This is a genomic window from Paenibacillus solani (assembly GCF_001277345.1).
Lineage (GTDB): Bacteria > Bacillota > Bacilli > Paenibacillales > Paenibacillaceae > Paenibacillus_AQ > Paenibacillus_AQ solani.
The window spans coordinates 576448-634118 of the sequence record NZ_LIUT01000001.1 but is presented as its reverse complement, the minus strand read 5'-3'; the positions used below and the strand labels follow the sequence as shown (position 1 = coordinate 634118).

Below are 57671 nucleotides of genomic sequence, written 5' to 3'. Positions count from 1 at the left end.
CACGCTGATTATTACGGGCTCGGCTTATTTCAGCGGCTCGCCTGCCGCAGGGGTCATCTTTGCTAACGTCTATCAAGTAACAGGCGGCACGGAAGTGCTGGTCGAGAGCAGCCGTTCGAATATTTTCTCGAATCCGAATGTCGTCAGCTACACGATTAACTTCAATACCAACTTCTCACAAGGCACTTATATTATCCGCTACTCGCACAGCGGCTCGCTGGCAGATTTAACGACATATGCACGCTTCCTCTAATACTTAAATAAGAAGAAACCGTCAGTCGCGTGGACTGCATCCTCAATGGAAAGAGGTGCAGTTCACCGCTCTGACGGTTTCTTTGCGTCTATTCTAGTAAGCCCAATTGCCCCTCCGGAAGACAGGCTCGATAGTGCCGTCCGGCAGCTCTCCGTCGATATCAAGCTCTGCGCAGCCAATCATGAAATCCACATGGGTCAAGCTGACGTTCGCCCCGCGCTCCGCCAGCTGCTCATTCGTAAGCTTGGTTCCGCCCTCCAGGTTGACCGGATACGCGCTGCCGAGCGCGAAATGGCAGAATGCGTTCTCATCGATCCCGGTGTTGTAGGATACCCGGTTCATATTCTAGATCGGGAAATCATGAGCTACTCCGCCAAGAAATAAATCGGGCACGCTAACCTAATAAATCGGTAAATCTATCTAGTCATTTCTGCGAGCGGTGTTCATATACTATGATGAAGAACATTCCAATAGAGCACCTATGGATATCCGCCACTACCGTGGCGGATCTTTTTTATAGATAAAACAGATTATCGGTTCGCTCCGATTTTTACAGGGGAGATATTCCAAATCTCCGCAGCATAACGGTGAATCGTATTATCGCTTGAAAAATGTCCTGAATGGGCAATATTAACAATCGACTTCCCGGCCCAGGAGTCGGCATCCAAATATGCTTGATCAATATCCGACTGCGTCGCTACATAACTTGCGAAATCTTCAAGCACAAAAAATTCATCATTGTGATCCAATAGAGACTGCAGGATCTGCCCGAATTCCAGCTCATGGCAGCAGAACGGGCCTGGGGATATCAATTGATTCAGCACACGGTTTATTCTCGGATCCTGCTCATATCGCTTCCGGGACACATAGGCTCCCGTCCTGTAATACTCCAGCACTTCTTCCAGCTTCAAACCAAACAGGAACATATTCTCTTTCCCAAGCAGCTCGAACATTTCCACGTTAGCTCCATCCAGCGTACCGATCGTTAAAGCTCCGTTCATCATGAACTTCATATTTCCCGTGCCGGAGGCTTCTTTACCAGCTGTGGAAATCTGCTCGCTAACATCGGCTGCCGGAATAATCTTCTCCGCGAGAGAAACCGAATAATTTTCAAGAAACAGCACCTGAAGTTTGTCATTGACCTGCGGATCGTTATTCACGACATCTGCAACGACGTTAATAAGCTTGATAATGCTTTTGGCCAGATAGTAACCAGGGGCTGCCTTGGCACCGAAAATGACGGTACGAGGAACGCGTTCCGCATTCGGTTGATCCTTAATCTCGTTATATACATGCATTACGCGTAATATATTGAGCAGTTGCCGCTTATAGCCATGCAGCCGCTTCACATGGACATCGAAGATGGAATCCGGATTGATCAAGATCCCCTGCTTATCTGCGATGAAATCAGCAAGCCGTTGTTTGTTACTCCGTTTGATCCGCTGAATTCCCTGTCGAAAGGCGGAATCATTCTTGAGTGACTGGAGCTGAATCAACTGGCAAGGATCCGTAATCCAAGAAGTGCCGATCCCCTCGCTGATGAGTCGGCTTAGCCCCGGATTGCTATGCATCAGCCAGCGTCTATGGGTAATTCCATTGGTTTTATTACTAAATCTCTCCGGATACAGCTCAAAATGCGGTTTCATAACCTGTGTCTTCAGCAGCTCTGTATGCAGCGCCGCCACGCCATTCACATGGTAGCTGCCCACAATCGCCAGATTGGCCATTCGTATCTGGTCGCTCTCAATAATGGCGAGCTGAGAGATGCGACCATGTTCATTCGGATAGCGCTCCAGCAGCATTCCGCAGAACCGTTTATTAATCTCTTCGATGATCATATAAATCCGCGGCAACAGGTCTCTAACCATGCCGATCGGCCATTTCTCCAAAGCTTCGCTAAGCAAAGTATGGTTCGTATAGGATACCGTCCGGCTCGTAATGTCCCATGCCTCATCCCAGCCCAAACCCTTATCGTCAATAAGGATTCGCATAAGCTCCGGGATCACCAGCGTCGGATGCGTGTCATTGATATGAATGGCGACATACTCGGGAAGCTCATGATAAGTTCTTCCCAGCTTGTCGAACGTTCTCAGAATACTCTGAACGCCTGCCGAGCAGAGGAAATACTGCTGCTTCAGCCGAAGGAGCTTGCCTTCGTACGCGGAATCATCCGGATATAAAAATTCCGATATCGATTCAACCGAACGATTGTATTCCAAGAACTTATAATAGCTGTTCTGAGAATGGGCCGGACGGATTCTGGAAATATCCGACGCAGGTTCGGCACTCCATAACCGCAGTGTATTCACCTGACCTTCTCCATAACCAATCACCGGAACATCATAGGGCACGGCCAGCACGCGCTCATAATCCACTGTGTCAAAGACGGTCCGACCATCCTTCACACTAACCTCCACATGTCCCCAAAAGCGTACGTCGACCGCTTTGTCTGCCCGGCGCTCTTCCCAGACATTTCCCCGCTGGAGCCAATTGTCCGGCAGCTCGACCTGATGACCATCAACAATCTTCTGTTCAAACAATCCATACTTATACCGGATCCCGCATCCATGGCCTGCGTAGCTGAGCGAAGCCAACGAATCAAGAAAACATGCAGCAAGGCGTCCAAGCCCCCCATTGCCAAGCCCTGCATCCGGCTCCTGTTCCTCAATCTCCTCCAAATTCCACCCCAGCTCCAGAAGTCCGCGGCGGACCATATCCAGCACCTCGAGGTTTAACAGATTGTTTCCCATCAGCCGTCCGATCAAAAATTCAAGGGAGAAATAATACACCTGCTTCTGCCCGGTATCCCGGTATATCCGGTTGGCAGCAGCCCATTCCCGGCCAACATATTCACGGATCATACCGCCGAGGGTTTTGTATACATCCTCAGCCGTTGCATCCTCAAGTCCTTTTCCCAATCGACTCACCAAATGCTCCGTAAAAACCTGCTTGAATGTTTCTAAGTTGTTAAACAAAAGAAAGTTCCTCCTGACGAAAAATAGTTTATCTACCTATCAAATAGAGATATCTTTGGCTATAACGAAAGGCTTCCGAAAGTCTCCCTGCAGCTTATGATCCCGCGAGATCACTACATCTTTATCCAGAATAACGTTCTCGAGCCTTACGTTTTCGCCAATGACGCATTTTTGCATGATAATCGAGTTATGAATGCTTGCGCCTCGCTTTACCTGTACTCCTCGGAACAATATACTGTTCTTCACTTCCCCGTCGATCAGACAGCCATTGGCAACCAGCGCGTTGCTGACATCCGCCGAATTCAAATACTTTGCAGGCACCTCATATTTAATCTTGGTGTGAACGGCCTGCTTGCGAAACAAGCTGTCGTATGCCTTCGGATTCAAAAGATTCATACTAGTGCGATAGTAACTTTCCAGCGAATTGATCACCGCGTGATACCCTGAATATTCATATCCCGCGATGTTCAGCTGATGTTGGTTGCGCATGATGGCATCCCTGAAAAAATGGTTGCCCCCATGGGCTATGCAATGATCGACCATCTCCAAAAAACGCGATTTCTCCATCACGAATATCTCCATATATACCGCATCATGCTTGTGTTCGTAATGGATATCCGTCACCTTGCCATCCGCATCGGCATCCACACGGGTGCAGGAACGATGCTCCTCTCTTGGCGTCTTCACTTTGGTATAAACCAACGTCACGTCAGCGCCCTGCTTCAAATGGTACTCATACACCTCGTTCAAATCGACCATGCTGATATGCTGACTGCCGGAATATACGATATGCTCTGCAGTCCCACGCTCAAAAAAATCGAGATTATTATAAATATGTCGCATTTCCCCGGAAGACACATCTGTCTCGTCATTCCAATCCGGCGGAAGAATAAACAGGCCGCCTCGCTTACGATGCATATCCCATGGTCTTCCTTCACCCAGATGATCCATCAGCGAACGATATTTCCTGCGGACAAACAAGGCGATGTCTTCAATACCCGCATGCATCATATTGGACATCACAAAGTCGATTAAGCGGTATCTCCCCGCAAATGGTACAGCAGCTCCGCATCGGTAATACGTCAATTCGTTCAGCACATCCCGTTCATGCTCCAAATTAATAACACCCATAAGTTTTCTCATCTCAAGACCCCTCCTTATCCTTGTGTATTGCGTGAAAATGACTCAAGCAGCTTAGGAACGTCCTCGTCCTGGCTGCTGACAAGCATAATTTGGGAGGGATCGTCAGGAGGCGGAGTGATAACGGCAAAATCTTGAATGACCATGTCCTCGGTCACGATCGCCCGGTGTATGCGTACATGCTTGCCAATACGCACCTTGGGCATGATGACGGAATCGGTTATGATACTGCCCTCTCCTACCTCAACGCCATAGAATAAAACCGAATGTGTTACGTCCCCGCACACGGTGCAGCCCTCGTTAATCATGCTGTTCCGGACGTTTGCCGTCGGAGAAATATATTCTGCCGGCTGATTCGGATTTCGGGTATAAATGCGCCATAATGGATCGTTTAAGTCCAGCTTGGGCCGCTCGCTCAGTAAGTCCATATTGGCTTCCCAGAGACTCTCGATGGTGCCGACGTCTTTCCAATACCCTTCAAACGGATAAGCGAACAGCGTTTTGCCGTCTGCCAGCATGCTCGGAAGAATGTCTTTGCCAAAATCATGACTCGTATCCGGAATCTCTGCATTCCGCAGTAGATAGGATCGCAGCAGCTTCCATCGAAACAGATAAACCCCCATGGAAGCCGTCGTGCTTTTCGGATGAGCAGGCTTCTCTTCGAATTCGTTAATTCGGTAATTCTCGTCCGTATTCACCATGCCAAACCGCTTCGCCTCTTCCGAACTCACCTGGATGACGGAGATGGTGCAATCGGCTTCCTTCTCCTTGTGATAAGCCAGCATGCGATCGTAATCCATCTTGTAGATGTGATCTCCCGATAATATCAACACATGCTCAGGATCGTACTGATCAATAAACTTGAGATTTCGGAAGATGGCGTCCGCCGTACCGCGATACCAGGTCGTTCCGTTTTCGCGTTCATGGGGCGGGAGCACGAATACACCACCGTTCAGCCGGTCCATATCCCAATCGCTTCCTACACCAATGTAGGAATGCAGAACCAAAGGTTCATACTGGGTAAGCACCCCCACCGTGTCGATTCCCGAATGCGAGCAGTTGCTGAGCGGAAAATCAATGATCCGGTATGTACCCCCAAAATAAACAGCCGGCTTGGCGAGCGTCTTCGTCAGACCCTTCAGCCGTTTTCCTTGACCTCCAGCGAGCAGCATGGCGACAACCTCTTTTTTCTTCATGACAGATTCTCCTTTATAGGGACTTTATACGACGCGAATCCTATAACATGAAAATATCTGACTGAACCAAGGGGGGCCTTTTCGGTACGAATATATGAAGTGTTCATGGTGATTGGTGCATGAGGATACATCTAGGAAGGATTGCCTTGCATAAATAGTGAAGGTACATCAACTATATGCGGGGTTAAAGAAACTCTGACTTTAATCTATTAAACAAAAAACCGCCCTTTCTACGCATGATGAAAGCAAAGCGCATGAAGAGACGGTTTTTATCGATATCTTGACTATATCAGGAATGCGGCTGGCTCCGTACAGAAAAATAGCACATGCCGTCGCCGTTTTTGATGATTTCGGCTCCTCCGCGGCGGGTCAGCTCGGCGAGATGGGCCAGCGCTTCGCACATGGCGAAGCGAAGCTGGTGAATGCCGAGCTTCTCGCCGAAGAGGGCGGTGCAAACCTCGAAGGCGGTGAGCCGTCCGGCTGCGCTCAGCATGCCGGCAATGGTGTCCAGGCGCTCCTCATGATGCAGGAGGAGCGCATCGATCCGTTCACGGAAATGCGTGAACGGGTGGCGGTGTCCGGGATACGCAGTCCGGACATGCAGCTCCCGCAGGCGGTGCAGCCCTGCGAGGTAGAGCGCCAACGGCTCGGCATCACTGCCGGGCAGCAGGCTTACGTTGGGCGAGATTTGCGGTAGCACGGCATCGCCGCATAAGAGGATGCCGTCAGCGGCATGAAAGAAAGACAGATGTCCGGGCGCGTGGCCAGCTGTTTGCACGGGTACCCATACCCGGTTTCCCATGCGGAATGGCAAATGCTCGCTAATGTACGATACTTCCGGCTGGGGTGTGACTTGTGGAAAGAAGCTGCCCAGATGCTCAGGCAGGAGAGCAAGCTTTGCTTCCGGCATACCATGCTCCCTGAAGGACGCCAAGAGCGTATGCTCCATAACGGAATCCTTCCCCCACATCAGCAGCGCTTCCTCATGCGCGCGCTTGGACATCCAGACCTTCGCACCGGTGCGTTCCTGAAACCACCCGGCAAGCCCATAATGATCCGGATGATGGTGGGTCAGGACAATCGAGGTAATGTCATTGAAGTTGATCTTGAGCTGCTCCATCGCAGCCAGCCACTCCTGTTCCGAGGAATCCGTACGCGGTCCAGGATCAATGATGGTCGTCCCCTCCTCCCCCTGCAGCACATAACTGTTCACCCATCGCAGTGGGTTGGACAACGTAATCTTAACCTGACTGAGCTGATGCTCTTCTATATGATGAATATCCGGTCCTTGTTCCTTTTCCTTCTGATTCAATGCTCTTCACCTCCATTACAATTGGAACTTTATATCTGTATGATTTATCCGTTCAGTGCCCGAGCCACTGCTTCGCGTGTACGCTGAACGGCTTCAGCAGCAGACAAGTTGATCTTGTTGCCGTCTTCACCCATCCATTCCACTTCTCCGGAAGCAGCCCCGCGTCCAATGATCAGGCGCAGCGGCGCCCCGGCAAGGTCGGCATCCTTAAACTTAACGCCAGCCCGTTCGTCGCGATCATCCAGAAGAGGCTCTAGTCCAGCCTTGATCATCTCGCCGTAGAGTTGCTCCGCCAAGCTCTTCTGCTCCTCATCCTTAACTGAAACAGGAATAATATGAACCTGGAACGGAGCGACAGACATCGGCCATACTAACCGCTCTTCGGTGATACACTGCTCGGCAATGGCCGCCATAACGCGGGAGACGCCAATACCGTAACAGCCCATAATCAGCGGTTTTTCCCGGCCGTCAATATCCAGATACATGCTGTTCATAGCATCACTGTATTTCGTACCCAGCTTAAAGACATGGCCAAGCTCAATTCCGCGATGGAACTGCAGCGGCGCTCCACAGCGCGGACAAGACTCTCCCTCGGTTACATTTCGGAAATCGCCAATGTGCTCAACCGAAAAATCATGTCCAGGGCGGACTCCCTTCAAATGGGCATCCTCCTGGTTGGCACCAGCAATGCCTTCTTCCATGGCTGCCACCTCGTAATCGACCAATACCTTTAACTTGAGGCCAACGGGTCCTGCAAATCCGACAGATGCCCCTGTCGCTTGTTTAACTGCTTCGGCACTTGCCAATTCCGCAAGCTCTGCGCTTAAGTAGGACTTCACCTTCGTTTCATTCGCTTCGCGGTCACCACGAACAAGCACTGCAACGTTTTCCCCATCCACCTGGTAGATCAGTGTCTTGATCAGCTGCTCCGGATCGACCTGGAGAAAGCTTGTCAGTTCCTGAACACTTCTCACGTTAGGAGTCAATATTCGCTCTATGGCTGAGCTGCGGTCAGTCTTTAGCGCGTCCCTGCCGGTATGCTCTTCTGGAACCGCAGACTCCGCACGTTCCATATTCGCTGCATATTGGCATTGACTGCAGGAGACGACAGTGTCCTCGCCTATATCAGCCAGCGCCATAAACTCATGGGTCTCTCCCTGTCCACCAATGGCACCGGCATCAGCTTCCACCGCTCGGAAGTCCAGACCACAGCGCCTAAAGATTCTCTCATACGTTTCATACATATTCCGGTAGGAAGCGTCCAATCCTTCCCAATCCCGGTCGAAGGAATACGCATCCTTCATCAGGAATTCACGTCCCCGCAGCAGTCCATAACGGGGGCGCCGTTCATCCCGGTATTTGCTTTGTATCTGGTACAGGGTCACTGGCAGCTTCCGGTACGAAGAAATCTCTTGGCGCACGATGGACGTGATGACCTCTTCATGTGTGGGCCCCAGCACGAATTCCCGGTCATGGCGATCATGCAATCTGATGAGCTCCGCACCGTAAACATCGTATCTGCCCGATTCCTTCCACAGCTCCGCAGGCTGCACCGCAGGCATTAGCATCTCCTGTCCGCCTGAGGCATCCATTTCCTGTCGAATCACGGACTCTATTTTTCGCAAGACCCGTAATCCAAGCGGCATATACGAATAGATTCCTGCTGCTGTTTGCCGTATATAGCCGCCGCGAAGCATCCATTGATGGCTCAGTGCCTCCGCTTCAGACGGCACATCGCGCAGCGTTGTCATCAACAATTGACTTTGACGCATCTTCTCATACTCCCTTTTTGATCCATTAATAGCCGTACGCAAAAAGAGCACATTCGTCTTCTAGGGACGAATGTGCTCGTGGTACCACCCTGATTCCATCTTGCAAGACATGTTTACCATTATTTCGCAAAATGCTTCATACGGCAGTAACGGGCCGAACCGGCACCGCTTATTGACAGCGGGCAACTACAAGGTAGGAAGAGTGCAGTCTAGCGAGCGGAAGTCTTTCAGCCGGGGACTTCTTCTCTGTCTCGTCGAACATTGCACTCTCATGTCCTTGATTATCGTTATTGTCTCGGAATTCATTTGGTCCATACATTACAGCCGGAGATGCGGAATGTCAAGCATGAAAAAACAGAATATCTAATGTGCGATATGGTCCAGCACCTGCCGCAAAATCCCAATGACATGCTCATCCTCATAGGTGTAATAATATGTATTTCCATCTCTGCGGTATTTGACCAGCCTTAAACTGCGCAAATAGCTAAGCTGGTGAGATACCGCCGACTGGCTCATGCCAAGCACTTCAGCAATATGGCCGACAGGACATTCCTCTTGCGAGAGCAAATGAAGAATCCTGATGCGTGTTGGATCGGAAATGGCCTTCAGAAGGCGTGATGCTTCCATGGCCTCTTCTTCATGCAGCAGCTCATGGTGCTCTTTTTCCATACGTTTATCCCCCTTATTTATATTTACCGGAGAACTCAGTAGCCCCAAGCAGGAGGCTCCTTATCATAATGTCCGATTTATCCCCAAAAACGTACTTTGGCAGCGATGACTCTCTATTTTAAGATCACTTTACCGTACTTAACCTCTTGTTTCAATTCATACCCAAAATTCAGCTCTTCCTCACGCTTACACTTTATCTAGCATGCGTATATTGATGAAGTTATAGCAGGATCAATTTATAAACAAAATAATAAAAATCAGTTGAATCCAGTTGACAATGCATCGATTCGGTCATACTATAGGTCTAAAGTTGCTTTAGGGAAACATTATATGCTCGGCCCAATTTATTAGGGAGAGGTTAAACTTTATGGATGAGACAAAACATAGACAGCATTTGCATCAAGCAGCGCTCGGCGAGCAGTTTCTGATTGAACAGGTGGATATCCACGGAGAGCATAAACGGCGACTTCTGGACCTCGGATTTGTCCCGGGGGCTGTTATTGAAGTACTTAAAGCCAGTCCGCTTGGTGATCCCATCTCATATAGAGTCGCAGGTACCGTCATTGCATTAAGAAAAGAAGAAAGCGAGTTAATTTGGGGTAAGGTGATGACATCATGAGAACTTATACCATTGCACTAGCAGGCAATCCGAATACAGGGAAAAGCACTCTCTTTAACGCCCTCACCGGCTTGAAGCAGCACACCGGCAACTGGTCCGGTAAAACAGTCAATCTCGCTAGGGGCTATTATGAATACCAGGACACCCGCTTCCAATTTATCGATCTGCCCGGGACCTACTCTTTGTTCTCCAACTCAGCCGATGAAGAAGTCGCGCGTGATTATATCATTTTTGAGAAACCGGATGTCACCCTGCTTGTTCTGGATTCTACGGCCCTTGAACGAAGCCTGAACCTTGCACTGCAAGTATTAGAGATGACCGATAGAGTCATCGTGTGCTTAAATCTGATGGACGAAGCTAAGAAAAAAGGAATCAAAATCGATGCACGCAAACTGGCAAAGGATCTCGGCGTTCCCGTCATTCCGATATCGGCCAGAAACAACGAAGGGCTGGATATCTTGTCCGAGCAGCTGCTTCTAATGTGCACAGGACAGACTACGACCATGCCCTACCGCATGAAATACAATGAGGAGATGGAAGCTCAAATTGCCAGACTGGAGTCTGAATTAAGAGATATCTTCGGCAGCGAATATCCTGCAAGATGGCTGGCTATTCGTTTACTGGATGGGGACCAGAAGCTGATCGCAACGTTAAAAAGCAGACTATCGGCCTCACAAAAAGGGGGGATTACCTTTGGAACAGCTAAAGCGCTTGGAAGCTCTAACAGCCACCATTCCTGCTGAGCAGGCAGAGGATGTTCGGGAAGCCATCGTGGGCGAGTTATTCAAAAAATCCCGCCAGCTGTGCAGCGACGCTGTGAAGGTGACCGACCGGAAACTTCTCTACCGTTCTGAGCGTCTGGACCGCATCTTCACTTCCAAGCTGTGGGGATTTCCGATCATGCTGGCGATGCTCGGCGCCATCTTTTATTTAACGATAGCCGGAGCTAATGTCCCATCTTCCATGCTGGCAAGTTTCTTCGGCTGGATTGAAGGATACCTGACGATGGCCTTTCAGGCTATTCATGCTCCTGATTGGCTTCATGGTATCCTGATACTCGGGTTATTTCGAGGAACTGCGTGGGTCATCAGCGTGATGCTGCCACCGATGGCGATCTTTTTTCCGGTCTTTGCCCTGCTGGAGAATTACGGTTATCTGCCTCGGGTGGCCTTCAATCTTGACCGTCTGTTCAAAAAAACAGGAGCCCACGGGAAACAGTCCCTCACCATGGCAATGGGATTCGGTTGTAATGCGGCGGCCATTATGTCGACCCGGATTATCGAATCGCCACGCGAGCGGATGCTCGCCATTCTGACTAACAACTTCGTGCCCTGCAACGGCCGCTGGCCGACGCTGATCCTGTTAGCTTCATTATTTATGGCTGCTGGTTTCTCAGGAGGAACCCAGACTCTCGTAACAGCCTCTGTCGTTATGGGGATGGTACTGATCGGCGTCGTTGTTACACTCACGGTATCATGGGGACTATCCAAAACAGCATTAAAAGGCATTCCATCTCACTACACGCTGGAGCTGCCGCCATACCGCAAACCGAAAATTCTGAACACGATCCTCCGGGCAACCCTGGATAAAACCATTTACGTTCTGCGCAGAGCTGTAATCGTAGCGGCGCCTGCCGGCGTGCTGACCTGGATCCTTGCCAACATCTATATTGGCGATAGCAGCATTCTCATTCATTTCGTTCAGTTCTTAGATCCGTTCGCGCGGGCCCTCGGACTCGACGGCTTCATTCTGATGGCCTTTATCATCGGCCTTCCGGCAAATGAAATTGTGCTGCCGATCCTGCTGATGGGATACTTGGCAACAGGCTCCTTGACTGAGGTTACCGATATGTTTGCCCTCAAGCAAATCTTTCTGGACCAAGGCTGGACCTGGCTGACTGCACTGAACATGATGCTGTTCTCGCTGCTCCACTATCCTTGCGGAACCACGCTTGTGAACATCTGGAAGGAGACCAAAAGCGCGAAGTGGACATTCCTGTCTTTTGCCATACCGACGGCCATCGCCATCGGAGTCACATTCCTTGTTGCACAGGTGGCCCGGGCATTGGGCTGGGTTTAGGTGAAAGATATATATGTATAAACAAACGAGCCGATCCGGGGTCTCCCCGCGATACGGCTCGTTCTTATTTTTCTTATCCAGTCTATATGAATTCTATAAAATTTAACCTTTTACCGATCCTGCGGCAATGCCGTACGAAAACCCCGACTAATGTCAGCACGGTGATCATCACCAGCATAAATCCAAGGAAAATCTGATTTCGCGGTGTATTCAACTGGCCCATCCTATTCAAGTCGACCACACTCCCTTTTGACTGTAGGAACTTGTAATTCACTATACACAATCTTGCAGAAGTTAGGGAGTAGACACTTTTTATACTCTTTTAGGCGTTTGTACTTTATTGCATAAAAAAAGAGGAAGTGAACCAAGTGATTTTCCTTGGCACTTCCTCTTTATATCTCCATGAACAGCTAGACGGGATATAATTCCCGATGCTGGCTAAGCTCTTTCTTGCACTCGTTACACAGTCCGCGCACAGCCCCCGAATCATCTGCATAAAAGGTCACTTGACGCTTCCGGCGGCATTTACTGCAGGCTTGTACGTCTTTTGCTCTGCTATATTTTAATTTAGATTTCAGATCTATGACATTACTGTTATGCCTGCTCCCTCGTGTGCGTCTGGACAAGCCCCATACGCTTAAGGCAACAACAGCTATGGCTGCGACTGCGACCAAGATCCAAGTCACCGGTCCCATGTTTATTTCACCTCCACAACATGCAAACTATTTGCACAATATAGCTATAATCAAAATAGAATTTCGACCTAAGATTCTCATATCTGCATATAAGCGACGTTAACATATCTAAAAATAGCTACATCTAATACTGTTGCAAATTATTTTACCATATCATCATCTTTCATGGCAGACGGCATCATCATGCTCAGAAGCTCACATCGGATTTTTCAAAAGAGTGTAAACAAAAATTTCACCACCAAATTTTGGAACTAACGGTCTGTTTTTGCGTATCAAAAAAAGGGGAGTTGATGAAATGGTAATGATAATACTGGGTGTCATTATGATTGTTTTCGGCCTGTACGACTACATGAATCCAAACTCTAAATTACTAAGGTTTATAAATCGCCATCCGAAAAATGATAGTGTAACACAAGAAAGTACGGTTTAATGGCCAGAGCGGAATATTTGGCGGAATCCTTTTTATTGCGATTGGAGTCATCGTTATTCTATTAAGAAACTAAGAGGATACCTCCAAGTAAGTTCTACGACTATTACCCGTAAATCTGCAACCAGCACGACAGAAATTATGTATAATTGTCATGGCTGAGGCAGAATGGGGCTGCTGCTTAACTAACATCATAAACATAACAAACACCATCACATGTATTTACCTAATACTATGTTCTAAGATACACACAAAAAAGCTTTCTCAATGCCGAGGCAACCGGGAAGGAAGGCTTTGCCGTGCTTTCTTTCATGATAATGGCTGTCATCCTTTATCGCTCCTTTGATTTGGTAACTTTTGAGATTTATCGTGTATTTACTTATTGGGGTGATTTTTATGCTAGCTCTGGTTCTAAATTTATTTACTACATTATTCGGACTTTTGATTTCCGTACTGGGGTTGTTTTATTTGTTAAAACCCGATTCTGATTGGGTGAGATGGATCAATAATATCCCTGAAGACGAGATTTACTATGATGCCGATTTATTACGTTTCGGTGTTATTGGATTTATAGCCCTTGCAGTGGGAGCAGCTATTTTCTTTCGTTCAATTATGAATATTTTCGTGTCGTAAGAACTAGAGAACCTTGCCGCCATGTCGCATGACTTCTGAAAATCTCCTGTTTGTATACTCCAACCATTTGTCTCGCTACTCACGAGTGCTTGCTCACACTATAGAATGCCGATTTGTTTTCGGCGGAACACCGAGCTCAACGATGTCAGTCCTCTCTTTTATAATTATCCCATACAAAGAGTCATTTTCGATGGATAGGTTTTTTTGGTGCTTCAAGATATATTACATTAGAGATGTGGGTGCGCACCGTTTTTTCGCATAAACAACTGCCCAGCGATATATCGCGGGTTGTTTTGTCTTGCACGAGTTGTATATTTTCCTGCTGGATGTCGATAACCTTCACAATGAAGCCACGCATGAAAAAGAGAGCCCGACAAAAATAAGTTCGAACAGTCAACGAGTTGGTTTCAGGATTAGAAGCGTTTACTCCTTTTATGGTGGAACTTCCTGCTTTCTGATACATGATATAGGCTTTGGACGCCCTACCAAATCCATTCGCTGAAATCATTGCCGTTAGTCCATCCATTTGAACAGCTGCTGCGGAGTCGTCAAGCCTAACGCTATGTTCTAAGATACACACAAAAAAGCCTTCTCAATCCCGGTACAACCGGGAAGGAAGGCTTCGCTGTGCTTTCGTTCATGCAGCAACCAACATGGTGTCAGATCTTCAACTCACCGAGTTTTATCAGCTCAACGACAGCTTGCGAACGGCCCTTAACATTTAACTTCTGCATGACATTGGAGATGTGGTTACGCACCGTTTTTTCGCTAATAAACAACTGCCCAGCGATATCGCGGGTCGTTTTGTCTTGCACAAGCAATTCAAAAACTTCGCGTTCACGGTGGGTTAACAAGAACTTGCTATTATGGTCGGTCCCCTTCAATGGTGTCACCCCTCCTTGCCTGGGTATGTGTGGTCTAACAAGGTTAAGGGATACAGTCAACTCATCTTATGTCAGAGAAGGGGTGAAGGTGCGGAAGAAGCAAACAAATTGGGCAATAATCGCGTATTGGTGATTTTTCTCCTTGCTTCCTCTAGACGGTTGGTCTATGATGGGGGTGTAAAAATTATTTTCTTTATTTTTTCACCATTTTAAAAATTATTTTCAGTACAGTGTCCCTTCCGTATATGCCCAACAATAAGCTCACCGGGAACCCTGAAGGAGGCTTGTGATGACACCAATCTTGCATATTATTTCTGTCGAAAAGGAAAGCCTGCCCCGTCAGGAACGACGGCTCGCAGAGTTTATTCTGACAGCTCCATCCGAGATTGTGCATATGGGCATTAAAGATCTGGCCGAGCAGTGTGAGGTTAGCGCTGCGACAGTTACTCGTTTCTGTAAGAATTTTCAGTGTAAAGGGTATCCTGATTTTAAGCTCAAGCTTGCCGCTGAGCTCGCACATGCCGAAATGGCTTCCCGCACAGGGAATACGCGTTATCAGGATATTGTGGCAGGCAATCCGCTAGCCGGTATCGTTGAAGCGATCGAATCGAACCACCTGACTTCCATACGGGATACAACGGAGCTACTGGATTTGGGTCAGCTGGAACGTGCGGTGGATGCATTATGCCGAGCGAAGCGCATTGATCTATACGGCGTGGCTACCTCATCGATTGTCGCTCAGGATTTCTATCAAAAGCTGATCCGTATCGGAAAGAACTGCACCGCATTTGCGGATTCCCATATGCAGATTACCTCAGCCTCTACCTTGACAACAAACGATGTGGCCGTTGCCGTTTCGTACTCCGGAGAAACGCCGGAGACCATTGATGCCCTGACTTGCGCCAAAAATGCGGGTGCATTTACGATCAGCATCACATCTTACCGAAGCAGTGCCATCTCCGCTTTAGCCGATATCACCCTCTATTCCTCTTCCCTTGAGGAAGGAATGCGCCGGGGCGACATGGCATCACGTATTGCTCAGCTTCATATTATTGATATCCTGTTTATGGGTATGGCCAGCCGGGATTTCTCAACATACGTTCCCCGTCTGGAGCAATCATATCTGAATGTTCAAAACTACCGTAAAAGCCGAGGAGGACAATAACCAATGAATATTTTCACGTTCAAGGATGAAGAACAATTTGTACAAACAGGCGCAAACCTGATCTCCGCTCTGCTGCACACCAATCCCCGTGCTAAACTGGGACTGGCTACCGGAAGCACACCCATCGGGCTCTACAACAAACTAATTGAAATGAACCGTCAAGGTCTGGTCAGCTTTGCTCAGACAACTACTTATAATCTGGACGAATACGTTGGACTTCCTGAGAATCACCCTGAAAGCTACCGGGCTTTCATGAACGAGAAGCTGTTCAACCATGTGGATATCAACATTGAAAATACCCATGTACCGAATGGCAATGCGGCCGATCCAGAAGAGGAGTGCCGGAATTACGACAACATGCTGGAACAATTTGGTCCAGTTGATCTGCAGCTCCTGGGTCTTGGTCACAATGGACATATCGGATTTAACGAACCGGGTGAATCATTAAACGGCGGTACTCATGTCGTTGAATTGCAAGAGAAGACACGGAACGCCAACGCTCGATTCTTCCCTTCACTGGATGATGTTCCAACTCATGCGATTACAATGGGGGTTGCTACTATTCTGAAAGCTCGTCAAATTCTCTTGCTCGTTCGGGGCGAAGATAAAGCAGAAGCTGTGAAGCGTGCCTTGAAAGGACCTATCACGACAGATTGCCCGGCATCGCTTCTTCAGTGCCATCCTAATGTCGTTGTCCTTCTCGATCAAGGTGCGGGGAGTTTACTTGTATGAGTGAATACCGAGAAGCTGTTCAGCTATTGTATGGTCGAGTAGTGACACCAGCAGGCATATGTGATGATGGCGTGTTGGCTATCCATGGAGAGAATATTGCCTATGCCGGCATTGTTTCCGAGCTTCCAAACGAACTGAAACAAGCTGCATCGGAAGTCATTCAACAACCGGATGGCTACATCCTTCCAGGCTTTGTTGATATCCACGTACACGGGGGTAACGGCGAAGACTTCATGGATGCCTCTAAGGAAGTCCTGGATAAAATCACAAGCTTCCACAGTTCACAGGGAACAACGACCATGCTCGCCACCACGATGACAGCCCCTAAAGCAGCTATCGACCATGTACTACGGGAAGTTGATGACTACCGTAAACAGGGAATGCCATATACGAAATTGGCAGGCGTGCATCTCGAAGGACCCTTCATCAGTCCAAAATGGCCTGGCGCACAGAATCCCGAGCATATCGTCCATGCCAATATCGACTGGCTGGAAGAATGGGCATCCACCTATCCCGAGCTGGTTCGCCAAGTAACGCTCGCACCGGAACGTGAAGGTGCGCTTAAGGCGATCTCTTGGCTAAGAGACCACGGGATTGTGGCTGCGCTGGGACATACAGATGCTACTTATGAAGAGGTGGAGACCGCAGTCGAAGCAGGTCTCAGCCATGGTGTGCATACATTCAATGCGATGACTGGACTACATCATCGTAAGCCTGGTGTGGTGGGTGCAATGCTGGGTGATGACCGTTTAAGCTGCGAAATCATAGCTGACGGCATTCACGTACACCCCGCCGCTATGCAGATTTTGGCCCGCATGAAACCAAGAGAAAATCTGATTCTGATTACCGATGCCATGTCTGCTACCGGTATGCCTGACGGAGAATATACGCTTGGCGATCTGCCGGTTGTCGTAGAGAACGGTATCGCTACACTTAAGGACAATAGAGATAGCCTGGCAGGAAGTACACTGACAATGATCAGAGGCTTTCAAATGCTGGTACGAAAGGTCGGCTTAAGCATTGAGCAGGCCTCCGAAGCAGCTAGTACCAATCCTGCCAGAAAGATCGGCATAGCGGATTGCACCGGATCCCTTGAGTCCGGCAAACTTGCCGACGTTCTGTTGCTGTCAAGCGATTTAGAGCTTCAAGGGGTCTGGATTCAAGGACAACGCAAGCATTAATCAAGCATGGATCGCCTCATAATCGAGCTTGAGAATATAATCAAGCTTGAATCCGTAACAAGCAAAGGAGCTGCCTTATTTAGGGATGATATCATTCCTAAAGGGCAGCTCCTTTTGTTGTGAAGGTTTTACCGGCTGTTCCGATTACCACCAAACCAACCGTCGTCCGTGTCATTCTTCATCAAATTGCCGCGGGTATCGTTCATGCCGTTGCGACCACCAAGGTTCAATGGGAATACGCGGTTAATCCACGATCCAAAATCACGCGAAAGCGTTCCAAGGGTATTATTTGCATTGTCGCCATTTGCAAAACCGTTGGCATGCTGATAAAAATCATCATCTGTGGAAACATATACTTGACTGATATGTGGTGCAGTCTTGCGGATCTTGCTCGTGATTTCTTGACGGACATGCTCTGGTACTTCTTCACGATTAGTACTCATCATGCCCATATTATTATTACTGTAAGTTCCATAAGGAACACCGTTGATGCCTGTTCCTATAAAGGTGTTATCCGTCGCACCGTTCGTTCCGCCAAGCGTATTATTTGTACCCATGCTAGTAGTTCCTGTACCATTGGTACCCATAAGTCCATTCGTACGGGTTCCGTTAGTACCCAATCCGGTTCCATTAGTACCCATAAGACCATTTGTACGATTTCCATTCAACGTATTAAAATTGCCGCCGCCAAAGCCGCCATTGGTTGTTCCATTCACACCAAAACCACGGTTATCGGCATTTCGGCCCAAACCTGTCGTGTTTTCTACCCCGCGTCTTGTGTCATTGGCCATTCCGCGGAGAATACCAACACTGCCTGTTCCTGAAGTGCCAAATGTCCGGTTTCTGACATTCGTTGTGCCATTCCCAGTCATTGTACCATTTGTAGAATTACGATTAGCTCCCGTACTCATGCCTGTAACACGACCGTTGTTGCTGCTGGTGTTCGTGTCATTAATTGTGTTCATACCATTTCTGGACAGCGAAACATAAGCATTACGATTCGTTACAAATACGTGGGCTCGACCTACACCACTGATATCGGAAACTTTATCCGACAACGTTTTGCTGTATTTCAGGTTCGTCAGATCATGCTGCCGTGTGGTGCCGGCATTTTGGTTATTCCGCACTGAATTCACACCGATACGGCCAGTGTCCACACTGTTCGTGCGCGTTGTGTTCCCATCATTAGTGTTACCGCATCCTGCTACCGCAGCCATACTGAGCAGCAATGCTGTGGAGACGGTCAGGTTGAGAGCCTTGGATTTCATCATGATTCATCCTCCATCTCTATAATGAATGTATTAACATCGTATAGGATGGCCTTGGGGCAGAGCCGGTATGCTGAAAGGTTTTAACATGGAAGATAACTGTGGATCTCGCCTAATTTCTACAAAAAAACACCGATTAGATGATGACATCCATCGGCGTACGTTCCATTATAAAGACCTGATTTATCTCGGTGAAATGCACAACAAAATTAGAGCCAGCCGTCGTTAATCAAACCCGTCTCCAGACTGTGTCAGCACTTGCTCCAACCAAGCTGAGTTGTCCTGATACCATCGAATCGTCTCACGAATGCCGCTCTCGTAATTATATTGCGGCGTCCAACCAAGCTCTGTTCTTATCTTATCCGCATTAATTGCGTAGCGACGATCATGCCCGGGACGATCTTCGATATGCTGAATCAAGGATTTAGATTTGTTCAGCTGTGTCAGGATCGTGCGAATGACCTGCAAATTATTTCTTTCATTATTCCCGCCGATATTATATATTTCGCCAGCCTGGCCACCACGCAACACCAGATCGATAGCTCGGCAATGATCTTCTACATATAGCCAGTCGCGTACATTCAAGCCATCGCCGTATACTGGAATCGGAATATTTTGCATGGCATTATATATGATGAGCGGAATCAATTTCTCGGGAAACTGGTAAGGACCATAATTATTTGAACAACGAGTAATATTGATCGGTAAGCCGAAGGTCTCATAATAAGCTCGTACAAGCAAGTCGGCGCCTGCCTTACTTGCAGAATAAGGACTATTGGGCTGAAGGGGTGAATTTTCGGTAAATAACCCTGTATCTCCAAGCGTTCCGTATACTTCATCCGTCGAGACCTGAACAAACTTGCTAATACCATATTGTCTGGATAAATCAAGGAGCGTCTGGGTTCCTAGTACATTGGTTTTTACAAATACTTCAGGTTGAATAATACTTCGATCGACATGCGACTCAGCTGCAAAATTAACAACTGCATCTACCCCCTTTTTAAAGATGGGCTCTAATGATGAACGATCGGCAATATCCGCCTTCACAAATTCGTACTTCGGATTATCCTGCACATCCTTTAAGTTCCTTAAATTTCCGGCATAAGTTAACAAGTCCACGTTAATAATTTCGTCATGGGAATATTGAGCCAGCATATATCGAATAAAGTTGCTACCTATAAATCCTGCGCCGCCTGTGACAACGATCTTCATGCCACTTCACCCTTCATATATAAAGTTATTTTCCGCGGAAGCCAAGAACGGATGCTTCGAATCTTTATCCGAGAGAACAGGATGGTATACAGGCCAATCGATATTAAGATCCGGATCATTCCATGCAATACCACGATCATGCTCTGCCGAATAATAAGCATCGACCTTATAGATGACTTCGGTATCCGGCACTAACGTACAAAAACCATGTGCGAACCCTTTCGGAACGAGAAGTTGATGGTAATTGTCCGCGGACAAAATAAAACTTTGCCATTGTCCATAGGTAGGGGAGCCCACCCGTATATCAACAACAACGTCATAAATCGCTCCGCTTACAACACGGATCAATTTCGTTTGTCCCTTAGGGGACAACTGGTAATGAAGGCCTCTAATGATACCCGCCTCACGTGACATCGAGTGATTGTCCTGAATAAAACGATGAGCAATGCCACATTCTTGAAGGTTTTGATCATTAAAACTTTCCATAAAAAATCCCCGATGGTCCTGATGAACCACCGGTTCAATCCGTTTCACACCTTCGAGCTTTGTATCGGTAATTTTCATTTGCTGCCTCCGGTACGATAGTTTTGATCAAGCGTAAACCGCGACGTCGGTCTTATCGCTCCCTAATTATTTATATGCCTATTGCCAAGTTAGGTTATAGGCAACACACTCGGCATTGTAAAAAATCTCGATCGCAAATTTGCAAGATCGAGATTTCGATATAATTGATGATCTAACCTAGTTCGATTCTTATCTTCTCTTTCACTTCTTCCAACAGGTTCAGCACTTCCTCCAAACGGTCTCCTTTAACGATAATCTGACCAATTCGGTCCGTGCCAACCTTGAATTTATTTACCTTTTCGCCTATATGGTAATCAAATGATATCTGGATAATATTCTCATTATCATCATTCTCATTCTCAATTTCCGTTATATCCCCATCCTTATCAACGATAAGAAGTTCACACGCGCAGGGGGTTGAAGAATTCAAAGTGAAGCTAGGATCCATACGAAGAGCTGCCCTGACGATCTGCTCATAGTAATCGAATCCATAAAAAGTAGACACAAGTTCAGGTAAGCATGTTGCTCCTGCTCTGCCTCCTATTTCAAGGACATACACTTGCCCGTCTCTTAAAATAAAGTCTGCATTAATTGCACAATTATTTAATTTTAACGCGTCGATACTCTGTTTTAACTGTGAGAAAAGATCTTGCTCCACTTCTTTTGGTAAATTGTATGGGACATAATGACCGATGGGAACTCCAGTATCTCCATAAAAGACAAAGTCTCCGTGCGGCATAATGAACTGAATTTGGTTATCATAAACAAATGCCTGTGCACCAAACTCGGTTCCTTCAATAAACTCTTCAACAATAAAAAAATCCAGTTTCGTATCCTTTCTCACCGTTTCGTATGCGTAGTCCACATGGGCGATATCCGCCACCTTCACAATACCTTTACTCGCTCCACCGTCCACAGCTTTAAAGATGAGAGGTGGTGATAATACTTCGAAAGCGTTGTATGCTTCCTCTAAAGTTGTGACCTTTAGATACCGGGCTGTTCTTACGCCATGTTTCATAAAAGCCTGTTTCATCTTCCATTTATTTGAAGAGAGTTGAGCGGATTCATAACTTAATCCGCTCACTCCCAATTCATCCACTACTTTGCCAACCGACTTGACGGCCACATCCGTGCCCGTTGTACAGATTCCATGAATTCCTTCAAGACGGGCGATTTCAACTACCTTATCCATATCGGTTGTATCCTCATAATAAACCTTGTCAGCCTGGGCAAATCCCGGGTAGTTCCCATAGCGGCTCACAACAATGACGTACAACCCCATTCTTTTCGCAGTTTCGATTAATGGAAGCTGAGAGATTCCTGCACCTAGAACCAACAGTTTTCTCATGGCTTAAACTCCCTTATACGGGTTATGATCCGATCCATATCCTCTTCTGTGATATTCGGATGAATGGGAAGAGTTAGAATTCTTTTCCAGATGTCTGAGGATAACGGCACGATGGCTTTTAAATGCAGGTAGCTAGGATGCAGGTGACATGGATAGTAATGAACACCCGTCGCGATATTGTGTTCCTGCAAGTGGCCAATCATGCGATCTCTCGAGTTTTCTTTGCTGAATTTAACTTGGAACAAATGCCAGGAGCTATGAGCATACATTTGTTCCTGAGGAAGTTCCAGCCATTCCAAGTCATTTAATTCGGATTGGTAGTGAGCCGCTATTTCTTTTCGTCTTCCGTTCAATTGGTGCAGCTTTTTTAACTGAACGAGCCCGATTGCAGCCTGCATATCATTCATATGATATTTATACCCTACGTCATCAACGAAATACTGCCATGCATACACCTTTTCATGCGACGATCGTATCCACGTATCCCGGGAAATACCAACCCACCGCTTCTCACGCAGCTTACGATTCATCCACTCTGTATTGCAGGTGATCGCCCCGCCTTCACCACTCGTCAAATTTTTGACTGCGTGAAAACTGAAGCAGGTGATATCGCTGATGGAGCCAATCTTTTTGCCTTTATATTCCGCGCCGCACGCATGCGCAGCATCTTCCACTACCTTGATGCCTCTGGAATTCGCCAACTCATGGATCGTATCCATGTCGCAGGGATGCCCACCCATGTGAACGACGATAATTGCCTTCGTTTTATCCGTAATTTTCCGTTCGATATCTGCCGGAGAAATGTTCATCGTATCGGGTTCAATATCCGCAAAAACCGGCGTTGCTCCCACATAACTAACGGCATGGACAGTGGATATGAACGTAATGGAAGGAACGATCACCTCGTCTCCGGGCCCAATCCCCAAAATGTCCATGGCCAGATGGAGCGCAGCCGTACCGGAGTTAAGCGCAACCGCAAAACGACTGCCGACGTACTTGGCGAATTCTTGCTCAAACTGTTCCGTTTTGGGGCCAAGACCAAGCCATCCGGACCGTAAAACATCCGACACAGCGTCAATTTCCTCTTGACCTATACTCGGTTGAAGAACAGGTATCAGCTTATGGTCCAAGTGAACCTCCCCTTTCGTTATCCCTCGTTATTCCGACATTAGAATTTGTGAGCGCCATCGTTCGGCGCAAGCTTCCACTGAAAAATTCGCCCATGCTACTTGTTCGGCATGTTCACTAATACTCTGCCGCAGTTCCGGTTGCTCTATCAGTTGGACCATAGCTTCATACCAATCATCACTAGTACTGGAAACAATCAGACCGTTTTCCTTCCCGGTTACCCATTCTTCGTAAGCTGGAGAGGAAGTATAAATGCCCGCAATCCTACAGGCGGAATATTCGCGGAATTTATTGTTGCTTTTGCAATCATGCAGCAGCGTTCGTTCCAATGGCGCCAACCCGATATCCCAGTTTGACCGATAGAGACGCTTTAAAAAGTTTTTATAGTTCTCGTCATAGGATTCCGTAAAGACTTGAGGTTTCTCTTTGAGTTCATCAGGCGCATACCCGCAGAACTCAATTCTGAGTTTATCCCCGTATTTCCCAATGATTTTGTTCAGTGCTCCGATAACGGGTTCAAAAGCCACTTGTTTTTTTCCGCCTTCATACCCGATTAAGACTTTCCCTTCTTCTTTACGGTTCTTTTTCAAACCGGAAATAACAGAGAAATCAACGCTTCCCGGAAAATACACTATTTTCTGGGGACTAAAATGTGTATCAAGATGGTTGGCAAAAAAACTGGAAGCAACCTTTACGATTTGGGCGTTTTTCAGAAATTTAACATACGTCTTTCTTCGTGAAGAATCATGGTAATATCGTCCCATATCCGAACCCGGAGACATCGCGATAAAATGGTCGTCGATGACATACACCGTTTTTTTTCCCATCTCCCGGGCCATCTCTAGGAGCTTGTATGCTTCAGGCTGAACCGTTCGGAAGAAGAGCACGATATCCGCATCAGCTAGCCTTGATCTGTCCACCTCACTATCGGATCTGATGTCAAATTCGCAGACTCCCATCTTCTGCAGATAGCGAAGCGGCTGCTCAATGCCGATTTTATAGGAAGCGATTTTTTCCGATCCGATGATGAGGACGTTTATATCCCCTCTTTTCCCCATGTTCCCGCTCTCTCCCCCGATTTTACGTTTTGAATATGAATTTCTTCCAGTTATCGATGCAAGTCTGAAGTGCAAAATGCTGCCGAGCTGCCCTTTGCGCATTCTCCTTGATTCGTTGCCGCATCGCTGGATCTTCTATCATGGCCTTGATTCCCTCATACCAATGCTCCTCATTATGCTCAACTAGGTAGCCTGTTTCGCCCTGCTCGACCCAATGCATATAAACAGGAGACTTCGAGTATATGCCCGGAATACCGCAGGCAGCGTATTCGCGGAATTTCGTATTCGTTTTTCCCTTGTTAAATGAATTGTTGGCGAGAGGCGCAATTCCGATGTTCCAGTTGCTTTGATTTAGCTTCTTCATAAATTCCTTGTAATCCATCCCCCCACCTTTATAGTCAACGCTTGGATGTTCAGCCAGTGAAGGTGGAAGATAGCCGAAAAATTCCAATCTCACAAATCCCCCGTAGTAATCTAGAATTTTATTCAGAGCGGAAATGACGGGTACGAAATCTTCCTCTTTGTCTCCTCCTGCATAACCGATGACAACCTGTTCCTGATTCTTATCCGCCTTGCTGTGCTGATCCAGCCACTCAAAATCGATGCTGGCAGGAAAATAAATGACATGTCTATTGTATCGCTCATGAATATAGGTACCGAGATCAGGTGCATCAACTTTAATAATTTGCGTATTTTTCAAAAACTTAATAAACGTCTCTCTTCGGATCGGATCGTTATAATATTCCCCCACCGCAGTCGTCGGCTGAATCTCCAAGAAATTATCATCAATAACATATACCGTCCTTTTTTTCAGCTGATGAGCCAATTCCAATAAGGCATAGGCGGCGGGCTCAACATTACGAACAAATATGATCGTGTTCGCGGCAGCAATCATCTCATGGGTCACATCGGTTTCCAATTTCACATCAAATTCCAGATTCTCTTGTTTATTCAGCGCACGAAGGGGCTGGATAACGCCGATATCAAGCGAAGGTATAATGCCTGCCGCGATAACGAGAACATCCATCTTTGGCAGCTCCGACTCGATAATGGCCACAGCATTATGAGAGATTTTCTGGGCCTCCGCACGCCCTTGTGCAAAACCTTCCTCTTTTCCTCGCTGAAAACCATCAATACTCCCTATTTGATATGCGCTAAGACGAACAGGTTGGCGGTTTCCTTTTCTAACTCGCTTTCGAGGCCTCGTTTTTTTTCTTAAAGCCATCTTATCCTTCTCCTTTATAAGCTTCTTGATGACCGGCCTCCATACCCTCCGCATAACCAACGTTAAATCCTTCGTTATACGCTTTATCAAACCCCGCATCATAGGATTGGTTATATTCGACTGCATTTTGACCCGGAGCTATTCTTCCCGGTCCCCTCCTTCTCTTTCCTCCAAAAGCTCTATTTATCCCCTTACCTCTTAAAGATCTTCCACGGATACCTTTTCTTTTCAATCGCAACGATACACCGCCATTTTTTCTCCGTGCTTTCATCCATCTCACCCTCTGCCCTTTATTAAATGTTATCTGCCTTAATTACCGGAGGAGAAATGATCGGAGCTTCCTCCTCATATTTCTGAACCTCTTGCTCGTTCACTAGCAATGGCTCGTAAGAATCAAGGTGCCAAGCGGCAATTGCGAGCCGATTCATGAATCGGTGCAGTCTCTTCCCCTTGTACTGATAAACACTGCCATTCTTAAGTTTGATCAGCCTGCCTTCTTGCTCCCATGAATCGGATGAGAAATATACAGTCTTCATACGATGAATGGCGTCCTCCGCAGAAATACCATCCCCAAGCGTCCAGCAACGCAGATCAATCTGTGAAACTCGGACTGGCTGAATTCCGCTGGCACCAAGAATCGGATACCTGACCCCATTCTCTATCCAATACGTTTTCGTATTGACGCCTCTGACGAAGATACATGTCGGATACAAATCAATGGTACGAAGCTTCATGCCGCTGTTCATGTTTTGCTGCCACTTCAGTGACAACATATCATGGGGATCTCCCCATTTACTGGAGTAGAACGTAAGATTATTTGCATACACTTGCTCGAAATTGTCATTTAACGTCTTCATACTGACGCTGCCGTAATGATGAATAAACGTATCCTTTGCTATAACTAGCTGCATGCCAAGAAGGCGGGCACGCAGCCCATAATCGTCGTCTTCACAGTTTCCAATCTCAAAACCTTCGTCAAAAAAACCCAATCGGTTAAAGTCAACTCGCCGAATCAACATGCAAAAACCTGTCAATCGTTCTGTCACGATCCAGCTGTGCGTATTAGATTGATTGTATGACTTGGAGAATTGCTGCATCTCCGCTATATCTTGATAGCTCACATGAATCAGTTGATCCCCACTGATATAATTTGTCACCGGTCCGACAATTCCGAACCGTGAGTCGCTTTGCAAACAGTTGAGCAAATTCGAGAGCCAGTTAGTCGTTACAACGGAGTCATTATTTAAGATCATCAACGTTGTTCCTTTTGCCATCATAAGCCCCTGGTTTACAGCCCCTGCAAATCCTAAATTTCCTTCATTGATTCGAAAGCGGAGCCCTTGGGAAGATTTGAGGAATTCTGCAGTTCCGTCATCGGATGCATTATCAATAATAATGAGTTCATACGGCGTGTCGGTATATTGAACAATGCTTTCAATGCATTCTTTTAAATAAGGAAGCTGATTATAGGTCGGTATAATGATACTTGTGCCTTCAAAAACATTACTGAATTGAGATATTCCCTTGTGCCGCCCCCCACCGTATCCATCCCTGTAGCCGGAATGGAAGCCTTTATTAAATCCGTCGTTGTAACCGTCTGTTTTATGTTTGCTAATCTGGCTCATAAGGTTGATTCTCCACTCGCCAAGGAATCAGCCAAATGTCCGAAATCAATAGCGACTTTCCCGAGTTCGGAAGCAATACGCTCTGTAATGATGACAGCCGGAATACCGGCTCCCACAAGTGCGATGTCGAATTGACACTCTCGAATTTCATCCATTGTTCTGGGAATATCGTACATACCTTCAACAGTATCAACCGTGCCAGTCACCTTGATTCCGCGATCTGACAGCACCCGTGAAAGACCCGGAGCCGAATTTCCTACAACGAGAACTCGACGTCCTGCAAGGATCCCATGTAATAAACCTTCCAAATGAATAGCATAGTTGACTGTCGATAGAGTTAGCTGTAACTTTCGATAATCGATGCCATGAGCTCTAAAAACGGAAAAGGCTAGGGGTTGAAAGTTTGACATTCTTAATTTGGGAATGCCAACGATATCTGCATTTCTTACGGAAGCTGCCAGCATATCTCTTGCCTTTAGATCAGGTAAACAAACGCCGGCATAGCTTAAAAAATGTCCTTCTTTTCGTACTTCTTCCTCGTTCAAAACCATTTCTTGCGCAAGCGTAAGCAGTTCCCCATCCCCTAAACGGATTACGGACAGCGGGGAGCTTGAAGCTAAAGCTTCTTTAATCCTTCCCGCAACTTCTGCCGCGCTCATCAGACGATAATACTGAGAACTTAGTTGCTTCATACCTTCTTCAATAATCTGCCGAACCGAAATTTCGGGAAGAATCTCCAGCTCTGAGAGTATTGAGTCCACGATTCGTTCTCCTCCATCATATAATCCCTTCGTGTACTCCTCTCCCGAACTTGGCATGGCCTTCGTTTCGGGTACCGAATGCCGCGACTTCATCATGGCCTCGTCATAGCCGGCATCAAAGCCTTCATTAAACGAGGTTGCCGCCTGCGCAAGCAATTTCTGGTTGCACTCGCTTTGTGCATTAACTTTTGTTCTCTGAAGATTAAACTTCCGCCTATCACGTCTCTTTACAACTCTTTTTCTTTTTTTTTCTAATTGCTGCCGTATGATGATCACCCCGTCTTACGCACAATATATTCTTTAGAACTTATTAGGAAACGGGTATAACAATCCATTTTGGCCTGACAACTATGGGAAAATAATACGAAGCATCGATCTCAAGCGTTTATAGTAGGTATGATCCTTTCTTGTTCTTATCAAGCCGTTTAATGCAATTCGCTGTCTCTCCTCTTCATGACGCAAATAATAGTCGATTTTATCCATCAATTCACCATAGGAACCGTAGATTTCGATCTCCGTTCCGGGGGAGTATAACTGATCCATATCATGGCGACTATCCGATAACTGAAGCGTGCTGCAGCTGGATATTTCAAACGTGCGAGGATTGACGGAAAGCGCCTTTAATTTCCTGCTGTTGGCGTTGATTGTATCGTCATCGGATGAACGGTGATGGTTGATCACAATCTTGGCTCCATTGTAGTAAGTTGCCGTGTCCTCCGGCGTCATCCAATCGCCGAGCCTAATCTTGTCGGACAACTGGTCGTATTGCTTCATCCGGTCCCACCACCATCCGGAAATGACGACTCTTTTATTTTTCAATACTGGGGCCAGATGATCCATTAACTCCACTCTGTTCCAATAAGCCGTTCCGATAAAACAGATATCAGTCTGATATGAGGTTGGCACATGCTTCGGATAAAATACGTTCGGATTGACTGCAAAAGGCAAGTGATACACATGTTGGCAACCTAAATCACGATAAAATGATACGCAGTTGGATTCAAGCGTAAAAATATAATCGTAACGGGGAGCGATCGAAACCGTCCAGTCCGTATAGTACGGGTCATCAGTAAACCAAATTGCTGTTTTAAATCCGCTATCCCCCAGCGCTTTGAGCGTATCGGCTTCCAAAACAACCCCATTTAAAGCAAGTACTAGATCCGGCTGGAATTTCTTAGCCAGAAGAACGATATCTTCTGAAGGGTTGGCAACCAAGAGACTTCGAACCAGTACCTTTAAAGTGTCAGTTACCGCTTGATCTAGCGCAGGATATGGAACGCCAATGCCTGTAGTGACATAGAGAATTCGGAGATCCCGGATCGGCTCCTCTTCCTTGGGTAAAGATTGTATTACTGCATCGGAAAAACCAATCCGGTACCCCTCTCTCCGCCCCTCTGTAAAACCGTTTCTGTATCCTTCCATGTGAGCCGATTGTTCCTCTCCCTGAAGCAGCAAATGATCATTCATTATTCTCATGCAGTCATGCCTCCGGACTTATTCATTCCAAATATTGAGTTCTCTACAGCCGGCCACTGGCTTGGTACAAGGACTGGAAGGTTCCGGCATCCGTCCACCATCCGTCTAATATGTCATAGGTAAGCTGCCCCTTAGATGCATACACATTATTTACGTCGGTAATTTCCAATTCGCCTCGTGCCGATGGTTTAATGGTTCGGATCGTTTCAAACACAGTCGAATCATACATATAAATACCAGTTACGCAATAATCGGATTTAGGCTCCTCCGGCTTCTCTTCGATCATGATGATGTTATCTTTCTCCAAGACTGGAACTCCGTATCTCTTCGGATCATGAACTTTCTTCAGAAGTACGCGCGCTCCAACGGCCTGTTGTTTAAAAGCTTGCACAAATGTCGTTAGATGATCCTCGAACAGATTATCACCGAGAAGCACAACGAACTTTTCGCCCGGTGTTACGAACGGCTCGGCAAGGAATAATGCTTGGGCAATCCCTCCGGCTTCTTCCTGGACTTTAAATGTGACGCTTACTCCCCATTCTTTTCCGCTACCGATCAGGTCTATATATAGACCTGCCGATTGCTTGCCAATCACGATAAGAATTTCCTCAATGCCTGCTTTTTTGAATTTCTCTATCCCGTGACATATCATCGGAATTTTCCCGACAGGCAGCAGATGTTTATTTACGACTTTTGTTAGTGGATAAAGCCGGGTACCCGTACCTCCTGCCAGAATGACGCCTTTCATATAATCCTTCCTTTCGAAAAATAGATGATTATACATAGATCGTCGGATCGACGCCCCATTTATCCATAAATTTTTGTCTATTTTGATCTATAAGAAGCTTCACCTTACTCATATCCTGCTTGGCAAAGCTGGCGCTCCCATGATGAAAAATAAAAACATCCCCTGCTATCCTGAACGTATATCCCGCATTCCTGGCCCGGTAACAATAATCATCGTCTTCAAAATGCCCCGGAGAATAACGTTCGTCCAGCAATCCGATGCGGTCCATTAACTCCCGTTTAAACAGGAAGCACAGACCGACGATTCGATCCACCTGAAGCCATTTTTTTGCATCCGGCTCATTCAGCTGGTTCGACATCTCCTCCAAACTGGTATAAGGCATATCGATCTGTTGTTTGCCGCTTGCATAGTTGGTAAGCGGTCCGACAATGCCGATATTTGGTTCACTGTTCAAACAATTCAACATATTCTGCAACCAGTTGCGGGTAACGATGACATCATTATTCAGTAGAAGCAACGTATCGCCGGTTGCAATTTTCAAACCCTTGTTGCATGCGACTGGAAAGCCAATGTTATTTGCCAATGAAATGAAGGTAATCCCCTCCTGACGGCAGATATCAACGGTACCGTCGGAGGAACCATTATCAACAACAATGATCTCGTAAGGCTCATTCGTATGGCGTTTAATCGAATAAATGCAATCCTTTAGCAGATCCTTGCCATTGAAAGTCGGAATAATGATGCTTGTTTTTTTCATAGCTTCCACCTTCTAAACCTTGGTTAGCTGCCTTTGTCTAATCTGATCCGTAAAAGATAGCCGTGATCCTTTTAAATCAAATGCCGTTTTTAGAGCTTCAATATGGTCTCCAATGATCAAATCAGAAACCGCATTTTGTAGTCCGACATTTCGAGCCCGGAGCCGATTTTTTGTAATAACGTCTACACTGGCCGGTGCGTTTATTTTTAAACCCTTTTCAAGGGCGATGACTTGCGCTTTCGGTGGGATGGATAAATTGGCGTACCCGATGATCTGCGCAGCTTCCTTCCTCATCGCGTGAGGCACCGCGGTAAGCGAATTGGCTTCGAGATCCGCTCTGCCCATGGATCGATTAATAAACTCCTTAACGGTTGTTACGTAATCTCTTTCGGAAAACATTCCGATCAATGGAGATATATCATTTAAGGCAATATCACTACCCTGTTCAATGGCATCGATGAAAGGTACAAGATGCTCAGCTAATATCGGAAGGTCTCCATCAAGGAACAGCAGAATTTCAGAATCGGCTAACTTTGCCCCGACTGCTCTGCCTACATCGTGGCCCAAGGCTTGTTTGTAGTGCACAATGATGGCTTTCGATTGGTTCCGAATCATTTCGAAGCTTTCATCGGTTGATCCGTTCACCACAAATATGATCTCATGAAGCGGCAGCCGATGAAGCTGTTCAAGCAGTTTTAAAATCGTATCTTTCTCGTTCATCACCACGACGATCGCCGCTACCCTTTTATCCGTTGGAAGGAGTACGGCATTCCCAAGGTATATTCCAGAATGCTTGCTATGTCCTTCCAGAAATTTAGCCGCCGCCGCGTGGTAAACAGTCAATGGCAGTGGTTTGACTGAATGGTACCAGCGGTTCCAGCTCTCATTCACTCTGATATGGGGTGGTGTATCCGTCGTTATGGAAACTTCATGGGCTGCTTGTTGATAACCGGCAGCATAAGCCTTCTCTTTCCAGGAGTCGACCATCCCGTTTGGAGTCTGACGATTCTTGAAAATATGAGCCCCCACTTGACGGGCGCTGCGTTTTTTTCTTGTTCTTGTTCTTTTACTTACTCGCTTCATTGCTCTTCTAAAAGAATGTGAGGCAGGTATCATTACTCGTCTCTGTTTTCTTCGCACCATCCCATCACCACACGCTTTCTCTGTTTCGTGTGAGATCTGACCGATTTCCCCGCATGCCGGATTTGGAGATTAACCAATCTACCGCCTCCAAATGATCCCCAACGATGAGGGTTTCAAGGGGGTCATTCCCTTTAGTCCTTCCCCTTCTGGGATTTCTTCTCCCTACATCCACGTAATGGACCCCTCGTACCTTCAAGCCGTTATAAATAGCCATGGCTTGAGCTTTCGGGGGAACAGCCAAATTATCGATGCCAATCAAATTTATTGCTTTGCGACTCATTGCATGTGGAATTGTTGTTAAAGAAGCTCCTTTCAATTCGGGATTAGAAACCAAAATGTTTAATGCGTGCTTGGCGAGGATCACGCTGTGAACGTGATGCTTATCGGTCGGACCCAAATACTTGTTCAAGGCCACGTCTACACCGTCTTCCACAGCTTTCGTTAAAGGAATCAAATCACTTGCTTTAATGACTATGTCTGCATCGGTAAACAGCAAAATGTCTCCTCTAGCCGCTGCAGCGCCGATACTTCGTCCCACATCATGACCGAGCGGAAAGGGCATATGAATCACCCTCGCTCCAATGGTTTGAGCAATTTCTGCCGTACCGTCCGTTGAACCATTGGCAACAACGATAACCTCGGTGTCGGGGTGCACTTGATCGGCTTGCCGAATGACGGCCGCAATGGTCTTCGATTCGTTCATGGCAGGAATGATGACAGATACCTTCGGAAGCTCCGCATTGTGGATTGGGGACAGGGATCTTCTCCTCTTTTTTCTGTTAACGGGACTCGCAGGAATTCGTTTCGACATGCTTCTCACCTGCCAAGTTTAAATTAAGAAGACTTCCTCCTCATCTTATGTATAGGTTTTTTTACTGTAACGGCATTCGTACCTGATAGCGAAATAAAATAGGGCAAATCTATGGACCAATAAACATACCAACTCTATTTGCTTCGAATACACTAAGGCATCACTAAGAAAGGAAGTGAAGACCTATCAGAACATTCAGATCCACTTTATTAGGAAGAAACGAAGTTCCGCCCGTCAGAACGAGAGCCACAGGTGATATCGTTCTTCAGCTCAACAACGCGGGTACTCAGCTAAGATTCAGGCTTGTCATCCGTAATATCAGCCGCGTGACGCAAGCACATATCCATCTTGGAAGAGTGGGGCAGAACGGTCCTATTGTCGCCTTCTTGTTTGGTCCTTCAAAATTCGGCATTTCCGTAAGACGCGGGGTCGTTCAGGGTGTCCTGACGAGCCAGGACTTGGTTGGTCCTCTGCAAGGCAGAACAATTCGAGACCTGATCCGTGAATTCGAGCGTGGCAATGCCTATGTGAATGTTCACACGATCCAAAATCCGAATGGTGAAATTCGGGGCCAGGTTCGGCGATAGAAGCACATCACCATATGGAATAACAACCTTCATTTATTAGCCTAAAGTTAGAGCGCCATTGGTTCTCAATGATAAATTCGCATGGATATCAGAAATTTACGGGCTTCGGTCCGGCATACTGTTAAATTCGAACTTTAACAGTGTAGAACTTTGCTTGTTCTCAACCCATGTGTTGGAAACAAGCACTTTTTTTGCACTGATATTTACCACGTGCATTATTGTTCGAGAACGATCCACGTCTTGGCAATGGAACATAGCTTTTAACCTATCTGTTCTTTCAACCTCTCAAAAATGTGCATTTTATCTCATCCATCTGCCTTTACATTACTCTCTCCCATTGCATTAACTGTTACTAGATTAAGAATACAAAATCTTAATTAATTCTATAAAAGGAGGTAGAAGTGATGGCCATTATTTCAGTCTTCCCTTCACCTACAGGGACGCCAATTGCAACTGCTGTAGCTTCAGCTGTCGCTGGTGATGTCGTATTGGTTAATAATGGAACGTATCCAGAGCCGGCGGTGACTGTAGCGACTTCCAACGTAAAAGTTATAGCTAAAAATGAAGGTGCCGCGATACGCCAAGGACTCAACGCTGCGGCAAGTGCGTTCATTGTCACGGCAGCTACGGGGGTTGAAATTAACGGATTCTCCATTCAAAACTACACGGCCGATGCGATTGATGTTACTACTGGTACAAATCACCGCATTATTGGCAACACCATTAACAACACGCTTGGTATTGGCATTGATTTAGCTGCCGGCACCGGACATGTAGCCTGGAGAAACAGTATTCAAGACGCAGGCGGCGCTGCAGGAATCAACGTAGTAAGCACCGATAGCTGGATCGTACAGAATGTATCATTCAGCAATACAAGTGTGGGTATTTTGTTGGCCGGCGCCAATAATGCGGCTATAGGTAATACTGTGTCTGAAAACGGCACAATCGGCATCTCGAGCACCACAGCGAACAATCTGTTATTCGGCAACACGGTCTCGCTAAACGGAACAAGCGGAATCACTGTTGCTGCAGCAAACAACGTGCTGATACGCAATAATATAGAAAACAATACAGGGAACGGCGTTTCGATCACAACCGGGGATAATGGATATCTTGGAGCCAATGATTCCAATGAAAACACTCAAACCGGTATCGCCGTTGCCACGGATTTTAACAGCGTGGAATTCAACGAGATGAAGCTCAATCAGAATTTTGGACTCGTCATTTCAGGCGATGAAAACACCGCATTCGGAAATCGGTTCACCGGTAACACGCCGACTCAAATCTCCATTACAGGTACGGATAATAACTTGTTCTAAATTCCTTGTTTCATGCATGGCTTTTACGCTTGCTCTCCTCTTTCGTGATGAGGGCAAGCACTTATTTTTCAACTGAGTTACCCGCAAGGGCATCCAGTAAACATTGTTGATTGGAGGTCATTAGATGAGAAAAATTCTTGTGGTCGGCTCAGAGGGAACCGCATCGTACCAAATCATTCTGCTCCCACCTCTCCGTTATCTGGAAGGACAAGGATACTGCAGTTTTGATATCCTTCCACATAAACAAGTAACCCGATCTATCATTTCTTCATACAATATTATTTTGTTTCTGAGAAGCATTGAGCCTGCAGCGCTCCAATGTTTAGAATGGGCACACCGTGAGGGAAAGAAGACCGTATACGTCATTGACGACCATTTTCTCGCGATTCCTCAAACAACTCGTCTTGGCCAAATATACTCAAAACCCGCTTATAAAGAAACCTATACTTACTTTCTAAAAAACGTACACATGGTCAAAGTAGAATCACCCGTCTTTCGCGAAGTGATTAAGAAGCAATTCACTCCTAAAGTGATCTATTTTCCAGGAAGCATTGATATTTCATTTACACAATTGTCCAGAGGTCCGAAAAAGGAAGATCGACTCGTGGTCGGATACGAAGGTGCCAAAAAGGAGAGTTCTTTCCGACCCGTTATCCCCGCATTGAAACGTATACTTAAGGAATACGAAGATTTTGTTAGACTGGAGTTCTACGGGTACTGTCCTGAAGAATTGAAGGGGCATCCTAATGTCTTGCATTGGAAACATAATGAGGATTACAGCCAGTTCATGCAGCGGCTGTATCGGGCTAATTGGGATATCGGTCTTGCACCCATGGATGATGGTCTGTTCTACCATTGCAAAAGTAATGTGAAGTTCCGCGACTATGCATCCTGCCGCATTCCCGGCATTTATTCATTATCCCCCATATACCGTGATTGCGTATTCCACAAAAAAACGGGTTATTTTGTTCCTCAAACAGAGCAGGGTTGGTACGCCGGGATTCGAGAAATGATCGTAAATCCCCAACTTCGAAAAAAAATTTCACAAAAGGCTGCGAAGGCCGTGACGAAGAACTTTAAGATCAAACAGTGTGCGGAAAATTGGAAGTCTCTTTTTCAAGGCCTGATCGACGTACCATAAGACCTGTAATAGATGGTGACCTATTATCTGGAATGGAGAGTGATAGCGTGCCTACAATTCAAGACGCAACGATGGTTCTTAACCAGTATTATGACATCAAAAAACCGAAAATCGAATGGATTCAGGACGAGCCGGATAAGGCGGTGTGGAAGGTAATCGATAACAAAGAAACCTATATCCTTAAGTCGGATTACAGATCAAGTAAAACCTTCACCCCTTCAATCACTCTACAATACACGCTATCCCAACAAGGGTTAAAGGTTCCGGTGGTTATCGCCACGAATCAACGGAAACTCTGTACGAAGCAAGGTAAGCATCGTTATTATTTATCTAGATATATCTCTGGCGGTTCTGCATCGATAATGGATCGCGTAAGGGTAATCGGGGATTTTCATCAGCACGCTAGATGGCCAAGTTCACTCACATCCAATCAAAATCCAGACGACTTGAAGGTTGGAATAAACAGGTGGCTATCTGAGTATCAATTAAAATTAAAAGAATTGATGAAATGGAAAGACCAGTACTCCTTGCAGTATATTCAACCATGTTTACAATTAGCTGAGAAATGTATAAGAGTTTCTTCCCGGAGGGTGTCCGTACTCGCTGATCATCTCAAATCCGTGAACAATAGAAGATGGCTTGTACATGGGGATTTAACCCATTTAAACGCAATAAAAACAGCATCAGGAGATATATGGATCATTGATTTGGAGCATTCAAAAATTGACTCTCCCATCAAGGATATCCGTTATTTATTACCGAGGATGGTGTTGTCTTCTCATTATAAAGAGTATTTTGCGAGATTTCCTGAAGGGAAGTCCTTTGAAGAACTCTACTATATAGACGCGATTTTTCCTTACAGCCTCTACTACTACCTCGGCGGATCGATCAGGCAAATGAAACTCCCACTGAAGAAATCCCGGGTACAAGAAATTGTATTAGACGAACTGAAGAAGGATGACATATTAAGCAGGCAATTGGGTGGCGTTAAATAAGACACTTTTCCTTGTATCACACGAACCACCATATTCAAAGACATGCCGAAGGGGCCGTTGTACGACAACAGCCCCTAATATACATATTTCTAGCGCTTCAATCTTTTCATAACCGGCTTATTGTGATGCTTGCTCCAATTAAAAAATTCATTATTACGGATATTTCCATTGATCGCGGTAAATGGAACATTATTCTTCCAGGCAACGTAATTAAAACTGATTTGATCTCTTTTACTGTAACTCATAATTTGTCTCCACCATGTTGTCATCGTGCCGGTAACGATTGGATCATTATGGCGTCTTAAGATCACACCGGACTCAATCAGTCCGTTGTCTCTCGGATATCCCGCATTCTTATACAAGGCTACTTGTTTTAATATGACTTCTTTCTTATCCTTTCCCAAGGCAATACAAGCCTCCGCTTCTTTATAAATACAATTCCGATGTGAATGTTTGTAGAACACGAGCGGTGAAGTAGCGCTATATTTTTCAATAAATCGATCGATATCACCGACAATTCTGATATTCCCGTCAACCCAAACACTGTGTTTGTAGGTCGGGAATAACAAGTGTGGCATAACTTTTACCCATCTTGCTTGACGGGCCGTATCAGCGAATATTTTATCTAACCTAATAATTTTCCAGGTTCCAGACTTTAATTTCGGATTATCCGTGAAACAATAGTAATCACAATGCTTGCTCAAATGTAAGGGATCCTGCAGCTTATCGTAATTACCGGTTATCGCTGTATAAATTACGTTTTTTCGTTGATTTCCTGTTATGATTTGTCGTCTGCACGCTAATAGCCATTTTAATTTTGCCCTTGTTTCTTTGAGCAATCGATGCTCGACCATTTTTTGTACCGATTGCTTAACCCTTTCCTCGCCGTGTTTGCGATAGAGGGCAGCTTTCCCATTCTGCACTAATTTCTTCCTTCTATCGGTTCCAAAACTTGCCGACTTATGATGATAGATATAACAATGGGTGGCAACCTTTAATTTAAAGTTAGCAGCGCGGGCACGAAGACAATAATCATCTTCTTCCCCGTAACCTACCGGAAAGTTCTTCTCATCAAAATACCCGATTTTTTCTATCACTTCTTTCTTGATCATTAAACAGAAGCCGTTCAAAAACATGACTCTTGGAAAATTCTTATCCGAGGCTTGATAGACAAGTTCGGCCATTTGTTCGATCGTCAAGTTGGGCTCCAATCCATTTCGGCTACTATCCCGATGGGGAATGGATTGCCAGCTGGCCGCATTGGACAGCGGACCGACGATACCGATCCTGCTATCGGATTCCATGGTTTCTGTTAGCCTTTCCAACCACTGACTGGTTACGATCGTATCGCTGTTGAGAAGGACGCAGTATCGCGATGTTGACTGTTTTAGCCCTTGATTCGCAGAAGCCGTGTAGCCTTGCGGTTTATCGTGTCTAATTAATTTATAGAGAAATTTTCGTGTGTATTGTTCCAGATATTGCCTTGTGGTTTGATCGCTTCCATCATCAATGATAATTAAATTAATTTTTTGTGTAGTATTATTTTGAATGGAATTCAAGCATTGTTTTACTGCGTCCAAACCGTTATGCACACAAATGACAACATCAATCAATCCCTTCCCTCCCTTCCCCGTTATCTTGGATCGACACATCCGGAGACGAACTTTTCTCAAATCGCTTATGTCCGCCGAGCAATACGACGTTCCCTTTAATCGACCGAGTCACATTTTTCGTGTCATACAGCAAGGCCGCATGCTCAGCAATAAACTGGTAATCGATCGTACTATGATCGGTAGTAATAACGACCAGATCCGCGGAGGCAATCAGATCCGGCAAAAGTTCTATGGAGGATATCCTATGGCCGTTGTCTATAAACCATGGAATAAGGGGGTCATAGTAGGTTACAATAGCTCCCTTCTGCTGTAGAAGCCTGAACACTTCGAGTGCAGGCGATTCGCGCATATCGTTGACATCTTTTTTATAAGCCATTCCAATGCATATAATATTTGAGTTTTTTAGCGGCTTTTCATTGTCATTGAGTATGTCTGTAATCTGCGATATCACATATCGGGGCATATTGCTGTTGATATCGCTGGCCAATTCAATAAATTTGTTATAGAATCCAAACTTTTTAGCCCTCCATGACAGATACGTCGGATCGATCGGGATGCAGTGCCCGCCGATCCCCGGCCCTGGGAAAAAGGGGATGTAACCAAACGGCTTGGTCGAAGCTGCGTCAATCACCTCCCAGATGTTAATTCCCATTCGATCACACATGAGTGTCAGTTCGTTCACCAGCGCAATGTTAACACTTCGAAACGTGTTCTCCAACAACTTAACCATTTCGGCCGCAGCCGTTGAGCTTACAGGAATGACGTTCTCCAAAAAAGAACGGTAAAATTGGATGCCGAGATTTGCACATATCTCAGTGATTCCACCTAAGATTTTAGGCGTGTTTTTTACATTAAACTTATGGTTTCCCGGGTCTACTCTTTCCGGAGAATAACATACGAAGATATCTTTTCCCACTTCCAATTGCGTTTTGACTTCAATCACATTCTTAATTAATTCTTCAGTCGTTCCGGGATAGGTTGTGCTTTCCAAAATAATCAGCGTATCTCTCGACACATACCGAATTATGGAATCAACGGCTGATCGAATCATGGAAACGTCAGGGTCTTTGTTGATGTTAAGCGGTGTTGGCAAGCAAATAATGATGATATCTGCCTCAGCCAGCACTGAAAACTCATGAACGGCATACAGGCGCTGATGGATCAAAGAATCGATATCTTCATCCTTTATATCCGTAACATACGATTTTCCGCGTTGTAACTGTTCCGTTTTATTCTCATCAATGTCAATTCCGTACACCCTGTAATTGGCTCTTGCCGCCTCCACTGCCACAGATAGTCCGACGTAACCGAGACCGATCACGGCCACCGTAGCCGTCCTGCTTCTTATTTTTTGCAAGATTTCGCTCATCCTGGTTGTCCATCCTTTCTTGAAGACTGCGTCTTTGTTCAAAAAACACCCATGATGAAATTACCGGACGATAATGAATTTCCTTCTCCTGATAAAATATGAAATATGCTTGAGAGGAGAAACGGCGAATTCACCAGACATATTACCCATGTCATTCTTTTCGTTTGATATATACAGAAAAGACAGCGAAACAACTCGCTGTCGTCAGTAAAAAAGTCATATTTTCTTTCATTCCGTAATGTATGTTAATTATTCTTCCGGATTCTCCCTCAGCAGACGCTCCGCCAAAATTGCAGGCTTCTCTAATCTTTGTTGAATCATAGGCCAGTTCTCCTTCTTAGCCGTATGAATAACCATGTCATAGGAAACGCCTCTAATGGTAAGCCCATTATGTTCAATTCCGGTCCGGGGTAAACCGCAGTTATCATGAAAAGAAACGACACTCGCATTATCAATAACCGTGTTGGAGAACACACTGGACAAACCCAGAATATCAAACGCAACGTGAAAAATAAGCCATACGCTGGCAGGAGCGGCAGGGATCGAATCGGAAATAATCCATCTTCCCCAATTCCCGGCTTGACCATCAATATCATAGATCGCGATGGTTCCGATCCGCACGCCCGAGAGAAGCTCAATGCAGAAGTAATAATCGCCCTCTTTATGAAAATATTGTTTCAACCATGATTCATGCACAGAATAACGAGAGTCGATTTCTCCGATGTACTTCGATAACTCAGGGGATCTTCTTAGCTTGAAAATAAAAGCAGCGTCGTCTATCGTAATCGGTCTTAATCGAATCCCGAATCTTTCAACGGTGATGTTGTGCTTCACGACCTCACCTCGATGATCTTGGCGATGTCATCCAAGCTTTGAATTCCTGCTACTTCCCTAATGGAGAAGCGAACATCAAACTGCTCTTCAAGACGAAGAATGAGCTCCATATGTTTTAAAGAATCCCAATTCGCTATTTCTTCCCGCTTTGGATTATCATGAGGCAGTACTGCTGTGTTTAATACCTCGGATAAGATCTCCCCGATTTGTTTGCGTAATTCTGTAGTCATCGATTTACCTCCACTCTAGCAGGATGGCTTTCGCAAGCTGCTTTTACACGTGCACAGAGATCTTTAAGCGACAGTTGTTCAGGCGAGCCCGTAACAAAACGCTTTATCCAATCCAAGGCAGGAGCGTTCCGTGGCCCTTGAGCCATCTCGATGTTTATTCTTTGTATCCCTTGATCGGATAATTTCTCCAAGATCCAGGCAAAGGCTACCGTTTCAATCTCACGGCCCAGCGCCCTGCAGCTAAAAAGCGTTTCGATGACATGCGCTTGTTCGCCATCCAACCGGCATATAAAAGCGCCTATAATTCCGCTGTCTGACAGTATATCCGAGAGGCGAACCGTTATCGTCATGTATTTCAAGGCATCCATAACGTCATTCGCTTCAACTTCCGTCATCCGCCTTAGGGCCAGGTTAAACTGATTCGTTTTATGACTTAATTCATGCAGCCGCGTGACATGGGAAGCTTCATTCTCATATATGGTAATAACCATATTCAGACTGTCTAAATAAGATTGGTAATCGGCTGCTGATTGTCTGATCTTCTCTCTTGCCTGATTAGCCTGAATATCGGTTGTTCTGGATACGGCCATGCTATCCGGGTGAAGTTGATATAATCCGGGAAAATGACATAATCCAAGCATCGTTTCTTCACCGCTTTCTTTTGCGCGGAGAAGGCGAACAACCGGCAGTGCAGCGGCCATTTTCACCAATTCCGCAGGATTATCATCCACAAACAGGAAAGCAGACGGATCGATATTCAGAATTTGAGCCAATCGATTCAAATTTTCTGCTTTTGTCTTCCAATTCGCGCATACAGCAGCAAAATCATCCCATCTCAGCGGAAAATCGCTCCGCGTATCAAACAAAGCCTTAACATCTTCTTCCTCATTGCGGCTGCACAAGGTAAGCATAATTCCTGATTGTTTAAGTTGAAGCAGCAGCCTTTGCAACCGATGATGGCCTTCCGTTAGCGTTACCCCTTCAGCCCCTTCCTCTCCCAATACCCCTGTATAAAGCGTATCATCTAAATCAAGGGCAATCGCTTTAAGTCTCGGAGTACAGGAAGCAGGTAAAAGATGTACGCTAAGGTGACGGGAGATTATAGTCGTTGCCTGATTGGAAAATGGGTAGTTGCTTATTTTCTCGTTCCGAAAATCATAGAAGGATTCGGTACCTTCATGGGTCAATTGGGCTAAATCGATCAGGACACATCCTGTATTGTTCTCAACGGACTCCAACAAATACGAATTAATCTTCCGGAACCACCTACGATCACTCGCGCGGAAGCTCAGCACCCTATTTGCGTCTTCCAGGGACTCCGGCCAGTTATTTACCCAGATCGGTTTATCCGTTGACATACGCAGTTTAACGATTCGTTCATTCAGCCAATGAGCAGCTTCCTGTGCGCTCATAGAGCGAGCATAGATCCGCCAATCTAACCAGATGATATATACATCTGCCTGAGTTTCCCCGCCAATACCGGACAGAGCGCTATCGTAATCGGAGTAATCGAAATGGACGCCAGCCTCCCATAACGAGCAAAACGGAGACATCAAATTAGCAACAAACTCAAAGGGCATCGTTCTGTCGACTCGTATTCTGAAGGTTCGATTGCATGGGAGCTTCGGGCTTCCTGCAATCCGAGCCCTGGAGGGGAGGGAGCACAGCAGAGAATCCGCCAGTTCAAGATAGGTTAAAACATGCTTCATACCTATACCTCCCTCCTGTTTTTAAACAGCTTTGATTAATATAAGCCGAGTTCCTTGCCCCAGACATTGAGTTTCTCCAAATAATGATCCAGTAAATAAACCTGCTTCAGGCCATCTATTCCCCAATGAAGCTGCTGATACAAGCTTCGTTCCAACACCCGCTGCAAATAGGCCATTTTGTACAACATAACCGGGTCTGTATCAAACTGAATACCATATTTAAGCATTTCTGCAGCATATTGAGGAGCACAACGTTGTATTACCGCCTCTTCGTCGCCTCTCCAGTCCTTACGGTATGCAAAAAATACACCCATTAAATTAAACATATCAAACCAACATGGTGAAAAACGCGCGCCTTCCCAATCGATAAATTTAATGTTCCAGGTCTCTTCAGCTACATTGTGGCACCCCATATTAGGTGTCTGTAAATCATTGTGAATGATACTTTTACCAGCATGAAGGAGTTCCGGAAAATAAATGGGCCCTTTTTTCAAAATGCTGTGTACATTAGAATAGCTTGATTCCAGCCTAGGCTTTAATTCGGGATTTTCCATTGCCTTATCCAGATATTCTAGGGTTCTTTCGTGGTTCTTCTGCCGTTCGAGGGATGAAGCATCGGAATCGTAAAGAGGGAGCCATCCCTCAAATACTTCCCAATTTTTATAAAAATTTTGGTTGTAGGTGAGTGCGTGAAGTTTGGCCAAGGAAGGGATAATCCGATCAAAACAATCCGGCGTAAAAATGACCTGACCTTTTACTTGAGGAACATACTCCATAAATACCCAGACATCTTCACCATTCACCCCTTCCACAATCATATAGATGTCAGGAATCAGATCCGGCAAGATGCTTTTTACTTTTCGGTACATATTTAATTCGATTAATTTTTGCTCGTTCACAGGTGCTTTAAATATTTTTAAAATGATTGAATACCTTTGTTGATTCGCCGCGATTTCAAGCTTCCAGATTGAGCTCTTACCCGTCTCTTTCAGGCATTCCATATTATGGTCGTTTAGGACAACCGGTGAACCGAAATGACTCGCTATTTGGTCCGCACATCGAAACTCCCGCCATTTCAGACTTATGTCATGAAGAGGCGGATTCATCGATAAGGCTTGCGCATCCTCATGCCCTTTACGGTATCCATCTTCTCTTCCCTTTCTGAAGCCATCCGTCCGACCGTGCTCATACCCTCCAAAATTACCTATTTTTGTCATGTCCGCGATCCTCCACTCCGTATTCCTTTTATATCCTATGTGAAGGACCTTCGACATGACATTAAAAAAACGCGATTTAACATTCCACACACATGATTTAACATTCCTCGAATAATTGGATTACGATTAGCCAAGAATTTCTGCTGCTAATTGGTAGATTCGCCTATCTGCTAACTAATTCTAAGAAATACATATTGTCCATGGCAATTAGGGCACTTCCATTCTTGGGTTGAGTATTTCTCGATAGTGAGATAGTTTCATAAAAAACAATGCAAAACAACCCGCTGAACACGCGGGTTATCCGAGTAGTACTCAACTTAATATCCATTAGATCGAATAAGCACTAATAAAGCTCCAACTTTTTTCCTAAAACTTTGATTTTTTCTAAATACACCGGCAGTAGCTTCGCCTCTTTTTTACCGGTAACAGCCCAATTCAGCTGCAGATACAGCCCCTTCTCAAGTATTCGTTTTAGGAATGCCATCTCATACAATTTGAATGGATCGGTTTTAAAGATAACTCCATGCCTTCTCATCTCATCCGCATATAACTGAACACAACGGCGGGTTATAACCTCCTCCTGATCTTCCCACTCTCGGCGGTATGACAAGAAAACCCCGATCAAATTGACGAGATCAAACCAGCACGGAGCATATTTTGCGCCTTCCCAATCAATAAACTTGATTTTCCACGATTTTTCCTTAACATTGTAGGCCGCTATGTTTGCAGTGTGAAGATCTCCGTGGATGATGCTGCAGCCTTCATGAACTACCTCCGGGAAATAATCTGGCCCTCTCTGCAACAGGTCCTTCACGAGTGAGTAATATGGATTTATCATTTTTTTAAAATTGCTGTTTTTCATCGCTTCATCTAAATAATACAAAGTTAACTTATTTATGCTTTTTCTTTCTTCTCTCATGACATTAGAGCTAAATTGAGGCAGCCAATCACCGAATAGTCGCTCATATTGTTTAAAACGTTCATTCATCGTAGAGGAGTGAAGCTTCGCTAACGTGGGAATGATTTTGTCAAAGTGATCCGGATTATACTGCAACCGCCCTTTAAGAGGTTCGATGTATTCCATGAATACCCAAAAACCACGTCCGTTTACATTTCTTTTGGTTTTATAAACTAGTGGCATGAACGGCTGAAGTGCTTTTTTTCCTTTACGGTATATATTTTTCTCCACCGTGCTTTCCGGGCGGTCTTTTTCGAGCGGTTTCGAAATTTTAAGAATGATGGGAATACGATTTTTTTCATGGATGATTTCAAGTTTCCATATGCTGCTTTTGTATGAATCTTTTAAACATTCCATTGTTTGATGATCTAATCTCACTTGGGTGCCAATAGACTTGAATGATTTAGAAAACTCCATCTTACGCCACGTTTTTCGAATGAATCGCTTGTCTATTCTGCTGGTTGGACTCATTAGTCCTCACCCCATTTTTCGCTTTTAAACCATTATATGTCGAACATAGAGATGCGCATCCATTCATTTGCCTAACAAACGGAGGTGTGCTGTGCTCGTTCTCCAGAGTCGTTATGCAGAGGCATCCGCCTGTCTGCCATCTTCATAACCTTTCGCAAATCCTGCTTTAAAGTCTTCCATGTAGGAATGATCGTCCCCTTTGTCATGGACTTGAGATAAAGGCCGGGAGCCGCCGACCCCAGGCCTGGAGCTGTAACGGCCACCGGCTCGATGGCGCTTCCCTATCTTGCCATGACGGCGCTTACTACCCGATGACTTCAGACCACGCCGGATTTTGGATGAAGGCTTCTTCCGTGCAACACGAGATGATGGACGATGACTCCTGACAGATAAACTAATGCTCATACCGAATCCTCCTGCGAGGTTGAATGCTTAGCCTCTAGCCAGGCTTCGTTGTAACATAACTGGTACTCGGAGTTTATCCAGGGCGATGCGGGACTTCCTAATTTGAACCGATTAAACGGAATGCCTGTCAACATTTCAGCCATCACGGACTGATAGTCGATAAGCAGCCGAATATTCTCCGCAAGAGTGCGCGAGGTTGTTTCAGAATGTGCCGTAACCTCTGCGATACTTTCCAGAATACTTGCCAGCGCTTGCTGACTTCTAGCAATGGATGATACCATAGCAATCTTGGCCTCATGTTCCCGCTGTATGCGCGCAATCATGAGTCCGTATCTCCGAAGTCGAATGCATCAAATCCCATGGCGTCATCTTGTTCAGCGTCCGTTCCGAGAATAATTCGCAGATTCCGGCACAGACCGGAGCCTATTTTCGTCAAGCCCTCAATTTGCTCAACAATTTGCTCATGAATGGATAACGAATCCTTCAACTCTCCTTTGGAACGGGGATATTGAGTTAATACCCATCGACATACCTTTTCAGCTTCGACTGCTTTCCCTTGTAGAATGAGATAGGTATTATATTGAATAGTAACGGATGCATCGAGAATCCGCATGAACGACTCCTCTTTACTCACATACATTCCCCCTTAACCTACCGAAGTCGGACCCCATTATTCTTCGCCTTGCTCGTTCGCTTTAAGCTCTTTCATCGCGATTTCTAGACTATCTGCCGATGTTTGCTGAAGGTCGGCCATCGCGCTCAAATATGCTGTAATGCTGCTATTGACTTGTTCCACCTGAGTTCCTGATGATTGGCCTCCTGTTAATTGTCCCCCTAACGATGGTCCACCTCGTGAACTCGATTCTTCGGAAACAGGGATTTCATGATTGGGTAATGAATGTATAATTTGAGCCATGCGGACTGCTGCATGACGCTGAGCTTCTAGAATGCGTGCTAACTGCTGCTGGGAATGCGAAAGATATTCAACCATATCATTAATTTTTTTCTCCACTACAAAACTCTCCTTTGCTCGTCATGTTTTTCAGCATATGCTTCGACAAGCTTCCTGGTGCAACTAATAATGCCATCATTCGAATCAGACAAATATACCGTCAGCCTGCAACATGGTTCTATATTGCAGGGGAACACGTCCTAGCCATTCGCTCATATTTTCTTGTAATGATGGAAGTCCCACATCTAACCATCCAACATCCGATAACAATTCTGGACGGAACAGAGCACAACATGCATTTAACCGATTATGAGAATCCAATTCTTCTCTTGGCAGTAGTGGAACTCCGGTCTGTGCAAAGTTTACACATACTGATTTAGTAGCAGAGGCATTATCCAACTCATCCGTCATACTTCCAATCCAGTTATCCATAACAGGTGTACAGCCATACAAAATGACTAGCTTCTTCCCGTGCGCAGCATGAAGTGCCTTATTAAGAACCACCGCTATTCCTTGGTCACTTCTCCCAACAATGTGCCGTACCACTCCGATTCTGCTGCGCATATATTTCTTGGTTCCTTCAGAGGATCCGACATCAGCAATAAGCAGCTCATATGGATGCGGCGTTAACGCCTCGATCCTTCTGATCTTGCTAATAACATCTTCAAAAGGATCTTGAATGGGAATAATGATGCTGACGCCATCGAATGAGCAATCGCTCTCTTTTTTGCCATGTTGAACACCATAAGAATAGCCAATCATATACCCATCCTTCCGTCCCTCAACCGGATCAGCTTTAGGAGGAGCCACCGTTAAAGATTTTCGTAAGCGTGCACCGCGTCTTCTCATCCTAAAGCGTCCTTCATATGACTTCGCCTCCCGTATATCTCATCTCTATATGAGGAACAATGAATTCCTGGTTTTTCTGGTCATCCATTTCCATTGTATGTTTACTCTTTTGCTCGGTGACGGCATCTGTAAGGAGTGTTTCGTTCTCTAAACGCATCAATAATCTGTTCTATGTACACAAATTGATTCGAGCAGCATTATGCGATGAATGCTCATAGTAATACGGTCGAATCCCTTAGAATTCACTTTTGAAGATGGTCGGCAAACGGTTCATCCGGGATGGCAATTCACCATGATGACTAATTGGAATTCCCCTGTTTACTCAAAAGGATGAGTGAAGTCTCCCTTCCCCCATCCTTCTCCTACCTTACGTAGCCATCCGACCTATTGAAATCCAATGCAACCCGCCTTCTGAGATCATCGTATCTTCTGGTCGAATAATTTGGATGACGATCTCCGCATCCTGCCGTTTTCGAATACCAGCCTGAAACAACGGATCGCTGCACGATGCCACTACGACATAATGTTCATCCTGATAAGGGGTCTGAAGCGGTATCGTAACCTCGATCGAATCGAGTTCATCAGAAAAGGTGAAGGGGATATATCCAAACTGCTGAAGTAAAGGGATGTCCGGAATCCCTTGAACCGGATTAAATGAAAGATGACTCGGATGAACCGATTCGAGTGCTAGTTTGGAAGATATGATGGATTCGGATGACAGATGAATACTGTGCACGGCATAATCCTCAATCGCCTCACTTCTTACACTACGATGCTGCAGATGGGAAGCACGGATCGTATCATCAGTCAGCACATGGCCCCCATCATCCTCTACATCTGACCAGTTAGCGGATGTTTCTCTGATGGTCATCTTTTTATGATAGCCATCGTGCTGCCGAAAGGCCCTTCTCCTTCTTATCCTGGTGATCCCTCTGGCTCTATTCACTGTCGGCTCTCTCCTCTGCTTCTAATCGTTACATTCATCCTATTCAAGAGATAGGGCTACTGCCACTGTCGGTTAGATGGTTTGCATCAGGTTAGCCCATCGTTCTGCCGTATGATCCCACCTGAAACGTTGACGTACCGTTTCACGCCCTGCCATTCCGATTTGTGTACGCAGATTCTCGTCTTGAAGCAATCCGTTAATCCGTTCAGCGAGTCCGCCAGGAAAATCATCTCTTTGAACCAGATAACCCGTCACACCGTTCTCCACAATCTCCGGGATACCACCTGCGTTCGTAGCGATGACAGGAACCCCAGCTGCCATTGCTTCAACATTCACGAGTCCAAAGGCCTCCCTCGGTGCTGAGGGGACAGCCACAATATCAGCAAGCGAGTACCAGTCTGCAATCGCTGGATAAGGGACAAAGGGGCGAAAGTATACCCAATGCAAATAAGGTCCGGCAGCTTTTTTCAGTTCCCGGACATAGGCGGTTTCCCGATCGGACCCGTAAGCTGCACTTCCGATAATAAGCAATAAAACCTCTGGATGCTTGTCAATAATATGTGGCAGCACATCAATCAGATGGTGAACCCCTTTGTCTGGAATAAGCCGTCCCGCAAACAGGATAATACGACGCCCACTCCATCCGTAATGAGCAAGCTTTGCCTCTTTTAGTGCCTTGGCAGCAGGATTGAATGCCGGATTAAAATGATCAAGACTAACACCAAGATGATTAATCGTGATCTTCTCCAAAAGCCAAGCATGTCTTGAGGTAATATCCTCCAGTAGAAAACGGCTGTTTACTACAATGCCGTCCATCCAGCGGGCAATGTTCCCAAAGCGCTGCTCGCTCATATATGGAGGCATAATAAATGTATTGGAATGAAGGTTAAGTACGACTTTCACACGCGGCAGATGCATTTTGAGGCGCTGGGCCAGCAGCGGCCGATTGTGAACTTCAATAATATCCGGTCTCCACTTCTGAAGCCTTCGCATCAAGGATGGATAATAATTGGCTCCAGATGGAAGACGGTAACATGGAACGCCGTTAATGGCATCTTTTGACGGCAGTCCCTTCCCTAGCACACCATATATCCGCACTTCCATCGCATCCTGAGCCAAAGGAATGGTCTGCTCCACGACCCGCTCCACGGAGCTGCTTCTCCCTGATGGAATGACAAAAGACCCTGGCGTCACAACCGCCACCTTCCGCAAACTCATAACTCCACACCCTTCTCGCAACTTATCTATAACATATACCGGTTAAGGGTCTATTGGTGACTAAGTTCCGGGTAATAATAGGCCAACTACGCGCGACACCCGTCCACCCGGGACAAACTCCCTTGTGCATACGATGTGGTACAAAAGATTACATGATATTGGTAACAAGGAGGATGGCCATGCATCTGGAATTCGTCGGCATTCTGATCAACAACAATACGTATCGCAGAATTTCCAGCGGGAAAATCGGTACTGAATCACTGACCAACTATGAAGAAGCTGCTGCCGTGTACGGTCTGGTTCCTTGTTTTTTTACCATTCATCATATTTCACTCAGTACTGGAAAGGTGGCTGGCTTTATCCCGGCTCCAGCCGGATTTTCACGAGTGCATATTCCCATTCCACGTGCTGTTCATATGCGAGCTATCTATCATAAAAGACAGGAGCAAGAGCTGATTGATCAACTAATCAACCGTGGGGTATTTGTTTATAACGGACGGACACGTTACGGTAAAAACGTCATTCATCATATGTTAGAGCAGGACCGGGGAGTTTCACGCTCCCTGCCTCATACGGTGAAAGCTACCCCCGTCTCGATTCGCTCCATGCTTAGTCAGCACGGGGATCTTGTCCTAAAGCCTTGCAGTGGCAGCATCGGGGTTGGTATTATGCGATTGAAAGGAACCTCTTTGCACAGTCAATTCACTTATTCCCGCTCCTCGCCATCAGCCAGTGGTTGGAGAACGGTTACACTGCCTCCCGGTAAGCTCCATCCCTTGATCTATCAACGAATCAGGCAAGCTCCATTCCTTGTTCAACAGCGCATCCCACTTGCCGAATATGATGGCCGTCCATTCGATATCAGAGTTACCGTTCAGCGTGGAGGGAACGGGCGTTGGGAGGTCGCCGGCATGTTCGCTAAAACTTCGGCTCCCCGAATGTTCGTCTCCAATATTGCTCAAGGCGGCTCAGCCTATCGGGTACCAGACATACTATCCCGCTGTATGCCTGACATACCTGCCGAGCTTACTATAGAACGGATTGCTGAGTTTTCCGTATACATCGCTCGAATTCTGTCCCTATCTATTCCGTATGCGGCCGATTTTGGAATGGATATTGGCATTACCGAAGATGGAAAGCTCTATTTCATTGAATGCAACGGTTGCGATCAACGGTATGGGTTTATGGAGGCCGGCATGGCAGAAGGATGGAAACGCACATATCACAATCCAATGGCCTTTGCCCGTTATCTCTATGATCACGGTGTATGGCCACATGAATGAATTACAAATAAACAGCCTCTCCCTGATCGCAGGGAGAGGCTAGTTTTTTTATGATCGTTAATGCGGTACCTGTGATTTGAAATCGCCTTTACTGGACTGGTCGGCATGATAAAATACAACATCCCCGTCCAGCAGCGCAAACTTCTTGCCATAAGGATCAAGGTATGTGCGGGCAAACCCTTCAAGCTGCCACTGGTTCATGAGGGGCGCATGCAGGTATTGCAGATGCGGCCGGGCGGTATTGCCCTCCCGAATCGTCTCGATGTTGAAGTTGACCACGATAAACCCTTTTTTCAAAAATATAGAGGACTTCTCGTCCAGACGGTTACTCCGTCCATAAGCCGCCAGGTCCATTCCCTTCTTCACCACGTACACATCGGATGGCAGACTGTATTCGCCATACCAGCGCTGGACCGCCGCATTCGCACGTTCCACGTCGACCGAGGCAGGCAGCCCTGCTTTAGGCCCGATCAGTGTTCGTATACCGGATGGCAGCAGCATCCAGTCGAGTCGTCCTACCCAAGTCTTGCTCTTGCTGATTTTCTCGATATACTGCTTCGCATAGGCTGCCGCTGATATTCCTGGCTGTGCTCCTCCGTGGTTGTACAGGTACGAGGCTGTGTCTTGAAGCTCGCTTTGCGGAACATTCCGCAGCCTCTCATTCAAGATGACGTAACGCTTCAGTGCATCCTGCGGGGAACCGATGCGAATGAACTTTCGATCTCCGCTGTGGTAGTACAGATCAACTGCCTGGCGTCCGCTGCCATCCGCATTAACGAAGTAAAAACTCGGTGTAATGGAAATACCGTCTTGTGCTCCAAACATATTGCCCTTCGTCTTCAGGTCGAATTTGAAATGGTAACCTGTCTTCACTGCTGCATTCTTGTAGCCTTGGACAGGATGCTTGCCTGGCGCGATAGGAAGCGTATAAGGCAGTGCATTCCCCCTTACTCCGCCATCAATATTGCGAAGTCCTGTCCAATAGGACGCCCCGCTTGCTGCTGCGTTTCCTTTTTGTGTGCGGAAGACCGTCTCCCAGTTATAATCGGCAATATCCGTGATCCGGAAATCGTATACACGCCCGATAACCTCCACAGGCTCAATATCCGTAGCGACATGGTGGGTCAAATCTAGATTTGCACTGGGCTGAGTGGTAAAATCCGCAGGCGCGTTCTCCGCTATCGTACGAAAGTATACTTGATAATCGCCCTCATCCACCCATACCGGCAGGAAAAACTCCGTATCCAGCTGAGTCGTCGGGATCGTGATCCAGGTTTCTTTAGGATAAAAGGTGCTTTTATCGCGGCTGTAAACATTTGAAAGGAAAATACACCTGCTTCGATCGTACATATTTTGCATAGTCCCGATCTCCATATCCCCGGATATTCCGATGCTGACCTGAAGTAGGAATAGTTACCGTGAACGGCCGGTCCAAGATGAAAGCAAACCGACTCGAGTTCGGGGTCGTCTTCTGGTTGTGGTCCTGATCATCTGTAACAGATGAATAATTGACTACAGGAGTATGGACAGTGACAGTGTTAATGGCATTTACGGGATAGGATTTAGGAGAACCGCCATTAATGTTGCCGGGTATGAGATCATAATCAATCGTCCCCGTACTTGGTGTATTTTTCTTATTTAACAGCGTACTGCTGATGAGATAGTTTTTGCCGTATAGGACATCCCTATTAACGGTCGAAGCAGGAGGAATGATCCCTGGTGTCGGAGCAGTTGCCTGCGCCCAACTGTCACTCATGACAGTGGATCCGTTGAATAGCACCTTATCATTTTTCACCTGGTTTTGACCCACCGCCGACTCCGCTGCCGACGTGAAATCCGTTGATGGCACTACGGGTCTGGTGAATCCACCCGAGACGGTTTCGGTTCCTAAATCGACTTCTTCGCATGGAGAGGCCTTCACATGGTCCTCGACTCGGGCACTATGATCGGATGTAAGGATTGGAGGCGTGTATCCGGTAGGCGTCAGGCTGACCGAACCGCCAGGTAACGCGTAGTTGCTCACGGTCGACCTGCCTAGCTTATACACCTCGAGGTTGTCGATTTGCCAATATGAATATGGCCGGGTAATCGCAATTCGTTCCTCTACCGGAACCTCCTCTCGCATAGGTTTGTCAGGCGTTCCAGGATTATTCGGTCCCGTACTTGGCGTTCCGGGGATCGTCCAAGTGAGAATATACTTCTTTTTGACAGGAACAGTGTAGGTGATCTCACCGCTCATATTTGCCCACTGATTCTGATACAGATAGTTAAGTCCAAACACGTTGACATACAGGGATTCAGAAGTCGGTATCCCATCCAGGACATTAAACTGTTCTGAATCTCGCTGATCCGCTTTTATAACACCCGTAGCCACTGGATCCATCACCGTGTGCGATGTTACAGTACCCTTCCTCGCCGCACCGATTTGGATTCCGCACGTGCCAGGGGGATTCCCGGGTCCTCCGGTATTTCCGCAAGACGAACCAGTCCCAACCTGTATCGTAACATCAGCGGATTCATCCAAGGCCTGAGTCGCATCCTTAAAATGAGCTGTTATCGTTGCCCCTCCGGTTGCAGCCACGGCTGTGACGACACCCGAATCATTGATGGACATGATGCTGCTATCCGAGCTTCGCCAGGTTAACTTGTCATGTTTTTGCAGATTGTATGTACTACCGTCTACCTTCGTTAAGGTCGCGGTAAGCTGAATGGTACCAGATGGTGCCACACAGGTCGGGCCGGTAATCTCCAAGCCTGATGTCCCATCTGCAAAGGTGGCCCGGAGGAGTTTGTCTTTGTAGACGTAAGTGTAAGTTGTAAAATCCACATAAAATTTATTAAAATAAAATACCTGTTTGGCACCAGGATTTGCCCAATAATGATTATATTTATCATTATTAAATGTTTGGCTAAAATTGATGGTTATTAGATTTAAATCCGTAACATTTGCAATTGCCCCCGACTTTGGCAGAGTACTTACATCGGCATACCCTGTATCCGTAGGTACACCACCGCTGACAATTAATGAGTTCCTATCAACTCTAACATTCGTGGCCTCAACCTCTTCTTTTGATATTCCATCATCTTTAATCCATAAATTATAGAATGGAGAGTTAGCATCGATGACATGAAACGCTTTAGTTCGAGGATTTTTGCCTCAAGCGCATCATCTGTGCAGTTTGGATATTTCGGAAGCGCATTGCCTTGAACATTTTCTGTTGCAGCTGAATCATCACAACCTCTACTGTCTCTCTTACTTACAGTGCCCCCTGAGGCTCTCCAATGTTTTCCATACCAATTACCTGCATCAAAAATAGACCAGCGATCCCAATAATACACTCCACCATAGTTTGTATTTTCTTCCGATCGGACCTTTGTTTTAGTACCACTTAAGGTATCCGTTTTATCTGTCCATTCACTCTTGCCGGGGGTAAAATCTTTAAAAGAACGAATGGTTGCACCTGTACTCTTATCAATCCACTCTAATTTTTTTATTATTTTTCCATCTGGGGCTTTGACAGAGATCGGCTTAGTGGATAACTGCTTATTATCTGAAAACAAATAACCGCCATACTCATAGTCATCAGAATCTTTTGACATTTCGTAAGTGATATCCTTTGTTATATCCCCAGTTGCATTAACCATAGTTGGATAAAAAATAATAATAATAATCAATATAAATGATATCAATAACGAAAGAGTTCGTGACATCTTTAAGAGTCCTCCTACCTAATCAATATTGATCTGGAAAGGACTTGACTTATGATTGGTGCTCCAGCTGAAATAGACTCTACGGATACTCTGATAGAACCATCGGTACTAAATTTCTCTTTTGGAATTACTAGCCCATATATCTTTTTGTTTGGATCACTCGATTCAATAACTGACGGCACTATGAGACTATTTCCAGTTGGCACACCATTGTATCCATGAATTTGAAGATTTACACGATCCGTTATAGGATATCCTTTAGGATTTTTGTTAGTTACTATACGGGCTTTAACAATGATAACGTAGCATTTGAGATCATCAGAAAATTTCGCCCAATCCCCATCATTAGTTCTATATGAGAGTTTATTTTTTGTTGGTAGTAATCTCCTATTTGGATCCCTTGGGTCATTCCAATCAGTTGCCAGAAGCTCTTCAACTTGAATCGTGGTACCGTCTTTTCCCGCGAACTTCAAATTTGAAACTTTCCAATAATTAATCCCAGTATTATTCTTGTTATCCGGCCCATTAAAAATTTCTGGCGCCACCGAGAAAATATTGGTCTTATGCCAATACACTTCGGCTGCTGCTACGGCATACTGATCAACAGGAAGCTCTTTACCACTCTTTGCCTGAAGCAATCTCTCAATAACTACGATAGCTTGAGCTCTTGTGGTCGTGCCTGTTGGAGAAAGCTCCCCCGGCGCTGTTCCCGACAGGATGCCATCCTTGGAGGCAAGATACATCCACTGTTTCTCTCCCACATTCTTATGACCAAGTGCCCTTACTGCTAGCTTGGACATCTCTTCACGTGTCATATGTTGAGTCAGATTCCGATTCGTAAAATCTTCCGCCCTATAAAACCCTGCCGATTCAGCAGCAGCAACATAGGGTGTATACCATGTATCTTTATTTGAGACATTCACCTCAAGCTTCAAGGCGGTAACCGCCATTTTAATAAATTCCGCTGTGGTTACCTCTTTATTAGGTAAGAATCTCTGATCCGGATATCCATCCACATACCCTCGTTTTATCGCATCAAGAATAGCTGCCTGGGCCCAGTGCCCCTCAATATCCGTGAAATGTGGAGCCACTGCTCTCTGAATCTCCCCCGTTATGCTAGCGGTGCTGTCTTGTGATGCGGCTTCCACCTCATTCAGATACAAGCTTCCAATGAGCACAGCTAGCGCCAATAATACAATTATTGACTTGCTTTTCATGAGTATCCTCCTCTAAATAAACTGTAGAATAAACCTATGGCACTGCCTCATATCTCCTTCCTATGCCCTTGCTTAGGGACATGATCCGCGAACTCTCATTATTTTCACAATATTCCCAATTTTGTATACATGAGAGAATTTGTCGCTATTTTATCATACATTCAATTGTTTTGGTGTAATATCCCTATATTGAATCTATTTTACTAGTCCTAGCATGTCTTCATCCGGCAAATCTATCACCCTAAACATGACAAAACCCCGCCGATAGACACATGAATATGTGTTCTATCAGGCGAGGTTCTATTTGCTACGAGTCGTTGGGATTAGGTATAAAATTCGTAAAGGTACCCTCTCGGTCTCCTGCCTGAATTTCCGCTTTTTCCGTGCTTTGCTTATATACAGCAGCCAACACTTTCTCATAAGCGGTTTCAAATTCATCGGGCAGCATCGGCTTGATTTTTTCCATAATCGTCAGCAGCTTGTATAAAGCCTGTACTTCCTCTTCAGATAAACCAAGCGGATACATTGCAAAATGCCCAATAAACGTATAACCTCGGCCTCTGCCTTGGTGTGTGATGGGAATATGCATCGCGCTGAGAGCATCCATATCCCGATAAATGGTTCTTTCACTGGTTCCACAACGATCGGCGAGCTCACGGGCTAGTATTCCCGGCCTTGCTTGTACAAGGGTAATGATTCTCATTAGTCGGATCAATCGGTCTGTCATATGGCATTCTCCCTATCTGTCTAGTAAATTCGACATGTATTCCTTGACCACTAAGTAGTACATTCGACCCTCATATCTTTTTTCCTTTTTTATATATAGATTCTTTATTCCTATTTCGTTTTCAGCCTATAGTCCCTTTTATGTTTGCGTTTTCAAAACTGATTATGGATCGAATGTATTTCTATACAGTCCATTTAACTTATACAGGACCTCCGCCTCCTGCAAATAATCGGCATCTTCAAATCGAATGGCATAGAGCAGCATCTGGTCTGCTTGCCTAAGAATGAGATGTTCCCCAAGCCCTAAATTCCCGTGCTGCATCTCTCCCCTTGCTTGCTGCAATGCGGAAGCATTTTGATAGAATTTCAGTGCCTTCTCAACACGGTAATCCCCTTTTCGGTATTTTAATGCCGTGTGGTTGCTGAATTGTAAGGGTATCGTGCGAGAAGGCTGTAAGACCACCTTTTGTTTCTGAATATCCATATATGTCCATAATGCCGTTATGATGGGATATACACCAGATTGCCGTGCTCCTACACTCAGTCCAAGCACTAATTGCTTAGTTTTCCCTGCAGACAGGGAGCCTAAAGACAACGAGATATTACGATCATTAAGTACCTCACCTTGACATCCATACATAGATTCCAACTGCACATCTTCTCCTAATTGGAGATGCAGTTGGATATCTTCAGCAATGCACCGGTTCATGTCTTTGGACTGCTTATTTTGCCTGATGACACCAGTCCTCCACTCAATCAGCAGAAAGACTTGACTAGTGTCGCCAGCGAATACATGGCTGTGACTCCATGTGAAATCCGAATACAAGCCAGACTGCAACACATCCACCTCTTTCCTCTTCTTCTAACAATGTACCAATTCGGAGGGACACCACACTGTCACGGAACGTATGTTCTCTGTTTTTATTCGACAAAAAAAGACCTCAGCCCTATTGAAGTGCACCCCTTAGAATAGACATTGGATTAAATTCCTGGTTTATCCGATGAAATTCTAGGGGTGCATTTTTTTATGCCAGCAGTTAAAGGTCAGAAGTTTAAACAGTATTC

The 57671-nt window shown here is 45.8% G+C and carries 57 protein-coding genes and 1 pseudogene (1 of these 58 running past the window's edge); 13 read left to right on the top strand and 45 right to left on the bottom strand.

The genetic code is table 11. The annotated features are described in order from the left end of the window. On the top strand, positions 1–253 hold the 3' portion of the coding sequence (locus AM231_RS02725; protein WP_053489427.1) for a hypothetical protein. Its footprint begins 116 nt before the window's first position; 253 of the gene's 369 nt are visible here — the last part of the coding sequence; its start codon lies beyond the left edge, outside the window; it ends in the stop codon at positions 251–253. Positions 254–346: 93 nt separating this feature from the next. Here the strand turns inward: AM231_RS02725 and AM231_RS02720 are convergent. From AM231_RS02720 to AM231_RS02690, 7 genes and pseudogenes are all read right to left on the bottom strand, one after another. Continuing rightward, positions 347–622: pseudogene (locus tag AM231_RS02720) on the bottom strand (aminopeptidase); the annotation flags it as partial. Positions 623–783: 161 nt separating this feature from the next. Further along, positions 784–3228, bottom strand: coding sequence for a glycogen/starch/alpha-glucan phosphorylase (locus AM231_RS02715; protein ID WP_054401254.1), 2445 nt, complete (start codon positions 3226–3228; stop codon positions 784–786). 39 nt (positions 3229–3267) lie between these two features. Next, positions 3268–4371 (bottom strand): glucose-1-phosphate adenylyltransferase subunit GlgD, encoded by a 1104-nt coding sequence (gene glgD, locus AM231_RS02710; RefSeq protein WP_054401253.1) that lies wholly within the window; start codon positions 4369–4371, stop codon positions 3268–3270. Between the two features lie 14 nt (positions 4372–4385). After that, positions 4386–5564, bottom strand: a complete 1179-nt coding sequence (locus AM231_RS02705) for a glucose-1-phosphate adenylyltransferase (protein WP_054401252.1) — start codon at positions 5562–5564, stop codon at positions 4386–4388. Between the two features lie 289 nt (positions 5565–5853). Further along, the gene (locus AM231_RS02700) at positions 5854–6876 is read right to left on the bottom strand and encodes an MBL fold metallo-hydrolase (protein WP_054401251.1); all 1023 of its coding nucleotides are present in this window, start codon (positions 6874–6876) and stop codon (positions 5854–5856) included. 44 nt (positions 6877–6920) lie between these two features. Continuing rightward, a complete protein-coding gene (locus AM231_RS02695; protein WP_054401250.1) occupies positions 6921–8648 on the bottom strand; it encodes a proline--tRNA ligase in 1728 nt (575 codons plus the stop codon). A gap of 363 nt (positions 8649–9011) precedes the next feature. Continuing rightward, positions 9012–9317, bottom strand: coding sequence for an ArsR/SmtB family transcription factor (locus AM231_RS02690; protein WP_054401249.1), 306 nt, complete (start codon positions 9315–9317; stop codon positions 9012–9014). Positions 9318–9684: 367 nt separating this feature from the next. Between AM231_RS02690 and AM231_RS02685 the strand changes: the two genes are divergently transcribed. From AM231_RS02685 to AM231_RS02675, 3 genes are read left to right on the top strand one after another with little or no spacing between them, the layout of a single operon-like run. Further along, positions 9685–9936 (top strand): FeoA family protein, encoded by a 252-nt coding sequence (locus AM231_RS02685; RefSeq protein WP_054401248.1) that lies wholly within the window; start codon positions 9685–9687, stop codon positions 9934–9936. Beyond that, positions 9933–10679, top strand: a complete 747-nt coding sequence (locus tag AM231_RS02680; protein WP_054401247.1) for a FeoB small GTPase domain-containing protein — start codon at positions 9933–9935, stop codon at positions 10677–10679. Before AM231_RS02685 ends, AM231_RS02680 begins: the two co-directional genes overlap by 4 nt. Beyond that, entirely contained in the window at positions 10630–12015 is a 1386-nt protein-coding gene (locus tag AM231_RS02675) for a nucleoside recognition domain-containing protein (protein WP_054401246.1), read from the top strand. Before AM231_RS02680 ends, AM231_RS02675 begins: the two co-directional genes overlap by 50 nt. Positions 12016–12425: 410 nt before the next feature. Here the strand turns inward: AM231_RS02675 and AM231_RS02670 are convergent, their stop codons facing one another. Then, on the bottom strand, positions 12426–12710 hold the full coding sequence (locus AM231_RS02670) for a hypothetical protein (RefSeq protein ID WP_106406045.1): 285 nt from the start codon (positions 12708–12710) through the stop codon (positions 12426–12428). Positions 12711–13533: 823 nt separating this feature from the next. On the opposite strand from AM231_RS02670, the gene AM231_RS02665 reads away from it, so the two are divergent. Further along, entirely contained in the window at positions 13534–13770 is a 237-nt protein-coding gene (locus AM231_RS02665; protein WP_054401245.1) for a hypothetical protein, read from the top strand. A 181-nt stretch (positions 13771–13951) separates the two neighbouring features. On the opposite strand, the gene AM231_RS02660 is transcribed toward AM231_RS02665, so the two are convergent. Then, positions 13952–14296, bottom strand: coding sequence for a hypothetical protein (locus AM231_RS02660; protein ID WP_165593367.1), 345 nt, complete (start codon positions 14294–14296; stop codon positions 13952–13954). 133 nt (positions 14297–14429) lie between these two features. Next, positions 14430–14654 carry a helix-turn-helix domain-containing protein gene (locus AM231_RS02655; RefSeq protein WP_006208732.1) on the bottom strand — a complete coding sequence of 75 codons (225 nt, stop codon included), beginning with the start codon at positions 14652–14654 and terminating at the stop codon, positions 14430–14432. Positions 14655–14943: 289 nt separating this feature from the next. Here AM231_RS02655 and AM231_RS02650 point away from each other — a divergent pair, with 289 nt between their 5' ends. The 3 genes from AM231_RS02650 to nagA are packed head-to-tail and all read left to right on the top strand — an operon-like array spanning position 14944 to position 17732. Further along, positions 14944–15819, top strand: coding sequence for a MurR/RpiR family transcriptional regulator (locus AM231_RS02650; RefSeq protein WP_054401244.1), 876 nt, complete (start codon positions 14944–14946; stop codon positions 15817–15819). A 3-nt stretch (positions 15820–15822) separates the two neighbouring features. Continuing rightward, positions 15823–16551 (top strand): glucosamine-6-phosphate deaminase, encoded by a 729-nt coding sequence (gene nagB / locus AM231_RS02645; RefSeq protein WP_054401243.1) that lies wholly within the window; start codon positions 15823–15825, stop codon positions 16549–16551. After that, complete coding sequence (gene nagA / locus AM231_RS02640; protein ID WP_054401242.1) at positions 16548–17732, top strand: N-acetylglucosamine-6-phosphate deacetylase; 1185 nt, start codon at positions 16548–16550, stop codon at positions 17730–17732. The genes nagB and nagA overlap by 4 nt, the downstream gene beginning before the upstream one ends. 128 nt (positions 17733–17860) lie before the next feature. On the opposite strand, the gene AM231_RS02635 is transcribed toward nagA, so the two are convergent. From AM231_RS02635 to AM231_RS02565, 15 genes are all read right to left on the bottom strand, one after another. Continuing rightward, complete coding sequence (locus tag AM231_RS02635) at positions 17861–19003, bottom strand: YhcN/YlaJ family sporulation lipoprotein (protein WP_054401241.1); 1143 nt, start codon at positions 19001–19003, stop codon at positions 17861–17863. Between the two features lie 222 nt (positions 19004–19225). Beyond that, a complete protein-coding gene (gene rfbB / locus AM231_RS02630; protein ID WP_054401240.1) occupies positions 19226–20212 on the bottom strand; it encodes a dTDP-glucose 4,6-dehydratase in 987 nt (328 codons plus the stop codon). A gap of 6 nt (positions 20213–20218) precedes the next feature. After that, entirely contained in the window at positions 20219–20776 is a 558-nt protein-coding gene (gene rfbC, locus AM231_RS02625) for a dTDP-4-dehydrorhamnose 3,5-epimerase (RefSeq protein WP_053489442.1), read from the bottom strand. Between the two features lie 172 nt (positions 20777–20948). Further along, positions 20949–21968, bottom strand: coding sequence for an ATP-grasp domain-containing protein (locus AM231_RS02620; RefSeq protein ID WP_242615059.1), 1020 nt, complete (start codon positions 21966–21968; stop codon positions 20949–20951). A gap of 152 nt (positions 21969–22120) precedes the next feature. Further along, a complete protein-coding gene (locus AM231_RS02615; protein WP_054401238.1) occupies positions 22121–23254 on the bottom strand; it encodes a DegT/DnrJ/EryC1/StrS family aminotransferase in 1134 nt (377 codons plus the stop codon). Between the two features lie 27 nt (positions 23255–23281). Then, positions 23282–24310, bottom strand: coding sequence for a glycosyltransferase family protein (locus AM231_RS02610; protein WP_054401237.1), 1029 nt, complete (start codon positions 24308–24310; stop codon positions 23282–23284). A 22-nt stretch (positions 24311–24332) separates the two neighbouring features. Then, positions 24333–25535, bottom strand: a complete 1203-nt coding sequence (locus tag AM231_RS02605; RefSeq protein ID WP_054401236.1) for a glycosyltransferase — start codon at positions 25533–25535, stop codon at positions 24333–24335. 1 nt (position 25536) lies between these two features. Beyond that, positions 25537–25767 (bottom strand): hypothetical protein, encoded by a 231-nt coding sequence (locus tag AM231_RS02600; RefSeq protein ID WP_131724715.1) that lies wholly within the window; start codon positions 25765–25767, stop codon positions 25537–25539. 61 nt (positions 25768–25828) lie between these two features. Continuing rightward, entirely contained in the window at positions 25829–27160 is a 1332-nt protein-coding gene (locus tag AM231_RS02595; RefSeq protein ID WP_054401234.1) for a glycosyltransferase family 2 protein, read from the bottom strand. Beyond that, the gene (locus tag AM231_RS02590) at positions 27157–28077 is read right to left on the bottom strand and encodes a GT-D fold domain-containing protein (RefSeq protein ID WP_054401233.1); all 921 of its coding nucleotides are present in this window, start codon (positions 28075–28077) and stop codon (positions 27157–27159) included. The genes AM231_RS02595 and AM231_RS02590 overlap by 4 nt, the downstream gene beginning before the upstream one ends. Positions 28078–28269: 192 nt before the next feature. Then, positions 28270–29397, bottom strand: a complete 1128-nt coding sequence (locus tag AM231_RS02585; RefSeq protein ID WP_082341533.1) for a CgeB family protein — start codon at positions 29395–29397, stop codon at positions 28270–28272. A 43-nt stretch (positions 29398–29440) separates the two neighbouring features. Continuing rightward, positions 29441–30145: a sugar phosphate nucleotidyltransferase gene (locus AM231_RS02580; protein ID WP_053489450.1), complete on the bottom strand. Its 705-nt coding sequence runs from the start codon at positions 30143–30145 to the stop codon at positions 29441–29443. A gap of 28 nt (positions 30146–30173) precedes the next feature. Continuing rightward, positions 30174–30902 (bottom strand): glycosyltransferase family 2 protein, encoded by a 729-nt coding sequence (locus AM231_RS02575; RefSeq protein ID WP_054401232.1) that lies wholly within the window; start codon positions 30900–30902, stop codon positions 30174–30176. Between the two features lie 12 nt (positions 30903–30914). Then, positions 30915–31985 carry a glycosyltransferase family 2 protein gene (locus AM231_RS02570; RefSeq protein ID WP_054401231.1) on the bottom strand — a complete coding sequence of 357 codons (1071 nt, stop codon included), beginning with the start codon at positions 31983–31985 and terminating at the stop codon, positions 30915–30917. A 64-nt stretch (positions 31986–32049) separates the two neighbouring features. Further along, positions 32050–32856 (bottom strand): glycosyltransferase family 2 protein, encoded by an 807-nt coding sequence (locus AM231_RS02565; protein WP_053489453.1) that lies wholly within the window; start codon positions 32854–32856, stop codon positions 32050–32052. Between the two features lie 185 nt (positions 32857–33041). Here AM231_RS02565 and AM231_RS02560 point away from each other — a divergent pair, with 185 nt between their 5' ends. The 4 genes from AM231_RS02560 (at position 33042) to AM231_RS02545 (ending at position 36898) form a co-directional block, all read left to right on the top strand. After that, positions 33042–33443 (top strand): CHRD domain-containing protein, encoded by a 402-nt coding sequence (locus AM231_RS02560; RefSeq protein WP_054401230.1) that lies wholly within the window; start codon positions 33042–33044, stop codon positions 33441–33443. Between the two features lie 404 nt (positions 33444–33847). Beyond that, positions 33848–34762 (top strand): right-handed parallel beta-helix repeat-containing protein, encoded by a 915-nt coding sequence (locus AM231_RS02555; RefSeq protein WP_054401229.1) that lies wholly within the window; start codon positions 33848–33850, stop codon positions 34760–34762. 124 nt (positions 34763–34886) lie between these two features. Then, positions 34887–35903, top strand: coding sequence for a glycosyltransferase family protein (locus AM231_RS02550; RefSeq protein WP_054401228.1), 1017 nt, complete (start codon positions 34887–34889; stop codon positions 35901–35903). Positions 35904–35950: 47 nt separating this feature from the next. Then, positions 35951–36898, top strand: coding sequence for a protein kinase family protein (locus AM231_RS02545; RefSeq protein WP_054401227.1), 948 nt, complete (start codon positions 35951–35953; stop codon positions 36896–36898). A gap of 89 nt (positions 36899–36987) precedes the next feature. Here AM231_RS02545 and AM231_RS02540 read toward each other — a convergent pair whose 3' ends face one another. The 14 genes from AM231_RS02540 to AM231_RS02475 all read right to left on the bottom strand — a co-directional run bounded on the left by AM231_RS02540 (position 36988) and on the right by AM231_RS02475 (position 49669). Further along, a complete protein-coding gene (locus tag AM231_RS02540; RefSeq protein WP_054401226.1) occupies positions 36988–38511 on the bottom strand; it encodes a glycosyltransferase in 1524 nt (507 codons plus the stop codon). Continuing rightward, a complete protein-coding gene (locus AM231_RS02535) occupies positions 38504–39880 on the bottom strand; it encodes a nucleotide sugar dehydrogenase (protein ID WP_054401225.1) in 1377 nt (458 codons plus the stop codon). The genes AM231_RS02540 and AM231_RS02535 overlap by 8 nt, the downstream gene beginning before the upstream one ends. A gap of 249 nt (positions 39881–40129) precedes the next feature. After that, positions 40130–40714, bottom strand: a complete 585-nt coding sequence (locus AM231_RS02530; protein WP_054401224.1) for a GNAT family N-acetyltransferase — start codon at positions 40712–40714, stop codon at positions 40130–40132. Next, the gene (locus AM231_RS02525; RefSeq protein ID WP_054401223.1) at positions 40711–40944 is read right to left on the bottom strand and encodes an acyl carrier protein; all 234 of its coding nucleotides are present in this window, start codon (positions 40942–40944) and stop codon (positions 40711–40713) included. The genes AM231_RS02530 and AM231_RS02525 overlap by 4 nt, the downstream gene beginning before the upstream one ends. Then, positions 40941–42653, bottom strand: coding sequence for an HAD-IIIC family phosphatase (locus AM231_RS02520; RefSeq protein WP_054401222.1), 1713 nt, complete (start codon positions 42651–42653; stop codon positions 40941–40943). The genes AM231_RS02525 and AM231_RS02520 overlap by 4 nt, the downstream gene beginning before the upstream one ends. 35 nt (positions 42654–42688) lie before the next feature. Further along, a complete protein-coding gene (locus tag AM231_RS02515; protein ID WP_242615058.1) occupies positions 42689–43654 on the bottom strand; it encodes a phosphotransferase in 966 nt (321 codons plus the stop codon). Between the two features lie 559 nt (positions 43655–44213). After that, the gene (locus AM231_RS02510; protein ID WP_054401220.1) at positions 44214–45299 is read right to left on the bottom strand and encodes a phosphotransferase; all 1086 of its coding nucleotides are present in this window, start codon (positions 45297–45299) and stop codon (positions 44214–44216) included. Between the two features lie 111 nt (positions 45300–45410). Next, positions 45411–45704, bottom strand: coding sequence for a hypothetical protein (locus tag AM231_RS02505; RefSeq protein ID WP_054401219.1), 294 nt, complete (start codon positions 45702–45704; stop codon positions 45411–45413). After that, positions 45701–46027: a hypothetical protein gene (locus AM231_RS02500; protein ID WP_054401218.1), complete on the bottom strand. Its 327-nt coding sequence runs from the start codon at positions 46025–46027 to the stop codon at positions 45701–45703. The genes AM231_RS02505 and AM231_RS02500 overlap by 4 nt, the downstream gene beginning before the upstream one ends. After that, positions 46024–46344 carry an alpha-helical endospore appendage domain-containing protein gene (locus AM231_RS02495; RefSeq protein WP_242615057.1) on the bottom strand — a complete coding sequence of 107 codons (321 nt, stop codon included), beginning with the start codon at positions 46342–46344 and terminating at the stop codon, positions 46024–46026. Before AM231_RS02495 ends, AM231_RS02500 begins: the two co-directional genes overlap by 4 nt. 30 nt (positions 46345–46374) lie before the next feature. Further along, positions 46375–46716, bottom strand: a complete 342-nt coding sequence (locus AM231_RS02490) for a hypothetical protein (RefSeq protein ID WP_053489468.1) — start codon at positions 46714–46716, stop codon at positions 46375–46377. Positions 46717–46800: 84 nt separating this feature from the next. Beyond that, positions 46801–47505, bottom strand: a complete 705-nt coding sequence (locus AM231_RS02485) for a glycosyltransferase family 2 protein (protein WP_054401217.1) — start codon at positions 47503–47505, stop codon at positions 46801–46803. A gap of 367 nt (positions 47506–47872) precedes the next feature. Then, on the bottom strand, positions 47873–48376 hold the full coding sequence (locus tag AM231_RS02480) for a WIAG-tail domain (protein ID WP_242615056.1): 504 nt from the start codon (positions 48374–48376) through the stop codon (positions 47873–47875). 147 nt (positions 48377–48523) lie between these two features. Beyond that, complete coding sequence (locus tag AM231_RS02475; RefSeq protein ID WP_054401215.1) at positions 48524–49669, bottom strand: glycosyltransferase family 4 protein; 1146 nt, start codon at positions 49667–49669, stop codon at positions 48524–48526. A gap of 179 nt (positions 49670–49848) precedes the next feature. Between AM231_RS02475 and AM231_RS02470 the strand changes: the two genes are divergently transcribed. Continuing rightward, positions 49849–50952 carry a YheC/YheD family endospore coat-associated protein gene (locus tag AM231_RS02470; protein ID WP_054401214.1) on the top strand — a complete coding sequence of 368 codons (1104 nt, stop codon included), beginning with the start codon at positions 49849–49851 and terminating at the stop codon, positions 50950–50952. A gap of 57 nt (positions 50953–51009) precedes the next feature. Here the strand turns inward: AM231_RS02470 and AM231_RS29815 are convergent, their stop codons facing one another. The 6 genes from AM231_RS29815 to AM231_RS02445 all read right to left on the bottom strand — a co-directional run bounded on the left by AM231_RS29815 (position 51010) and on the right by AM231_RS02445 (position 57453). After that, a complete protein-coding gene (locus AM231_RS29815) occupies positions 51010–52311 on the bottom strand; it encodes a hypothetical protein (protein ID WP_242615055.1) in 1302 nt (433 codons plus the stop codon). After that, the gene (locus AM231_RS29810; RefSeq protein WP_242615054.1) at positions 52250–53779 is read right to left on the bottom strand and encodes a DUF5704 domain-containing protein; all 1530 of its coding nucleotides are present in this window, start codon (positions 53777–53779) and stop codon (positions 52250–52252) included. The genes AM231_RS29815 and AM231_RS29810 overlap by 62 nt, the downstream gene beginning before the upstream one ends. A 194-nt stretch (positions 53780–53973) precedes the next feature. Beyond that, positions 53974–54663 carry a hypothetical protein gene (locus tag AM231_RS02460; protein ID WP_054401213.1) on the bottom strand — a complete coding sequence of 230 codons (690 nt, stop codon included), beginning with the start codon at positions 54661–54663 and terminating at the stop codon, positions 53974–53976. Between the two features lie 14 nt (positions 54664–54677). Further along, on the bottom strand, positions 54678–55880 hold the full coding sequence (locus AM231_RS02455; RefSeq protein ID WP_054401212.1) for an S-layer homology domain-containing protein: 1203 nt from the start codon (positions 55878–55880) through the stop codon (positions 54678–54680). Positions 55881–56187: 307 nt separating this feature from the next. Next, on the bottom strand, positions 56188–56607 hold the full coding sequence (locus AM231_RS02450; RefSeq protein ID WP_054401211.1) for a helix-turn-helix transcriptional regulator: 420 nt from the start codon (positions 56605–56607) through the stop codon (positions 56188–56190). A gap of 162 nt (positions 56608–56769) precedes the next feature. After that, positions 56770–57453, bottom strand: a complete 684-nt coding sequence (locus AM231_RS02445; protein WP_242615053.1) for a hypothetical protein — start codon at positions 57451–57453, stop codon at positions 56770–56772. Positions 57454–57671 lie beyond the last annotated feature (218 nt).

Bases quoted from the DNA above. Each gene is read 5' to 3' on its own strand.
- AM231_RS02620 (WP_242615059.1), bottom strand. From the start codon at position 21,968: ATGGATAAGGTAGTTGAAATCGCCCGTCTTGAAGGAATTCATGGAATC.
- AM231_RS29815 (WP_242615055.1), bottom strand. From the start codon at position 52,311: ATGCAAAATATGTACGATCGAAGCAGGTGTATTTTCCTTTCAAATGTT.
- rfbB (WP_054401240.1), bottom strand. From the start codon at position 20,212: ATGAAGATCGTTGTCACAGGCGGCGCAGGATTTATAGGTAGCAACTTT.
- AM231_RS02475 (WP_054401215.1), bottom strand. From the start codon at position 49,669: ATGAGTTTGCGGAAGGTGGCGGTTGTGACGCCAGGGTCTTTTGTCATT.
- AM231_RS02455 (WP_054401212.1), bottom strand. From the start codon at position 55,880: ATGAAAAGCAAGTCAATAATTGTATTATTGGCGCTAGCTGTGCTCATT.
- AM231_RS02480 (WP_242615056.1), bottom strand. From the start codon at position 48,376: ATGACCATCAGAGAAACATCCGCTAACTGGTCAGATGTAGAGGATGAT.
- AM231_RS02650 (WP_054401244.1), top strand. From the start codon at position 14,944: ATGACACCAATCTTGCATATTATTTCTGTCGAAAAGGAAAGCCTGCCC.
- AM231_RS02505 (WP_054401219.1), bottom strand. From the start codon at position 45,704: ATGAGCATTAGTTTATCTGTCAGGAGTCATCGTCCATCATCTCGTGTT.
- AM231_RS02565 (WP_053489453.1), bottom strand. From the start codon at position 32,856: ATGTCGAAACGAATTCCTGCGAGTCCCGTTAACAGAAAAAAGAGGAGA.
- AM231_RS02570 (WP_054401231.1), bottom strand. From the start codon at position 31,985: ATGAAGCGAGTAAGTAAAAGAACAAGAACAAGAAAAAAACGCAGCGCC.
- AM231_RS02460 (WP_054401213.1), bottom strand. From the start codon at position 54,663: ATGTCACGAACTCTTTCGTTATTGATATCATTTATATTGATTATTATT.
- AM231_RS02575 (WP_054401232.1), bottom strand. From the start codon at position 30,902: ATGAAAAAAACAAGCATCATTATTCCGACTTTCAATGGCAAGGATCTG.
- AM231_RS02585 (WP_082341533.1), bottom strand. From the start codon at position 29,397: ATGAGAATAATGAATGATCATTTGCTGCTTCAGGGAGAGGAACAATCG.
- AM231_RS02495 (WP_242615057.1), bottom strand. From the start codon at position 46,344: ATGTATGTGAGTAAAGAGGAGTCGTTCATGCGGATTCTCGATGCATCC.
- AM231_RS02520 (WP_054401222.1), bottom strand. From the start codon at position 42,653: ATGAAGCATGTTTTAACCTATCTTGAACTGGCGGATTCTCTGCTGTGC.
- nagA (WP_054401242.1), top strand. From the start codon at position 16,548: ATGAGTGAATACCGAGAAGCTGTTCAGCTATTGTATGGTCGAGTAGTG.
- AM231_RS02515 (WP_242615058.1), bottom strand. From the start codon at position 43,654: ATGGAATGCCTGAAAGAGACGGGTAAGAGCTCAATCTGGAAGCTTGAA.
- AM231_RS02595 (WP_054401234.1), bottom strand. From the start codon at position 27,160: ATGAGCCAGATTAGCAAACATAAAACAGACGGTTACAACGACGGATTT.
- AM231_RS02635 (WP_054401241.1), bottom strand. From the start codon at position 19,003: ATGATGAAATCCAAGGCTCTCAACCTGACCGTCTCCACAGCATTGCTG.
- AM231_RS02555 (WP_054401229.1), top strand. From the start codon at position 33,848: ATGGCCATTATTTCAGTCTTCCCTTCACCTACAGGGACGCCAATTGCA.
- AM231_RS02525 (WP_054401223.1), bottom strand. From the start codon at position 40,944: ATGACTACAGAATTACGCAAACAAATCGGGGAGATCTTATCCGAGGTA.
- AM231_RS02690 (WP_054401249.1), bottom strand. From the start codon at position 9,317: ATGGAAAAAGAGCACCATGAGCTGCTGCATGAAGAAGAGGCCATGGAA.
- AM231_RS02610 (WP_054401237.1), bottom strand. From the start codon at position 24,310: ATGGGGAAAAGAGGGGATATAAACGTCCTCATCATCGGATCGGAAAAA.
- rfbC (WP_053489442.1), bottom strand. From the start codon at position 20,776: ATGAAAATTACCGATACAAAGCTCGAAGGTGTGAAACGGATTGAACCG.
- AM231_RS02450 (WP_054401211.1), bottom strand. From the start codon at position 56,607: ATGACAGACCGATTGATCCGACTAATGAGAATCATTACCCTTGTACAA.
- AM231_RS02535 (WP_054401225.1), bottom strand. From the start codon at position 39,880: ATGAGCGAAATCTTGCAAAAAATAAGAAGCAGGACGGCTACGGTGGCC.
- AM231_RS02695 (WP_054401250.1), bottom strand. From the start codon at position 8,648: ATGCGTCAAAGTCAATTGTTGATGACAACGCTGCGCGATGTGCCGTCT.
- glgD (WP_054401253.1), bottom strand. From the start codon at position 4,371: ATGAGAAAACTTATGGGTGTTATTAATTTGGAGCATGAACGGGATGTG.
- AM231_RS02500 (WP_054401218.1), bottom strand. From the start codon at position 46,027: ATGATTGCGCGCATACAGCGGGAACATGAGGCCAAGATTGCTATGGTA.
- AM231_RS02660 (WP_165593367.1), bottom strand. From the start codon at position 14,296: ATGGATGGACTAACGGCAATGATTTCAGCGAATGGATTTGGTAGGGCG.
- AM231_RS02680 (WP_054401247.1), top strand. From the start codon at position 9,933: ATGAGAACTTATACCATTGCACTAGCAGGCAATCCGAATACAGGGAAA.
- nagB (WP_054401243.1), top strand. From the start codon at position 15,823: ATGAATATTTTCACGTTCAAGGATGAAGAACAATTTGTACAAACAGGC.
- AM231_RS02485 (WP_054401217.1), bottom strand. From the start codon at position 47,505: ATGAGAAGACGCGGTGCACGCTTACGAAAATCTTTAACGGTGGCTCCT.
- AM231_RS02665 (WP_054401245.1), top strand. From the start codon at position 13,534: ATGCTAGCTCTGGTTCTAAATTTATTTACTACATTATTCGGACTTTTG.
- AM231_RS02580 (WP_053489450.1), bottom strand. From the start codon at position 30,145: ATGAAAGGCGTCATTCTGGCAGGAGGTACGGGTACCCGGCTTTATCCA.
- AM231_RS02685 (WP_054401248.1), top strand. From the start codon at position 9,685: ATGGATGAGACAAAACATAGACAGCATTTGCATCAAGCAGCGCTCGGC.
- AM231_RS02470 (WP_054401214.1), top strand. From the start codon at position 49,849: ATGCATCTGGAATTCGTCGGCATTCTGATCAACAACAATACGTATCGC.
- AM231_RS02670 (WP_106406045.1), bottom strand. From the start codon at position 12,710: ATGGGACCGGTGACTTGGATCTTGGTCGCAGTCGCAGCCATAGCTGTT.
- AM231_RS02510 (WP_054401220.1), bottom strand. From the start codon at position 45,299: ATGAGTCCAACCAGCAGAATAGACAAGCGATTCATTCGAAAAACGTGG.
- AM231_RS02605 (WP_054401236.1), bottom strand. From the start codon at position 25,535: ATGGCTTTAAGAAAAAAAACGAGGCCTCGAAAGCGAGTTAGAAAAGGA.
- AM231_RS02705 (WP_054401252.1), bottom strand. From the start codon at position 5,564: ATGAAGAAAAAAGAGGTTGTCGCCATGCTGCTCGCTGGAGGTCAAGGA.
- AM231_RS02550 (WP_054401228.1), top strand. From the start codon at position 34,887: ATGAGAAAAATTCTTGTGGTCGGCTCAGAGGGAACCGCATCGTACCAA.